We start from the raw sequence: 55,748 nt of genomic DNA on the forward strand, positions 1-55,748 counted from the left end.
TGTCATCGAGCATGGCAGCATCGAGCTTGCGCTTGGTGACGAGGTCGGCGACCGCGGTCCCGATCGAACTCGAGGTTCGCTTCAGGCCGCCTTTCAGCCGCTGCCACCAGCTCTGTTTTGGAGTTCCCGCAGTGGTATCGTTCATGGCGCGGACGTGTTAGCCGTTTCGGCCCATAAACGAAAGTCTCGACGAATTGATCGATGTTCCCCAATTGACCGCGGAAGAGATCCTGGCGCGGGTGCTCCACCGCGACGGATTGATGCTGGTTATCGACAAACCGGCCGGCCTGCCGGTGCATCGCGGTCCTAAGGGCGGCCCCAATCTGGAGGCCTCGTTCGACGCGTTGCGGTTCGGCCTGCCGCGGCCGCCGGTGCTGGCGCATCGGCTGGACAAGGACACCTCCGGCTGCCTCGTCCTGGGACGCCATCGCAAGGCGACCGCCTCGCTCGGGCTGCTGTTCAAGCACAGCAAGATCGCAAAGACCTATTGGACCGTGGTCGAGGGCGGCCCCACCGAGGACGCAGGCACCATCGACATGCCGCTCGGCCGGCTCAACGCCGAGCGCGGCTGGTGGCAGAAGCCGGACCCGGATGGCCAGAAGGCGATCACCAACTGGAAGGTGCTGGGACGCGGCGACGGCCTTGCCTGGCTTGCGATGGAGCCGGTCACCGGCCGCACCCATCAGCTCCGGGTGCATTCGTCGGCGATGGGCTGGCCGATCGTCGGCGACAATATCTATGGCAACGGTCCGCGCTTCGGCGAGCCGACCCTGCACCTGCATTCCCGCGAAATCGGCATCCCGATTTCCCGCAACAAGGACCCGGTGCATGTCGTAGCACCTGCGCCGGCGCACATGCAGGAGCGGCTCAAGGCCTGCGGCTGGAACGGCGAATAGAGCGTTTTCCAGCGAAAGCCTGTCCCGGACTTGATCCGGGATGGATACCGGTTCGCGTCAAGAAAACGCGTCGAAGTGCAGAGCTTCCTCCGGGATTCTACTGATCATTATCCTTACGAAACGTTCAGGTCCGCCCGATAAAGCTGCAAACCGGCTTAGAACAAGCAATCGGGACGGGCTCAGGACGAGCAATGCTGACTGCCGGGCAGGCAATTGTCGACGAGGTCGAGGCAGCGATACGCGCCGGCTCCGCCGAAAAATGCATCGCGACGGCGAAGCGCGTCACTGATCTCTTCCTCCACTCCGCCGGCAGCTTCAACAGCGAGCAGATCGAACTGTTCGACAATGTGCTCGAACGGCTGGTCAAGACCATCGAGCTGCGCGCCCTCGCCGAGATCAGCGCCCGGATGGCGCTTGCCGAGATCAGCGAGCAGCTCGCCCCGGTCGCGCAGGCACCGCCCGCGATCGTTCGCCGCCTCGCCAGCAACGACGAGATCCGGATCGCGCGGCCGATGCTGCAGGAATCCTCGCGCCTCAGTGCCGAGGATCTGGTCGAGATCGCGCAGACCAAGAGCGAACAGCACCTGCTCGCCGTCGCCGGCCGCTGGTGGCTGAAGGAAGTCGTCACCGACGCGCTTCTGGCCCGTCGCTTTGCGAGCGTGAGCCACCGCCTCGTCACCAATCCCGGCGCCAAAGTATCGCCGGGCGGATTTGCCGTCATCCTGGCGCAGGCCGAGCACGATCCGACCCTCGCGGTCGAGACCGGCATCCGCGCGGACCTGCCGGCGGAGCTCCGGCTTCAACTCCTGCGCCGGGCAACGGAAGAGGTTCGCGGCCGTTTGCTGGAACGCGCCCCGCCGTATCTGTACGAGGAAATCCGCCACGCGATCGCCGCGGTCGCCGCCGGCGTCGAGCGCGACATGTCGCAGGTCCGCGATTTCACCGCAGCCAAGCGCCACGTCGCGAAGCTGAAGGACAGCGGCGAGCTCGACGAGGCCGCCCTGCTCGGCTTCGCCAGGCAGCGAAGATATGAAGAGACCATTGTTGCGCTGGCGGAGCTAGCGCAGTCGAACATCGAGGTGATCCGCTCCCTAATGCAAAGCCTGCGCAGTGAAGGCCTTTTGGTGCCGTGCCGGGCGGCCGGCCTGAGCTGGACGACCACCGCCGCGGTGATGGAATGCCGCTATGCGACCGGCTCCATGGGCGCCGTTGAGCTCACCCATGCGAAGAGCCAGTTCACCAAGATGACACGCGGCGACGCCGATCGCCTGCTGCGGTTCTGGCAGGTTCGCGCGTCGCAGCCGCCAAAACCTGGCGGACGCGCGCACTGATAACGTCATGCGCGACTGACAGCGATTTAACCTGTCAAACAGCTGGTTCGGTGTCCTCACCCGCGCATACGGGTGATCCAGTATTCCAGAGACGTCGGTGCCTGAGCCGAGAGGCCGCGGCTTCTCCGGGCGTCGTCCCTGCGAAAGCAGGGACCCATACTCCGCGGCGGGTATTGTGAACGGGACTCGTCGTTCCGGTACCGCCCATCAACGAACATTCGTGGTTATGGGTCCCTGCTTTCGCAGGGACGACATCGAGATTGTTGACGCGGCGATGAGTCAAACGTTCTATCCGCGCCTCGGAATCGATTTTTCCACGAGTTATGCGGCTCAATGGATTCCGGGGGCGGTCCCGCGCACCGCCCCGGCATGACGAGAGAATGGTGAGGCGCGTCGTCCCGAAATAATGCGCAGAGCGTCGTCTCAACGGACGTCGCCGACCGATGCAGTGAGGCGCGCGCGATCATGTCCGCTGATGTACATCGCACGCACAGTGCCCGGCTCATCACCGTTGACCGCAACTGGCAGGAAATGCTCGGTGCGGCCTTGCGTGTCGCTCTCGATCAGCACCTTGCGGGTCGCACCGACTTCCGCCGCAAGCCGCAGCAGCAGCGCGGCTTCGGCGGCTGCGCGCAGCCGCTTGGCACGCTCCCGGATCGCACCGCCCTCGACCTGCGGCATCCGTGCGGCCGGCGTGCCCGGCCGCTTTGAGTACGGAAACACATGCAGGAAGGTGAGATCGCATTCCGCGACCAGATCGAGCGAGCGCGCGAACATCTCCTCAGACTCAGTCGGGAATCCCGCGATGATGTCGGCGCCGAGCGCGATGTCCGGCCGCAGCCGGCGCACCTGCGCGCAGAAATCGATCGCGTCCTGGCGCGAATGCCGGCGCTTCATCCGCTTCAGGATCATGTCGTCGCCGGATTGCAGCGACAGATGCAGATGCGGCATCAGCCGCGGATCGTCGGCGATGACATCGAGCAGGTCGCGATCGGCCTCGATCGAATCGATCGAGGAGATGCGCAGCCGCTTCAGCTCGGGCACATGGCGCAGGATCTGCCGGGTCAACTGGCCGAGCTTCGGCGCGCCCGGCAAATCGGCGCCATAGCTCGTGAGATCGACGCCGGTCAGCACGATCTCGGCGTGGCCGCGCTCGACCAATGTGCGGACCTGATCGACCACCGCGCCCATCGGCACCGAGCGCGAATTGCCGCGGCCGTAGGGGATGATGCAGAAGGTGCAGCGATGATCGCAGCCGTTCTGCACCTGGACGAACACCCGCGGCAGGCCGCGCTCGAAGCCGTCGAGCAGATGCGGCGCCATCTCGGTCACCGCCATGATGTCGGCGACCGCGACCTTCTCGCTCGCATCGATGCCAAACGGCGCATCGAAAGCCGCGCGCGTCGCCTGCCAGGCTGCGCCGCGCATCTTCTCGTCATTGCCGACGACGCGATCGACCTCGGCCATCTCGGCGAACATGTCGGCTTGCGTCTGCGCCGCACAGCCGGTGACGACGATGCGCGCCGCGGGGCGTTCGCGTTTCAGTTTGCGGATAGACTGCCGGGCCTGCGCCACCGCCTCATTGGTGACGGCGCAGCTGTTGATGACGATGGTGTCGGTGAGCCCGGCCTGCTCGGCCTCGCGCCTGATCACCTCGGATTCGAATGCATTGAGGCGGCAGCCAAAGGTGACGACGTCGACGCTCATGACGGTTAGGCGACGCTGGCGAACAGCGCCGGATCGAAGCGGCCCTCATATTCGAAATCGGCGGTGCCGGTCATCAGCACGTGGTCGTCGCGCTCGCGCCACTCGATGCCGAGCTTGCCGCCGGGCAACGTGATCTCGACAGTCCGGTTGGCGCGCTTCAGCCGCGCCGCCGCAACCGCGGTCGCGCAGGCCGCCGAGCCGCAGGCCCTGGTCAGGCCGGCGCCGCGCTCCCAGGTGCGGATCGTGATGCGGTCGCGATCGACGATATGGGCGAGCGTGATGTTGGCGCGCTCCGGGAAGATCGGATGGTTTTCCAGCAGCGGCCCGAAACGTTCGAGGTCGTAGGCATTGACGTCATCGACCCAGAACACCGCGTGCGGGTTGCCCATCGAGACCACCGAGGGCGAATGCAGCACCGGATTGTCGATCGGCCCGACCTGCAGCTCGATGTAGCGGGTGTCGCGAAATTCCTCAGCCAGCGGAATGTCCTGCCAGCCGAACTTCGGCGCGCCCATGTCGACGGTGTAGAGATCGGGCGCCGGCCCCTGCCAGCAATTGAGCAGGCCGGCGCGGGTCTGGAACGTCGCTGATGTCTGGCCGGTTTTCTCGAAGATCCGCCGCACCACGCAGCGCATGCCATTGCCGCAGGCCCCGGCCTCCGAGCCGTCATTGTTGTAGATCGAGATGAACGCTTCGGTGCCGTCGAGCCGCGGCGGCTGCAACACCATCAGCTGGTCATAGGGCACGCCGCCGGCCGGCGACGCCACGGCGCGCGCCTCCTCAGCCGAAACCTGCGCCTTGGAATCGCGCAGGTCGACGACGACGATCTCGTTGCCGATGCCGTTCATCTTGGCGAATGCGTGATTGGCGAGCGCGCTCATCGATTTTCCTAAATTCTGCCCGGTTATATGGCGAGGGGTGGCCCATTGGCTAGTGCGGCGAATTTGAAGCTCCTACGGTGGCTCCGCGGGTTCTGTAGGAGCTTCAAATTCGAAACCGCACTAGAAACAATTGTTTGCTGGTGCTCCTCTAATTCCGAAGTTCGCACGGTTTCCGCCGCACTTGCTTGCGAACTTCGGAATTGGAGCACCAGCCAGAATGGCCCTATGACACATCTGTCATGGGACGAATGCAGAACTCGCGTGTTAGGAATATCGCACCTCAGGGACCGCGCGCGCCGGGACAGATCGAGCGGCCGTTCGAGGAAGGGGATGGAGAATACCGAATGAACCGTATCAACACGCTCCGCGCGGCCCTGGTCGCGCTGCTCCCTTTGGCCGCGATCACCCTGGCAAGCCCGGCGCCTGCCCAGTCGCCGTCAGCCTCCCCCGCCCCCGCAGCAAGCCCGAGCCCAACGCCCGCGCCTGTGCCATCGGCAACGCCGGTGCCCCCGCCGGCCGAGACCAAGTCGCCGGCTGACAGCCCAGCCGCATCGCAGTCCCCGACGCCGCCGCCGGCCGCCCCGGTGCAGACCGCCGACCCGTTCGGCGAGCCGTTCACGCTGGAACCGAAGAAGGTCGTGATGCTGAAGGGCACGGCCAACTGGGATTCGGCCTTCGACGCGCTGATCGAGGCGTTCAAGCAACTCACCGCGCTGCTCGACAAGGACGGCGTCAAGGCAGCTGGCAATCCGATGATCGTCTACACCTCGACCGACGACACCGGCTTCACCTTCATCGCCGAAATTCCGGTCGACCAGGACGTCAAGAACCTCGGCAAGAACATGAGCATGGGCAATTCGCCGGACGGCAAGGCCCTGAAGTTCGTCCACCGCGGGTCCTACGACAACATGGACAACACCTATGAGGCGATCACCAATCACCTCGACGACAAGAAGCTCGAAGCCAAGGACACCTTTATCGAGGAATACATCACCGATCCGCTGAAGACCGCGGAAGACAAGCTTGTGATCAACGTCTACGTACCCCTGAAGTGAGCCAGATGACCTATCGCCTTCCCGTCGGCCTCCCCATCGCCGCCACCCTGATCGCGACCACGCTGCTGGCTGCGCCCGCATTCGCCGACAGCGACTTTCCGCCGGCGATCTCGGTCACTGGCGAGGCGACCGTATCGGCGGCGCCCGACGAGGCGCAGCTCGACGCCGGCGTCACGACCGACGGCAAGACCGCGCGCGAGGCCACCGACGCCAACAATGTGACGATGGGCAAGGTGCTGGCCGCGCTGAAGGGCGCCGGCATCGCGGAGAAGGACTATCAGACCTCGCGGCTGTCGCTGCAGCCGCAATTCGCCAATCGTCCGCCGTCGTCGCCGAACGCGCCGCCCAGCATCGTGGGTTACCACGCGAGCAATCGCGTCACGATCAAGCTGCACGATGTGAGCAAGGTCGCGGGTGTCATCGATGTGCTGGTGGGTGCCGGCGCCAATGATATCGGCGGGCTCAATTTCTCGGTGTCGCAGGCCTCGAAGCTGCTCGACGACGCCCGCGAGCGGGCGATCGCCGACGCCCGGCGCAAGGCGGAGATCTACGCCAAGGCCGCCGGCGTCACGCTCGGCGCGCCCTTGAACATCTCGGAAGTCGGCTCGGCGCCGGTACCGATGTTCCGCGCCAAGATGGCCACGGCAGGCTTCGCCGCCCCGACGCCGGTCGCCCAGGGCGAGGAAACGCTGACCGTCAATGTGAGCGTCTCCTGGGCGATCAAGGAGAAGTAGTTCAAGGCGGCCAATTAACGTCGTCCCGGCGAAGGCCGGGACCCATTACCACCGAATTTGGTTGTGAACGGAATCGTGGCCGCAGCGTCGCGCAGCAATCAATATTTGGGGTAATGGGTCCCGGCCTTCGCCGGGACGACGGTCAAATCTCGAACACCTGTCCCGGCTTCAACGTCAGAAACCTCTCGCGCGGCACCTTGGCCGCGTCGAGCGCTTCGCTGAGCGCGATCGCCGGCGCGTCGATCGCCTCGTCGGTCAACTGGAACGTGCCGTGGTGATGCGCCAGCGCCTGGGTGGCGCCGCAATCGGCCAGCGCCTGCACCGCGTCCTCCGGGTTCATGTGCTGGTCTTGCATGAACCAGCGCGGCTCATAGGCGCCGATCGGCAGGATCGCGAGCCGCAACGGGCCATGCGCCTCGGCAACCCGGCGGAAGTGCCGGCCGTCGCCATAGCCGGAATCGCAGACGATGTAGAGCTTGCCCGCGGGCGTCTCCAGCACGAAGCTCGCCCACAGCGCCTTGTTGCGATCGAACAGGCCGCGCGCCGACCAGTGCCGTGTCGGCACCAGCGTCACGGCAGCGCCGCCGCCGAGCTCGACGCGCTGATGCCAGTCGAACGCCTCGGCCTTGATCGCGGCATCGGAGGCGCGCATCGTGACGTCGTTGCCGAGCGGCGTGATGACGCGCGGCGCAAACGCCGCAGCCAGCTTCGACAGCGTCGCGACATCGAGATGATCGTAATGGCCGTGCGACACCAGCACGACATCGATCCTGGGCAACTTCTCGAAAGCGACGCCGGGATCATTGTGCCGCTTGGGACCTGCGAAGCCGAACGGCGAGGCCCGCATCGACCACACCGGATCGATCAGGATGTTGAGGCCGCCGGCCTGGATCAGCCAGCTGGCGTGGCCGACAAAGCAGAGCCGCACCTTGTCGCCATCGACGCGCGGCGGCGGCGTATCGGCATAGGGGCTCGGCGCCCATTCCGGCCAGACCGCGCGCTGCCGCCTGCCCCCGAACTGCCAGCGCAGCACCTCGCCGAGCGATTTCGGCGGCGCGCCATCCGGATCGAAGAAGTGCAGGCCGTCGAAGTGATCGGAAACGGGGCCGTCATAGGTTTTCATCAGGGACATCCAGATCGAGGGCACGCCGATCGCGGCAGTGGCTCCGGCCAAGGTTGCAAGAGGGCGGCGGCGGGTGACGATGGGCACGCGGGTTCCCAACAGGAGGCAGGCTCCGTTTATATGGGTGGCTAAGCCGAATTCAGAACCAGCTTGGCAAATTGACGCAATTTCAATGCCTTATGGCCTAGGCTAGGCCTATTGCGGCGAAACTTTCCTTGACTTTGTCCCCCCGGCAGCGTTTAACGCCGCCACTTTCTCGGAAAGATCCGTCTTTTCGACCCGCCGACTGGCCCCAGAGGCCAGAGGCCAACGCCCGACAGCGCGATGCGCCCTCGGGCGCGAAAGTGTTTGGATTTCCTTCTCCCTCGCCCCGCTCTTGCGGGGAGAGGGTCGGGGTGAGGGGCTCTCTCCGCGCATGATGCGCGTTGATAGTCCTGTACCCCCTCACCCGGATCGCAAGGGCGATCCGACCTCTCCCCGCAAGCGGGGCGAGGTGAAAAGAGGACAACGGCATTGTTCGACAATCTGTCGGAACGGCTTGGTGGCATTCTCGATCGTCTGACGGGGCGCGGTGCGCTGACCGAAAAGGACGTCGATGCCGCGATGCGCGAGGTGCGCCGCGCGCTGCTCGAGGCCGACGTCGCGCTCGAGGTCGTCCGCAGCTTCATCGACCGGGTCCGCGAGCAGGCGATCGGCGCCACCGTCGTCAAGTCGGTGACGCCGGGCCAGATGGTGGTGAAGATCGTCCATGACGAGCTGGTCGCCACGCTCGGCTCCGACGGCCAGACCATCGACATCAACTCCGTGCCGCCGGTGCCGATCATGATGGTCGGCCTGCAAGGCTCCGGCAAGACCACCACCACCGCGAAGCTCGCGCGCCGCATGGTTCAGCGCGACAAGCGCAAAGTGCTGATGGCCTCGCTCGACGTGTATCGTCCGGCGGCGATGGAGCAGCTCGCGGTGCTCGGCCGCGACCTCGACATTCCGACCTTGCCGATCGTCGCCGGCCAGATGCCGCCGCAGATCGCCAAGCGCGCGTTAGAGGCCGGCAAGCTCGGCGGCTACGACGTCGTGCTGCTCGACACCGCCGGCCGCACCACGCTCGACGAAGACATGATGAAGGAGGCGGCCGAGATCAAGGCCGCCGCCAACCCGCATGAAGTGCTGCTGGTCGCCGACTCCCTCACCGGCCAGGACGCGGTCAACCTCGCGCGCGCGTTCGATGAGCGCGTCGGCCTCACCGGCATCGTGCTGACGCGCGTTGACGGCGACGGCCGCGGCGGCGCCGCGCTGTCGATGCGCGCGGTCACCGGCAAGCCGATCAAGCTGCTCGGCACCGGCGAAAAGACCGACGCGCTGGAAGACTTCCATCCGAACCGCATCGCCGGCCGCATCCTCGGCATGGGCGACGTCGTCTCGCTGGTCGAGAAGGCTGCGGCGAACATCGACGCCGAAAAGGCCGCGCGCACCGCCGAGCGGATGCGCAAGGGTCAGTTCGACCTCAACGACATGCGCGAACAGCTGCAGCAGATGGCGAATATGGGCGGCATCGGCGGCCTGATGGGCATGATGCCCGGCATCGCCAAGATGAAGAACCAGATCGCGGCGGCCGGCATCGACGACAAGATCATCAAGCGCCAGGTCGCGGTGATCGATTCGATGACGCGGCAGGAGCGCAAGAATCCGGACATCCTGAAGGCGAGCCGCAAGAAGCGCATCGCAGCCGGCGCCGGCCAGAGCGTCGAGCAGGTCAACAAGCTGCTGAAGATGCACCGGAACATGGCCGACATGATGAAGGCCATGGGAAGCGGCAAGCGCGGCCCGCTCGCCGGCATCGCCCAGGCGATGGGCTTTGGCGGCGGCATGAAGCCGCCTTCGGCCGAGGAGATGAAGGCGCTCGCCGAGAAGATGCAGGGCGGCGCCGGCGGCGGTCTGCCCAGCCTGCCGAAGGATTTGCCGGCCGGGCTGCGCGGCGGCCTGCCGAATGTGCCGGGCCTGACCGGCCTTTCCGGCAAGCCGATGCTGCCGGGCCTCGGCGGTTTCCCGGGCAAGAAGAAATGAGAAATTCGTCGCGATGGCTCACGTGCAGCCGGCGCGACGCGGAATGCCAATCAATCGAACACATCGACCTTTGAAGGAGAACTAAATGTCCGTTGTTATCCGCCTCGCTCGCGCAGGCACCAAGAAGCGTCCGGTCTATCACGTCGTCGTCGCCGACTCGCGCTTCCCGCGCGATGGCCGCTTCATCGAGCGTCTCGGCCACTTCAACCCGCTGCTGCCGAAGGACAACGAGGCCCGCCTGAAGCTCGACATGGACAAGGTGAAAGCCTGGCTCGCCAAGGGCGCGCAGCCGTCGGATCGCGTGACCCGCTTCCTCGACGCCGCCGGCGTCGTCAAGCGCGCCGCCCGCAACAACCCGGAAAAGGCCGTGCCGCGCAAGGAGCGCAAGGCGCAGGCCGAAGCCGCCGCCAAGGCATAGACTGAACGGCGACCACGGTGACTGCACCGGTCTGTGTCGCCCGTATCGGCGCTGCGCATGGCGTGCGCGGCGCCGTCCGGCTGTGGACCTTCACCGAAGATCCGCTGGCCGTGAAGGACTACGGCCCGCTGATGACCAAGGACGGCGCGCGCCAGTTCGAGGTCACGCATGCGCGCGAGGCCAAGGACCATCTGGTGGTGACGCTGAAGGGCGTCGCCAGCCGCGATGACGCTGAACGGCTCAATGGTCTCGAGCTCTACGTTCCGCGCGACCGGCTGCCGGAAACCGACGACGGCGAATATTATCACACCGACCTGATCGGGCTCGCCGCGGTGACGACGACAGGGCAGCCGCTCGGCAAGGTGCTCGCGATCCACAATTTCGGCGCCGGCGACATCATCGAGATCGCCCCGCCGCAGGGCGCGACGATGCTGCTGCCCTTCACCAATGCCGTGGTGCCGACAGTCGATCTCGCCGGCGGCCGCGTGGTGATCGAGCTGCCGCAGGAAGTCGACGGCGACGATCCGTCGGCAGTCTGAACCGAAAATATCAACCCGTCGTCCGGCCCTGCTGCTCGAGCCAGTCGCAGAACACCGCGCTGTGCGGATCGTTGCTGCGGCCTGCCGGAAAATACGCGAAATAGCTGCGCGCCGGCAGGCTAACGTTCGGAAACGGCGTCACCAGGCGCCCGGCCGCGAGATCGTCCGAAATCAGCGCGGTCGGACCCATCGCAACGCCGAGGCCATCGAGCGCGGCCTGGATGGTCAGATAGAAATGATCGAAGGTCAGCGAAGCGGCCGGCTCCAGCGCGGAATGCCCGGCCTCGGTGAGCCAGTCGCGCCACAGCCGCGGCATCGACGTGACATGCAGCAGCGCATGCCGGGAGAGGTCCGCGATCTCATGCAGCGGCAATCGTTCGAGCAGCGACGGACTGCACACCGGCAATCGCCGTTCCGAAACCAGGAAGCGCGACGAGAAGCCATGAAACGTATCCGGACCGCCGCGGATCACGACGTCGAATGATTCCGGCAGCGCATCCACCGGCTCGTTCGACGTGCTCAAGCGCACCTCGATATCCGGATGCTCGGCGCGAAACCGGCTCATCCGCGGCAGCAGCCAGCGCAGGCTGAAGGTCGCGAGCGCATTGACCCGCAACACCGCGACTGCGGCATCGCCGCGCCGCTCGCGATGCTGCTGCACGGCGGCTGAAATCCGGTCGAGCGCCGGCGCGAATTCCGCAAGCAGCGCCGCGCCCGCCGGCGTCAACACCACGCGCCGCACTGACCGCCGGAACAACGATGGCGCGCCGAGCCATTCTTCGAGCAGGCGGATCTGCTGGCTGACCGCACCATGGGTCACGCTGAGCTCGGCAGCGGCTTCCTTGAAGCTGCCGAGCCGGGCGGCGGCCTCGAAGGCGCGGACTGCATTGAGCGGCGGCAGGCTGCGGCGGGGGACGAACACGACCTCTAAATACCAGATTTTCTAACGCATGATCCGATTATTACTGATTTGTGACAGCAGTCATTCGGGCGCATATTGCGCAGCAAGCCACTTAAATATCTCTATTTTTCAAAGATCACCTCCGATGTGCAGCCGGTCAATCTTTAGATTTTGTTGCCTTGGATGGCGCCGATGAGCGTGTCCGCGGAAGCCGGCACGTCCCGGCCAAGTCACGCCCGGGCGGCGCGCACGCTGTCCGTGACCGGGCTCAACCACGCCCTCCATGACGGCTACACCGACCTGATCTACGTGCTGCTGCCGGTCTGGCAGGCGGAGTTCGCGCTGAGCTACGGGCTGCTGGCGCTGCTGCGCGGGCTCTATGCCGGCGCGATGGCCGGATTGCAGATTCCGGTGGGACGCACCGCCGAGCGGATCGACGGCAAGATCATCCTGATCGCGGGCACGGCGCTGTCGGCGCTCGGCTACGTGTTCGCCGGATTGTCCGGCGGCGTCATCGGACTTGGCCTGGCGCTCGCGCTCTCCGGCGCGGGTTCGAGCACGCAGCATCCGATCGCATCATCAGCGGTGTCGCGCGCCTACGGCGCGGCGGCGCGCGGCCCGCTCGGCATCTACAATTTCAGTGGCGATCTCGGCAAGGCGGCGATCCCGGCGCTGACATCGATCCTGCTCGTGATCATGTCGTGGCGGCACGCGCTGCTCGTGCTCGCGCTTGCAGGTCTGCTCGTCGCGATCTGCATCGCGCTCTGGATGCCATCGGTCGGCAGGGGCGCCGAGCACAAGATGGCCGCCGCGTCGCGCCGTGACGGCGCCGGCGGCGGCTTCCACTGGTTGCTCGCGATCGGAATCCTCGACACCGCGGTCAGGATGGGTTTTCTCACCTTTGTGCCGTTCCTGTTGCGCGACAAGGGCGCCTCGCTGCCGACCAACGGCCTCGCGCTGGCGCTGGTCTTCATCGGCGGCGCTGCGGGGAAATTCACCTGCGGCTGGCTCGGCGCGCGCGTCGGCACGTTGCGCACCGTGCTGATCACCGAAGGCGGCACGGCGGCGCTGATCCTTGCAGTGCTGATATTGCCGCTGGCGCCGGCCGTCGTGCTGCTGCCGTTGCTCGGCGTGATGCTCAACGGCACCTCCTCGGTGCTCTATGGCACGGTGCCCGAGCTGACACCGGCGCATCAGACCGAGCGCGCCTTCGCGCTGTTCTATACCGGGACCATCGGATCGGGCGCGATCGCGCCGGTTATCTATGGCCTGCTTGGCGACGCGCTCGGTCCGACGCTCGCCACCACGGCGACTGCGCTCACGGCGCTGGCGATCTGCCCGCTCGCAGTGGCGCTCGCGCGGCATCTTGCCGACGGAGCCGGCGGACACCGCGCCGGCGCCTGACGCGTAACTTTGCATCGCCGGTCTGGCGCCGCTCTTGCTGCGCAATACATAGTCGTTGTGTCGATGGGGACGACCAACGGAAAGCAAAAACCATGACAAGTACGCACAAGGCCTGGCGGCTGCACGCCCACAATGATCTGCGCTTCGAGGATGTCGCAACGCCCGGGCCCGCGCCCGATGGCGTCGTGGTCCGGATCGAGGCCGGCATGGTGCTGTCCTATACCAACAAACTGCTGTCGGGCGCGCTGCCCTACAGCTTGCCGCCGATGCCGTTCGTGCCGGGCACCAACGCGATCGCGCGCGTCGTTGCCACCGGCGAGAACGTGACGCATGTGCGGAGCGGCGACCGCGTGTTCCTCAGCCCGCATCTGCGCGGCGACGTGCCGGATCGCGATCCGCCGCAGATCCTGATCGGCCTCACCGCGACGGTGACGACACCGGAAGCGTTCGCATTGCAAGCACGCTGGCGCGACGGCGTGTTCGCGGAGATCGCGCACTGGCCTGCCGCCTGCGTCACGCCGCTTGCCAATCTCGACGACAAGCCGGCGACCGAGCTGATCGGGCTCGCCAAACTGATCGTGCCGTTCGGCGGATTGCAGCGCACCGGCCTGCGCGGCGGACAGACCATCATCGTCAACGGCGCGACCGGCTATTTCGGCTCGGGCGGCGTGATGCTCGCGGTCGCGATGGGCGCGGGCCGCGTCGTCGCGGTCGGACGCAAGCAGGCCGCGCTCGAGCAGTTGCGCGATGCATTCGGCCCGCGCGTCATTCCCGCTGTCGTGACCGGCGATGCCGCCGCCGACCTTCAGATCATCCGCCGCGCCGCCGGCGGCAGCGCCGATGTCGCGCTCGACCTGCTCGGCGCCGCCAAAAGCACCTCGACCACGCTGTCCGCTCTGCGCGCGCTCCGGCGTGGCGGCCGGATGGTGCTGATGGGCAGCGCCGAAGTGCCGCTCGAGCTCTCGTTCCGCGAGATGCTGGCCAACGACTGGGAGGTGGTCGGGCAGTTCATGTACGATCGGACGGCGCCGGGCCAACTCGCCGGCCTTGCCGCCGAAGGCCTGCTGGATCTGCGCAAGATCAATGTCGCGACCTTCAAGCTTGCCGACTTCCGCCGTGCGGTGGATGCCGCGGCGATGATGCAGAGCCTCGACCTCACGGCCGTGGTGCCGTAACCAGAGGCCATGACTTCGCAAGAGACCCCGTCCCAGGCGATCCCATGGCGCGCCACCGTGCTGACCCTGTTCCCGGACATGTTTCCGGGACCGCTCGGCGTGAGCCTGGCCGGCAAGGCGCTGGCCACGGGTCTCTGGGCGCTGGAGGCACGCGACATCCGGGCCTCGGCGACCGACAAGCACCGCAGCGTCGACGACACGCCGGCCGGCGGCGGCCCGGGCATGGTGCTGCGGGCCGACGTGCTGGCGGCGGCGGTCGACGCCACTGGTGTCACACCTGACCGCCCGCGCCTCTTGATGAGCCCGCGGGGTCGGCCATTGACCCAGACCCACGTCGCGGAGCTCGCGGCCGGGCCCGGCCCCCTGATCGTCTGCGGCCGCTTCGAGGGCATCGACCAGCGGGTGATCGAGGCGCGCCGGCTCGAGGAGGTCTCGATCGGCGATTATGTGCTGTCCGGCGGCGAAATCGCCGCGATGGCGCTGATCGACGCCTGCGTTCGCCTGTTGCCGGGGGTGATGGGGAAGCTGGCCTCGGGAACCGAGGAGAGCTTCTCCGAAGGACTACTGGAATACCCCCAATACACCCGTCCGCAGGAGTTTGAGGGCCGCCAGATCCCCGAAATCCTCATTTCCGGCGATCACGCCAAGGTCGCGGCCTGGCGGCTGGCCCAGTCCGAGGCCCTGACGGCGGCCCGGCGGCCCGATCTCTGGGCCCGGAAGGCCGGCCAAAAAGCCGCCCGGCGAGGGACAAAAAACACGACAGACGGGTGACAAACCCTACGCTTTGCCTTATAGGCACGGCCTAATCCGCACACGCGCAGGATAGATGGACGTTTGCGCAGCCCGCACAGGCTGGGCGCGCCGCCGATGGAGATTTCGATGAACCTGATTCAGCAGCTCGAAAAAGAGCAGTTCGACAAGCTCGCCGCCACCAAGACCATTCCGGAATTCGGGCCCGGCGATACCGTCATCGTCAACGTGAAGGTGGTCGAAGGCGAACGCACCCGCGTGCAGGCCTATGAAGGCGTCTGCATCGGCCGTTCCGGCCACGGCCTCAACGAGAGCTTCACCGTGCGCAAGATTTCGTACGGCGAGGGCGTCGAGCGCGTCTTCCCGGTGATGTCGCCGATGATCGACTCGATCAAGGTCGTGCGTCGCGGCAAGGTGCGTCGCGCCAAGCTCTATTACCTGCGCAGCCTGCGCGGCAAGTCGGCCCGCATCGTCGAGAAGCAGGACCGCCAGACCGCCGTCGGCGAGTAACGTTTCCCTTCATAGCGTTTTCGAGCGAAGTGGGGACCGGTTCGCGTCAAGAAAACGCGTCAAACGACAACCGGATGTGACCAAAAGCGCGGGGCCTGCCCCGCGCTTTTTTGTTGCGGCATACCTATATCGGAAGCGAGCCCCCAACTCGTCATGCGCGGGCCTGACCCGCGCATCCATCAAGACGAGGAGCTTCTTGCTCAAGATGGATGGATTGCCGGGTCGAGCCCGGCAATGACGACAGGGGCACCCGCGCAATCGATCGATTGTCGCGCCCACGAGCCCTGTGTTAGAAATTTAGAATGGTTCCGGATCGAGCAAGCCAATGCTGCCAGCGCGTCGTGATCGACGATCGCTCGCGGCTGCCCGGCCGCTTCTTCGGACGCTTTGCGACGTCGGCAACGTCTGAGCTTACGCGCGCAGCGTAACGCTGCCTGGACGCTGTCGCCTGCTCGCGCGCCGAGACGCGCTTAACGCCATTCACCACTGAATTTCTTCTGGAGCTGAAGCTCATGTCCAAACCGACCACGCTGTACGACAAGATCTGGAACGACCATCTGGTCCACGAGGCCGACGACGGCACCTGCCTGCTCTATATCGATCGCCACCTGGTGCACGAGGTGACCTCGCCGCAGGCGTTCGAAGGCTTGCGCGCTGCCGGCCGCAAGGTGCACGCGCCCGAGAAGACGCTCGCCGTCGTCGACCACAACATCCCGACCACCGACCGCTCGAAGCCGAACCCCGATCCGGAAAGCATCGAGCAGATGCGGGTGATGGCGGAGAACGCCAAGGAATTCGGCATCGAATATTACAACGAGTTCGACAAGCGTCAGGGCATCGTCCACGTCATCGGCCCGGAACAGGGCTTTACGCTGCCCGGCACCACCATCGTCTGCGGTGACAGCCACACCTCGACGCATGGCGCATTCGGCGCGCTCGCGCACGGCATCGGCACCTCCGAGGTCGAGCACGTGCTGGCGACGCAGACGCTGATCCAGAAGAAGGCCAAGAACATGCGCGCGATCGTCGACGGCAAATTGCCTGAAGGCGTGACCGGCAAGGACATCATCCTGGCGATCATCGGCGAGATCGGCACCGCCGGCGGCACCGGCTATGTGCTGGAATATGCCGGCGAGGCGATCCGTGCGCTTTCGATGGAAGGCCGCATGACGGTCTGCAACATGTCGATCGAAGGCGGCGCGCGCGCCGGCCTGGTTGCGCCCGACCAGAAGGCGTTCGACTTCCTCCGCGACCGCCCGAAGGCGCCGAAGGGCGCCACTTGGGATGCCGCGATGCGCTATTGGGAGACGCTGCGCTCCGACGAGGGCGCGCACTTCGACCACGAGCTCCGGCTGGACGCTGCAAAACTGCCGCCGATCGTCACCTGGGGCACGAGCCCCGAGGACGTCATCTCGGTGACGGGCTTCGTGCCCGATCCGGACAAGATTGCGGATGAGGCGAAGCGGCTCTCCAAGCACCGCGCGCTGAAATATATGGGCCTGAGCGCGGGCACCAAGATCACCGACATCAAGCTCGACCGCGTCTTCATCGGCTCCTGCACCAACGGCCGCATCGAAGACCTGCGCGCAGCCGCGAAGGTCGCCGAGGGCAAGACCGTCAACGCCAACGTCAACGCGATGATCGTGCCGGGCTCCGGCATCGTGAAGGAGCAGGCGGAAGCCGAAGGCCTCGACAAGATCTTCGTTGCGGCCGGCTTCGAGTGGCGCGAGCCGGGTTGCTCGATGTGCCTCGCCATGAACCCGGACAAGCTGAAGCCGGAAGAGCGCTGCGCCTCAACCTCGAACCGCAACTTCGAGGGCCGCCAGGGCTTCAAGGGCCGCACCCATCTGGTGTCGCCCGCGATGGCCGCGGCCGCCGCGATCGCCGGCCACTTCGTCGACGTCCGCGACTGGCGGTAAGCGAAGTTTTCGTCTCAAGCTCGAGCCGTTGTGGAAACGGCTCGTTAACGTGACGTACGCACACTGGCTCCTCGCGAACACAGGTTTCGTGGGGAGCCGGACGTGGCCGACAAGAACGAATTCGTCGACATGATCAGTGAGGCGACGCGGCAGAAGCGCCGTCGCGCCGCACCACGCATCATCGATCCGCTTCCCGAGGTGAAGGAAACCTCGCGCCTCAGCCACTGGCCGCCGGAGCGCTGGACGCAATGGCGGATGGAAAACCTGACGCCGTGGAAGATAAAGTCCTGGAAGCTGAAGAACTGGGACTAGCGCGCTCTCCAGCGAGAGTGACCTGAAAAAACGGGCGCCGCTTGGCGCCCGCTGTCGTTTCAGCCTGCCTGCAAAGGGCGGCCCGGCGACCGGAGCCGCTCCTACGCTTGCCCAGCTGAGCCGCACAGCGCGGCCAGCCGCATCACCAGAACGGGCCGAACCCGAAGCCAAAGGTGAACGGCGCCGGCACAGCATATGGGTACGGCCGATAGTAGTAAGGCCGTCCGTAATAATAGGGGCCGGACGGCCGGTAATGGGAATAGGGCTGGTAGTACGGCCGGTAATAGGGACGGTAGCCGCGGTGATAATGGTGACGATGGTAATGCCGATGATGGCGCTGCGCGCTGAAGTCGGTCGCCTTGCCCGTCGGCTGCTGTTGGGCCGCGGCCTGCGGCTTGACTGATGCCGCGGCGGTTGCCGATGCCGACGCCGTCAATGCGAATGCACAAGCGACCGCGGCAACACCGATCCATCTCATCATGATCAACTCCTGCAGATTGCGATTGATATCATCTCGCGCGCGCGAATCTGCCGGTTTGATGGCTGAGAACGACAACAGGCCCGCTGCTCACGGGCCTGTGTCTCAACTGCGCTGATCCGCCGCGCGATCAGCGGCGCCAGTGGCGACGATGGCCCCAGCCGCGGTGATGTCCGCGACCCCAGCCACGATGCCAGCCATGACCATGACCATAGCGGACCTGCGTGGTCGTCTGGTTCGCGTTGTCCTGAACCGTTGCGGCGGTGCCCGGAGTCGCAAGCGACATCGCGTTCGCGCGTTCGGCCGGCGCCGCCAAAACCAGCACGGCACCGACGGCCGCAAGCCCCAGAACCTTCATCACCTTCATGCGTTTTCTCCTTGATCCCTTGATGTCACGTCTTGCAACGACGATTAGAGCTTCTTGCCTTGACGCGTTTTCTTCACGCGAAGAACTTCGCTCGAAAACGCTCTGGCATTCGAATCGACCCCCGTTGCCGCGACGCAGATCGCAAGCACAATGCAGGCGACGTGAAATGGGATGTGAATGACTGCGCCACGATGGTGAATGCCGCTGGCGCACGCAGGTTCCAACGCAGCCGCTGGAATTTTCGTGTCTGTGCGTAAAACCGGCATAGACAATGGTCGTATCTTGTGAGGAGCCTCTCGCAGGAGATCGCCGATGACACAACAAGGCCCGCGCAGATGGCTGGCGCTCGGCGCGGCAGCGCTCGCTGGTTCCATGATTTCAGTTGATGTCGCGCTCGCCTCGCAAGGTCCGGGCGGCGGCATGGGAACGGCGAGCCAGCTCACGCAAATGCTGATGGCGCTCGCGGTCTATGGAACGGTGGGAGCGGTCGTCGCTGCCGGACTGATCGGCGCAGCGCGCCGACATTTGCACTAGCTTCCGCTTCGCGCGAAGGCGCTCTAGCCCGGCCGCCAGAAGCAGTTCATGCGCGGCGTGATCACGGTGCCGCTCGGCCGGTGCTCCTGCACATAGGTCGCGGTGCAATCGCGCACGGCGTTCGGACCGGGATTGTAGCGCGGGATGACATCCGGCTCCCAATGATCGGGCCGCGACCGGTAGATCGGCACCCGCCGGAGCCGGCGGTGCTCGACGACCCGCTCGCGCACGACCGGCGCCGGCTCACCGATGCGCGCTTCGGCCGCCGCGCTCTGTGCCCGCGCCTCTCCGACTGGGAGCGAAAGCCCGACTGCTACCGCCAACAGCGTTGCCGCCACGATCCGTTTCATCACGCTACCCAAGCCCCGTTCTTGAGCCTCAATCTTGGGCCGCACGGTCTCCCATTGCACCGCCAAGGTCAACTGCGCTGGCGCCGCCTGAGCCACTCGCGCTAAAGGAGTGTCATGTGGACCACAGCAAAAGCCCCCTCGCTCGCCGAGATGGAGGCCATGGCGCACGAGATTTTCGAGCGTCTGCCGGAGGCGTTCCGAGCCCTCTGCGAGGGCCTGATCATCCGTGTCGACGACTTCCCGACCGACGAGGTGCTCGACGAGATGCAGGCCGAGAGCGAGTTCGACCTGCTCGGCCTGTTTCACGGCATCGGCCTGCCGCAGCAGAGCCATGGCGACGTGGCCCGGCTGCCCAACCTGGTCTGGCTCTACCGGCGACCGATCCTGGACTACTGGGCGGAGCACGACGAAACCCTCGGCCACATCGTCCGCCACGTGCTGATCCATGAGATTGGGCACCATTTCGGCCTCTCCGACGCCGATATGGAGGCGATTGAGGCCGATGCGGGCTAGGCCTGCAGAAATGGCCCTTTTACCGCTGTCACATTCGCGATAAACATCCGGCACCTATCCCCTATTTTTGCCCGGGAAGAGCACCGATGGACAAGTTCACCACGCTGGAAGGCGTCGCGGCACCGCTGAAGATCATCAATGTCGACACCGACATGATCATTCCGAAGCAGTACCTCAAGACCATCAAGCGCACCGGCCTTGGCAAGGGGCTTTTCTCCGAGCAGCGCTACAAGGATGACGGCAGCGAGAACCCCGATTTCGTCCTCAACCAGTCCGCCTATCGCAACGCGAAAGTGCTGGTCGCCGGCGACAATTTCGGCTGCGGCTCGAGCCGCGAGCATGCGCCCTGGGCGCTGCTCGACTTCGGCATCCGCTGCGTGATCTCGACCTCGTTCGGCGACATCTTCTACAACAACTGCTTCAAGAACGGCATCCTGCCGATCCGCGTGTCGCAGGAGGACCTCGACAAGCTGTTCGACGATGCCGAGCGCGGCGCCAATGCGACGCTGACCATCGATCTCCCCAACCAGGAGATCCGCGGCCCCGACGGCGGCACGGTGAAGTTCGAGATCGATGCGTTCCGCAAGCACTGCCTGGTCAACGGCCTCGACGACATCGGCCTGACGATGGAGAAGAAGTCGTCGATCGACACCTATGAGGCCAAGCTCAAGGAGCGCGCCTGGGCTTGAGGCGCAGCCTGTCATCGCGCCCCGGTGCCTTCAGGCGCCGGGGCTTTTCTTTGCGAGATTGTCTTCTCACGAACCTGCTGATGGCTGACGCCCATGCTGCCTGACATCGTCACCTTCTGGCACGGCTCGATGGACGCGCTGCGCCGGACCTGTCTGCGCTCGCAGGTAGCGGCCGGGCACAAGGTCACCGTCTACAGCTTCGATCCAATTCCCGGCCTGCCCGACGGCATCGGCAATGCCGAGGCCGAAGCGGTGCTGCCGCATGCATTCTCGGAGCGGCTGCGTCCGGCCGAGCGCGACGGGTCCTGGCGCGACTGGACCATCCTGCAATTCAGCGACTTCTTCCGCATGCGGCTCATGACGCAGCGCGCCGGGCTCTGGCTCGACGCCGATGTGCTGCTCTTGAAGCCGGTCGAGATCGATCCGGCCAAGCCCTATTTTGCCTGGGAGCGGCCGCGGCAGCTCGGCAACTCGGTGCTGTACCTGCCGCACAACGATCCGATCGTGCGCGCATTCGAAGCGCTGATGCAGCAGGACGAGCTGACGCCGGACTGGCTGGCTCTGCGTCACCGCCTGACCTTCGCGATGCGCAAGCTGCGCGGCAAATCCAATCGCCTGTCCGACATCCGCATCGCGATCTACGGCCCCGCAGCGCTGACCGCGCTCGCGCGCCGTGAGGGCGAGTTGCAGCACGCGCTGCCGAAGCGCTCGTTCTACGCGGTGCACGCCGAGCCAAGACTGTTCTTCGAGCCGTCGGATTTTTCGCGCTACCTTGATGATCCCGAGATCATCGGCCTGCACATCTCGCCGAAGGGACGCGGCAAGGACGCCCCGATCCCGGGCAGCCTCTATGCATGGGCGTCGGAGAAGTTTGGCGCGTAGTCACCCTCCCCTGGAGGGGCGCACCACCAAAATATCGAAAACAACCCCATGCAAAGTAGCCGGCGGCTGCCGGCGCTCGGCATGGCAGCTTGACTCGTCGGGCAAATCAGCGGCATTCTTCTATTATTCCGAAATCATGCGGACGCCCCGCGGCCATGGCATATCATGGGCGTCGGAGGGGCTTGAGGCGCGATAATCACCCTCCCCTGGAGGGGGAGGGTCGGATCGCGTTGAGCGTAGCGAAATGCGAGCCGGGGTGGGGTGATCTCTCAACACGGGCGGAGTATCCGTGGAGAGACCGTCACCCCACCCCGCCGCTCATTTCATTCGCGTCGACCCAAGAGCGAGCTTCGCTCGTCTCGACCCCCTCCAGGGGAGGGTGAGATCAATGCCCCATCGCGGCGATCGCGTCTGCGATCGCGATGGTGCGCTTCGCCATCTCGGCGTGCAGGCGCTCCACCATGCGGCCGTCGAGCTGGATCGCACCGCGCGCGGCGTTCTCCGGCTGCTCGAACGCGGCGATGATCCTGCGCGCCTCGGCGACCTCGGCCTCCGGCGGCGTGAAGATCGCGTTGCAGGCGTCGATGTGACTCGGGTGGATCAGTGTCTTGCCGTCGAAACCGAGATCGCGGCCCTGCGCGCATTCCTCAGCGAAGCCGTCGATATTGCTGATGTCGCCATAAGGTCCATCGAGGATCTCGAGCCCGTGCGCGCGGGTCGCCAGGATGCAATGCGTTATCATCGGGATCATCGCCGCGCGGCCCGGCTTCATCCGGATCCGGGTTTCGCGCGCGATGTCGTTCGGCCCGAACACGAAGCCGGCGAGCCGGGTTTCGGAATCCTGCGATGCCGCGGCGAGCTTGTCGGCGTCGAGCACGGCACGTGCGGTCTCGATCATCGCCCAGACCCGGATCGAGGCGGGGGCATTGATGTCGCTGAGACGATCGGCGACCGCGTTGAGATCGTCGACGGTGGAAATCTTCGGAACGAGGATCCCGTCCGGCTGCGCCTTGCCGGCCATGCCGATGTCGTCGACCCACCACGGGCTGTCGAGCGCGTTGATGCGGATCAGGACCTCGCGCTTGCCGAAGCCCTTGGCGGCGACCGCCTTGGCAATCTGCTCGCGCGCTGTGGCCTTGGCGTCGGGGGCAACGGAATCCTCGAGGTCGAGGATGATGCCGTCCGCCGCCAGCGTACGGGCCTTCTCCAGCGCCCGCGCATTCGATCCCGGCATGAACAACAGGCTGCGGCGCGGACGGGTCATCGGCATTCTCCTTGGGGGCTCGGGCTCCGCCACTGTCCATTGTTTGGGCATTGGGCGGAACCATCTTTCAACGCTGCCGTATCATCTCAGGATGCACGCCGAAAGTCTTGTTCCTGTCACCGGCATGTGGTTAGCCAGAGGCCATGAATTCCTTTCCGAAGCAGTTGATCGACGGCTACCGGACCTTCGCGACCCAGCGGTTGCCGACTGAACAGTCGCGATACCGGGACCTGTCCGAGCGCGGCCAGTTTCCCGAGACCATGGTGATCGGTTGCTGCGATTCCCGCGTCTCGCCGGAAGTGATCTTCGATGCCGGCCCCGGCGAGTTGTTCGTGGTCCGCAACATCGCCAATCTGGTTCCGGTCTATCAGCCCGACAGCAATGCCCACGGCGTCTCGGCCGCGCTGGAATATGCCGTGACCGTGCTGAAGGTGAAGAACATCGTGGTGCTGGGCCATGCCCAGTGCGGCGGCATCCGCGCCTTCGTCGACAAGATCAAGCCGCTCACGCCCGGCGACTTCATCGGCAAATGGATGCAGATGTTCATCAAGCCCGGCGAGATCGTCGAGCAGCGCGACCATGAAAGCATGCAGGACTTCGTCACCCGCATCGAGAAGGCCGCGGTGTTCCGCTCGCTGGAGAACCTGATGACGTTCCCGTTCGTGCGCGAGCGGGTCGAGAGCGGCGAGATGCAATTGCACGGCGCCTATTTCGGCGTCGCCGAGGGCTCGCTGTTCGTGCTCGACCGGGTCGCGAAGGAATTCATCAGCGTCGCCGATGCAATGAAGGCCGGCGCGTAGGCGCTATCGGCTACTCATCACCGTGATAGCCGCCCCAGCGATCGGAGAGCGCAAGCAACAGCGCTGAGATCACGAACACCAGGTGCACGGCGACGAGCCAGGTCATCCGCGTCGCGTCGAACGCGGCATCGATGTTCAGGAACGCTTCCAGCACGTGGATCGCGGAGATCGCGACGATCGACGCCAGCAGCTTCTGCTTCAGCCCGGCAAAATCGATCTTGGTGATCCAGATCGGCCAGTTCGGGTTGCCCGACGTGTCGATGCGCGAGACGAAGTTCTCGTAGCCGGAAAACACCACGATCAGAATGAGGTTGGCGACCAGCGTGACGTCGATCAGCGCCAGCGCGTCGAGGATGACTTCCGTCGATTTGTAGCCGGACGCATGCAGGACGAACTCCCACAGCATGCGCGCGAATTTCAGCAGCAGCACCGCAAGCGCCACCACCAGGCCGACATAGAACGGCGCCATCAGCCAGCGGCTGTTGAACAGCACATATTCGAAGCCGCGCATGATGCGCGGCGTCGGGGGGCTCGATGGGGTGGGAGCCAGCTGTTCCGACATGGTTGCGCCCCCCGTTGGTCCCCGCCTTTAGGCCGCTTTCTTCTTCGCGGTGATCAGCTTGCGGTTGATCAGGACTTCCGCGATCTGGATCGCGTTCAGCGCCGCACCCTTGCGCAGATTGTCCGACACGCACCAGAACGACAGGCCGTTCTCCACCGTCGCATCCTCGCGGATGCGGCTGATATAGGTCGCGTCCTCGCCGGCCGCCTCATAAGGCGTGACGTAGCCGCCGGGCTCGTGCTTGTCGATCACGAGGCAGCCCGGCGCATTGCGCAGGATGTTGCGCGCCTCGTCCGCCGTGATCGGGTTGGCGAACTCGACGTTCACAGCCTCGGAGTGGCTGACGAAGACCGGCACGCGCACGCAGGTCGCGGTCAGCTTGATCTTGGGATCAAGGATCTTCTTGGTCTCCGCCATCATCTTCCACTCTTCCTTGGTGTAGCCGTCTTCCATGAAGACGTCGATCTGCGGAATGATGTTGAAGGCGATGCGCTTCGGAAACTTCTTATTGATCAGCTCGTCATTGGTGTAGACGGCCTTGGTCTGCGAGAACAGCTCGTCCATCGCATCCTTGCCGGCGCCCGACACCGATTGATAGGTCGCGACCACGACGCGCGTGATCGTCGCCTTGTCGTGCAGCGGCTTCAGCGCCACGACGAGCTGCGCGGTCGAGCAGTTCGGGTTGGCGATGATGTTCTTCTTGGTGAAGCCGGCGGCCGCATCGGCGTTCACCTCCGGCACGATCAGCGGCACGTCGGGGTCCATGCGCCAGGCCGAGGAATTGTCGATCACGACCGCGCCGGCGGCGCCGATCCTGGGCGACCATTCCTTGGAGACCGAACCGCCGGCCGACATCAGGCAGATGTCGACATCGGAGAAGTCATAGTGCTCGAGCGCCTTCACCTTCAGCGTGCGGTCGCCATAGGAGACCTCGACGCCAACGCTGCGGCGCGAGGCCAGCACGACGACCTCGTCGGCGGGGAATTTGCGCTCGTCGAGAATGTTGAGCATTTCGCGCCCGACATTGCCGGTCGCTCCGACCACCGCGACTTTGTAACCCATCGTTCACTCTCCGACGAAAAATGCCCGTTCCCCCGCAAGCTGCGGAAAGGGAAGAGGCAGCGCTTCTATGCGAGAAACCCCGTCAAGACAACGTTGCGTAGCATTTGAGCGTTTTGATGCGTTTATTTCGGGCCGATCCGGCCGCGCCCCATCATACGAGAAATCCGTCTGACCTGACGAGCTTCGTCGACGAGGTGTACGCCACGTTCTCCCGGCTGTTCGCCTATGTCGCCGTGCTCGCGCTGTTCGCCGCCCTCGGCACCTATCTATGGAAGCAACTGCCGGAAGCAACCGCGATGGCAGCACCTCCTGCCGCAGGCTGGAGCATGGCGGTCCGCTCGGCACCGGCTTTTGCCATCAGCGGGCTCGATCCCCGAGACAAAACAGAGGCTTACGAAATCCTCCGGCATCCCGAAGGCGGCCGCAAGGACGTCTTCCGCTGGACCGATGCCAATGGCGCGCCGGCAGCCGAGCTGGAGATCTACCGCCCCGGCGGCGAGGCCATGGGGCCCGCGGTCACAGAGGTTGCCGCGCGGCTCGACCCGGGCGGTGTCCGCGAGCTCGAGGCCGCCGGCATCGTCGACAGCAAGTTCGGCGGCGTCACCCTGCTGCGTCCGGCGCGACAGGACGGCAGCCGCGCCTGCCTCGGCTTCCTCAAACAGGCCGACGCGCCCGATCTGCGCATCTCGGGCTGGACCTGCCAGGGCGCCAGCCTGCCGGCCCAGCGCGCCGCGATCATTTGCATGCTGAACCGGCTGACCCTGCTGGCCGCGGGCAACGACCCGCGGCTCGCCGCGCTGTTCGCGCATGCCGAGCTGCGGCGCACCGACTGCATTACCTCCGGCCCGCCCGCTTTGTCGGCCGACTGGGTGATGGGCAGCGAGAACCCGCTTCTGCGCGGCGCGCTTTGATGGCGAGACCGTGGCAAGGCACTGGTTTTCATGAAACTTTTGCGCTTGGACACGCATTATCTCTGATGGTGTGGCGCAATTGACCTAGTGACGCCCCACCCTCCATGGCTACAATGTGTTCCGAGTGATTTTGGCGGACGCGCCAGCCCCCCAGGGGGGCCGTAATGACGAGGATGCGATGACCTTGAAATTCCCTGCCGCGAACAAGCTCGTGGTGTTGCTTGCCGCGGCTGCCGTCACCGCAACCGCGTTCGGCATGACCGCGGCCAGCGCGCAGCAGACCCCGAGCAAGCGCAAGCAGCAAGAGCAATATGACCGTGACGGCCGCCGCTACTACGGCGCGCAGGGTCCGAACCGCGTCTATCAGCAGGGTCCGCGCACCCGCGTTTACGTCACCACGCGCTCGTGGCTCGACGCCGGCACCGAAGTGCTGCCCGGCGACCGCAAGTTCAACGACTACGCCTACCCGCCGGATGTCGGCTACCCGTCGTTCGCGCGCGAGAACAACAACCGTCCGATCGACCGCCAGCCGCTCAGCCCGCCGGCCGACCTCGGCGGCTATCCGCGGAATTTCCCGCTGTACTGAGAATTTCGGCGAACAGCCGACACGAAAATGCCCGGCTCCGGCCGGGCGTTTTTTATTGCTGAGGCAACGTCTGCGATGTGCCGGCCGCTAGGGAAGCGGAAAGTCCTTTTTCACGATCGGACGCAGCATCGAGTACGGAATAGTGCAGCTGCACATGCATTGCCCGTACCCTCCGAAGCCGTAGGAGCCGTAGTCGATGACGGCTGCCGTGGCGTCGAAACTCCAGGACTTCAGGTCCTTTGAATTCTCGCTGACTTGCGTCAGTTCGACGTCGTCCTTCCAGTGATCCACGTCATCCGATCGCTCCTTTTTCTGCTTCGCGACCTCCGATCGGCAGAATTCGAAAACAGGCCTTGCGTTGGCTTCGTCGAGCAGATCGTCGAACTTCAGTTGCCGGTTCAGCATCCTGTCGAGGTTGATGTTGTAGGAGCCCGAATCCGGGTGCGCCTGCCCGAGATAGATTTCGCTGGTCACGTGCACCGAAACCAGCCGCGAGGACGCGTAGGGAAGATCGATCTCAAGGCTGACCTCATAGTTGTCATGAGGCCCCGGGTTATCCTTTCCCGCCTCGGCGTCGAGAATTGCCCTCTTCACTGCGTTGTCGATCGCCGCGTTCAGTGGCGATTGCCAATCGCCGGCGCCGACGAATTCGATAGCGCTGATAGCAAGGTCGGCCGAACCGTTCTTCGCCGGCCGGGAGATGAAAACCCATCGGAACAAGCGGTCCGAGACATCGCCGGCGCGCGGCCTTCCATCCAGATACCCCTGTCTTTCCCGGGATTGCACAGCAAGGCACGCGGGCAAGGGCCTGACTGCGTTGGGACTGGCGCAGACCGCGTCTCGTGATTGAATCCATTCCGTCTGAGAACGCAGCAAGACAGCCGCTGCGTTGGCGGGCAACGAGTTGCGCAGTTGACGATATGTCTTTCCAAGCGCCTCGTCGGCGCTGCGTGCTTCGGGGTCTGAGCAGATCGCCTTTTCTGCGGCGCTGCTTGCAGCCGTACAGTCGATCGCAAGAGCAGGATGCGCGAACAAGACTGATGCAACGGCAATACCGACGACACGCACGCATCGCCCTCCAAGTCACCCCGTTAAGGGAAAATGCCGGTGTAGCCCGGCATTTTCCATCCTGGTGTTGTCATTCCGGGACAGACCTCGTCGCCCCGAAATGACCGCATAACCCTTACGCGTGCAGCTTCTGCAATTCCGTCAGGATCGCCTCGCCCATCTGCGCCGTGCTGACGGACGTGGTGCCGGCCGACTTGATGTCGGCGGTGCGCAATCCGCTGGCGAGCACGGCGGCGATCGCGGCATCGACCTTGTCGGCGAGATCGCCCATGCCGAAGGAATAGCGCAGCGCCATGCCGAACGAGGCGATCATCGCGATCGGATTGGCGAGGCCCTTGCCTGCGATGTCGGGCGCCGAGCCGTGCACCGGCTCATACAATGCCTTGCGCTCCTTGGTCTTGGCGTCCTCCTTGCCGAGCGAGGCCGACGGCAGCAGGCCGAGCGAGCCCGTGAGCATCGCCGCGATGTCGGACAGCATGTCGCCGAACAGATTGTCGGTCACGATGACGTCGAACTGCTTCGGCGTCTTGACGAGGTTCATGCCGCCGGAATCGGCGAGCTGGTGCTCAAGCATGACATCCTTGTATTCGCGCGCATGCACCTGGGTCATGACCTCGTTCCAGAGCACGCCCGACTTCATGACGTTGCGCTTTTCCATCGACGTCACCTTGTTCTTGCGCTTGCGCGCCAGATCGAAGGCGACGCGGCCGATCCGCTCGATCTCGAAGGTGTCGTAGACCTGGGTGTCGACCGCGCGCTTCTGGCCGTTGCCGAGATCGGTGATGGTCTTCGGCTCGCCGAAATAGACGCCGCCGGTGAGCTCGCGCACGATCATGATGTCGAGGCCCTCGACCACCTCGCGCTTGAGGCTCGAGGCATCCGCCAGCGCCGGATAGCACACCGCCGGACGCAGATTGGCGAACAGGCCGAGATCCTTGCGCAGCCGCAGCAGGCCGGCCTCCGGGCGCACTTCGTAGGGCACGCTGTCCCACTTGGGACCACCGACCGCACCGAAGATCACGGCATCGGCCGCATTGGCCTTGGCCATGTCGCCTTCGGAGATCGACACCTTGTGCGCGTCATAGGCCGAGCCGCCGACCAGGCCCTGCTCGGTCTCGAACTTCGCGATGCCCTGCGCATTCAGCCAGTCGATCACGCGCTGGACCTCGGCCATCACTTCGGGGCCGATGCCGTCGCCGGGGAGAAGCAGCAGTTTATGGGTCGCCATGGTCGTTACCTCTAGGTAGCTGTTTGTCGTCATTGCCGGGCAAGAGCGCGAAGCGCGTCCCCGCACGGATTACCCGGCAATCCATCCCGCTTCGAAGAAGCCCTTGAAGATGGATGGATGCCCGGGTCGAGCCCGGGCATGACGAGCGGAGGAAAATCCGGCCGGAGTGCTAAAACGCCTCGGGCGGATTGGCAAGGCACCCCGAGCAGGGCCAAAATGGCCCGCAAAGAGCCAACCGCGCCCCAAAAGAAGCCAACAAGACGGACCTCATGACCGCAGCCATTATCTATGCCTTCGCCTCGGCCATTTTCCTCGGCGCCGGCGTCGTGCTGGCGCAGCTTGGCCTGCGTACCGTCGAGCCGCTGTCGGGCGCCGCGATCAGCGTGCCGTCCTTCACTCTGCTGTTCCTGGTGCTGTCGCCGCTGATCCTGCATGGCGAGCCGGTGGTCTGGCGCGGCCTGCCGATCTTCATGGCGATCGGCCTGTTCTTCCCGGCCTCGCTGACGCTCTTGACCTTCGCCTCGAACCGGGCGCTCGGACCGGTCATCACCTCGACATTGGGCAATCTGGCGCCGCTGTTTGCGGTCGCCGCCGCCGTGGTGCTGCTGCATGAGCCGCTCGAGCCGCAGCAGCTGATCGGCCTTGTCGTCGCGGTGGCCGGCGCCGCGATCATCACCGTGACCCGGCCCCGCGACCTCGGTCATTGGCGCAGCTGGGCCCTGCTGCTGCCGCTCGCAAGCGCGCTCGTGCGCGGCATCGTGCCGCCGATCGCCAAGCTCGGGCTGGCGATCTGGCCGAGCCCGCTATGGGCCTGCCTGATCGGCTACATCATGTCGTCAATCGTGGTGCTGACGGTCCAGCGCATCCGCAAGGGCAGCTTCATGGTGCAGGCGCCGCGCGACGGCCGGTTCTGGTTCACGCTGACCGGGATCAGCAACGGGCTCAGCGCGCTCAGCCTGTTCGCCGCGGTCCGCAACGGCCCGATCACGCTGGTGGCGCCGCTCGCTGCGATCTACCCGCTGGTGACCGTGGCGCTGAGCGCTGTCATGCTCAAGCATGTCGAGATCACCGCGCGGATCGTCGCCGGAACGCTACTGACCGTCGCCGGCGTCGCGCTGGTCCTGATCGCCTGATTGCCCGATACGCAAGACAGTGTTGCTGCCCGCGGCGCTGGGCAGGACCGGCACGGCCTGCCACAATGGGCGCATTGCCGGAGTAAATCGTGAGAGCCCCCTCCCCGTCCTATCCGCATCCCGCGCGGCTGATCCTTATTTTGTCGCTCGCACCGACGGTCGGTCTCGGCATCGGCCGTTTCGCCTATTCGCTGGTGCTGCCCGACATGCGCGAGCAGCTGGCCTGGTCCTATTCGGCCGCCGGCTTCATGAACACGATCAATGCTGCCGGCTACCTGGTCGGCGCGCTGTTCGCCTCGCGCCTGATCCAGCGCTTCGGGCTCGCCGCATCGGTGCGCTGGTCGACGGTGGCTTGCGCGCTGTCGCTGGCGCTGTGCGCCCTCTCCGGCAATTTCGCCGTGCTGAGCTTCGCCCGCCTGCTGGTCGGCTTCGCCGCCGCGATCGGCTTCGTCGGCGGCGGCGCGCTGGCGGCAACCATCGCGCAATCGCGACCGGAACGCGCCAACTTCCTGCTCAGCCTGTTCTACGCCGGGCCGGGCGTCGGCATCCTGGCATCCGGCCTGATCGCGCCGTTCGTGCTGCAGGGTTTTGGCGCCGGCTCGTGGTGGATCGTGTGGTGGGCGATGACCTTGCTCTCCGCGATCATGACCGTGCCGCTGCTGCTTGCGCCATTGCACGCCAATACTGCCGCCGGCGGCATCGTGCGGACCAAATTCGCTGTGATGCCGGTCCTGATCTACCTCACCGCCTATTTCCTGTTCGGCGCCGGCTACATCGCCTACATGACCTTCATGATCGCCTATGTCCGCGACGGCGGCGGCGGCGCGGGTGCACAGAGCGCGTTCTGGAGCCTGATCGGCGTCAGTGCATTCGTGACGCCATGGGTCTGGCGGCGGGTTTTGGCGCTCGACCGCGGCGGGCTCGCCACCACCATCATCCTCGGCGTCAACGCACTCGGCGCGGCTCTGCCGATCTTCGGGCATTCGCCGCTGCTGCTCGCAATCTCGGCGCTGGTGTTCGGCGTCGCGTTCTTCGCGGTGGTCGGCTCGACCACCGCCTTCGTGCGTCTCAACTACCCGCCGGAAGCCTGGCCGACCGCGATTGCGGCGATGACCATCGCCTTCGGCATCGGCCAGACGCTCGGCCCGATCGTGGTCGGCGCCATCACCGACGCCGTCGGCAGCCTGTCATTTGCGCTGAACGTCTCGGCCGCGATGCTGGCGCTGGGGGCGGTGCTGTCGGCGTTTCAGAGGAAGGTGGGGCCTTGAAAAGACTCGTCATTCCGGGGCTCGCGAAGCGAGAGCCCGGAATCCATCGTGACGCAGCACATGCGGCCAAATGGATTCCGGGCCTGCGCCTTCGGCGCATCCCGGAATGACGAGGGGAGAGCGTCAGCTCCCGCTGAACGAGTTGTAGCCCTGGTCTTCCCAGTAGCCGCCCTTGTAGTCGTTGGTGACTTCCATCGAGAGCACGTATTTCGGGTTCTTGAAACCGAGCTTGGTCGGCACCCGGATCTTCATCGGGAAGCCGTAGGCGCGCGGCAGGATCGCGTCGCCGAATTTGAACGTCATCTGGGTCTGCGGATGCAGCGCCGTGCGCATGTCCAAAGGCGAATTGTAGCCGTCCTTGTCGGCGCACTGGAACCAGACATACTTGGCGCGCGTGTCGGCGCCGACCAGCTTGAGGAAATCGCGCAAGGGCGTGCCGGTCCAGCTGCCGATCGCGCTCCAGCCTTCGACGCAGATGTGGCGCGTCACCTGCTTGACCTGCGGCAGCTTGTACAATTCGTCGAGCGTCCACGACTTCTTGTTCTCGACCAGCCCGCGCACCTCGAGCTTCCAGTCCGCGCCTGCGATCTCCGGCGCATCGTCGAGATCGTAATAGGCATTGAACGGGAACGGCTTGGTGATCATGCTCTCGGGGAAGGTCGGCGCCAGTGCATCCGGATTGAACATCCAGGCCTGCACCGCGTCGTTGAACTTCGAGACCTTCTTCAGCAGTTCCTCCGCCGACGACGAATCGACCACGTCGCAGCCCGTCAGCAGCGTCAGCGCACCGAGGCTGGTCCCCGCCGTGATGAAGCGGCGGCGCGTCAGCTCCGGCATCGTCTTCACCGCATCGCGCACCAGCAGCTGCTTGTCGACACCGGGGATCAGGAGTTTTCTGAGACGACCCATCACACCCTCCCTCAGCGCCCGATGATCATGGCGCGCAGGCTCTTCGGCACCAGCAACGCGAGCGCGACATGGATCACCAGGAAGGCGACGATCAGCGCCATGCAGGTGAAGTGGACATAGCGGGCGATGTCGTAGCCGCCGAACAACGATACCAGCCAATGCAATTGCACCGGCTTCCACATCGACAGACCGGACAGCACGATGACGATGCCGACGGTGATGATGCCGGTATAGAGCAGCTTCTGCACCGAATTGTATTTGCTGAGATCGTCATGCGACAGCTTGAAGGTCAGCGCCGCCTTGGTATCGGCGATCACGCCGCCGGGGGTGATCGGCAGCAGCTTCTTGCGGAAGCGGCCGGTGGCGAAACCGAGCGCCAGATAGACCAGGCCGTTGACCATCAACAGCCACATCGCGGCGAAGTGCCAGAGCAGCGCGCCGCCGAGCCAGCCGCCCAGCGTGATGTTCCGCGAGAAGGTGAAGCCGAACAGCGGCGAGGCATTGTAGATCTGCCAGCCGGACATGATCATCAGGATCATCGCGAATGCGTTGATCCAGTGCACCATCCGCACCCAGACCGGCTGGATCACCTTCGTGGGCGCCGCGGTCTCTGCCTGGTGGTCGCTGACGGCAAGGCTCGTCATGGAATGTCTCTGCTCGTGGTCGTTACCGGCTTATACGCCGGGAACCGGCGTTCCGTTACAGGGGTGCGCATCATCAGTTCGATATACGCCACTTCATCTGGTCACAAAAATGCGAGCCGGGGCGAGGCTCCGGCTCGCTATTTCGGAAGGCGTTCCGGGACTAAATCGGGCCGCCGGGTGTTACGACGCCGGCATCAGCACGGTGTCGACCACATGGATGACGCCGTTCGACTGGTTGACATTGGAGATCGTCACCATCGAGGTGCCGCCCTTGGCATCGACGATCCAGACCTTGCCGTCCTGCTTCTTGACGGTCAGTTCCTCGCCCTCGGCGGTCTTCAGCTTCTTGCCGTCGGTGAGGTCGGAGGCCTCGAGCTTGCCCGGCACCACATGGTAGGTGAGGATCTTGGTCAGCGTCGCCTTGTTCTCGGGCTTGACCAGATTGTCGACGGTTCCGGCCGGCAGCTTGCCGAACGCGGCGTTGGTCGGCGCGAACACCGTGAACGGGCCCTTGCCTTCCAGCGTGTCGACCAGGCCGGCGGCCTTCACCGCGGCGACGAGGGTGGTGTGGTCCTTCGAATTGACGGCGTTCTGGACGATGTTCTTGGACGGGAACATCGCGGCGCCGCCGACCATCACGGTCTTTTCCTCGGCACGGACCGGCGCCACGACAGTGGCAGTGATCGCGAGCGCGCTGAAGGCGGCGGCAGCGAGATAGGCAATACGCTTCGACATGGTTCGTCTCCCGATGGGTAATCCGGCCGGCTCGTTCTCCGCCGGCGATGAAGGGGCAACAACGGCGCGTGTTGATTGGTGCGCGTCGTCGTTGGCCTGAGCTACGGGAGGTTTTCCGGGCGGTTTCCGGAAATAACTCTTTGTGATTCCTGAAACCGTCTGGAGCGCGCTCCGTATACGCGGCGCTTTGCGCATCCTGCCAACCATTCCACTCAGCGGAATGGACGGGTGCGCTGCCGCGAGCAATTTGCTTGCCGCCCTTGCCCGATTGGGTCAGCCTGAGATTGCGGCGCAACTTCACAACGGGCGGTAGTGGGGAGAAGCAATCATGAGCAGCATCACGGCTGATGGTCACGCCACGCCTGCGGCGAACGATGCCAGCAGCGACATCGGCCCGCTCGAGCAGAAGCATCTGCAGTTCGCCAACTACCGCGCGGTCGCAGGCACCACGGAGATCACGAAAACCCATTGGCATATCGCCACCGCCAACGCGCTCGGCTGGGGCTTTGACGGCATGGACGGCGTCATCTTCGCGCTGATCTCGCCGATGGTGATCAAGGAATTCCAGCTGAGCCTGCCGGAATATCGCTCCGGCATGCAGATCGCGCTGTTCGTCGGCATCGCCGGCCTTTACTTCTGGCCGTGGCTCGCCGATCGCTACGGCCGCCGCACGCTGCTTGCGGTCAACATTGCGCTGTTCTCGCTCCTGATGCCGGTCGCAGCGCTGTCGCCGACCTTCACGGTCTTCGTGATCGCGCGCTCGCTGTTGTTCTTCGCGCTCAACGGCGAATGGTCGCTCGGCTCGATGCTGGTGGCGGAGACCTGGCCGGCCCGGCTGCGCGGCCGCGTCATCAGCATCACGCGTTCGGCCTGGTGCCTCGGCGCCACGCTCGCCGGCGCGATCACCGGGCTGGTTGCCGCCAATTACGGCTGGCGCATCGCCGTGATGGTGCCCGGCGTGATCGCGCTGCTCGCGATCTATATCCGCTCCACCTGCCCGGAATCGCCCTATTGGGTGCGTTCGCAGGATCGCAAGCGGCGCATCTCGGAGACGCTGGCGCGCGGCGGCACCGTCAGCGGCGATGACAGCGCCTGGTTCGGCAAGGCCAAGTCGGTCGGCATCCGCCAGGTGTTCATGCCCGACGTGCTGCCTTCGACATTGGTGGCGCTGTTCGTGGCCTGCGCCAGCACCTGCATCTACGGCACGGTCGGCGCCTGGATGCCGCTTTACCTCTCGACCGAGAAACATTGGTCGACCGCCGAATACAGCCTGTTCTACGTGTTCTACGGCCTGTGCGGCTTCCTTGGCCTGTGCCTGGTCGGCTGGCTGATCGACAAGATCGGCCGCCGCCGCACCTTCATCGTGACCCTGATCGAGGGCGCGATCTTCATGACGCTCTGGGTCTATTCCGAGGACCGCGTCCTGCTATGGGCATTCGGGCTCGCCTGGTGTCTCGGTTTCCTCGGCTTCTGGGGCCCGAGCACGACGCTGACAGCGGAAATCTTCCCGACCCGGATTCGCGGCGCCGCCAACGGCGTGGTCTGGGCGATCGCCTATTTCGTCGGCTTCGTGCTGTTCCCGTTCGTCTCGATCGCGCTCCAGCAGCACACCGGCTCGTTCGCGCTGTCGTTCCTGTGCATCCCCGTGCTGATGATCGCGATGGCGATCGGCGTGTACCTGTTCGTGCCCGAGCATTCCGGCAAGGAGCTGAACGAGATCAGCGAGTGAGGTGGATCGCGGATGGGGTAACCGTCCACGCCGTCGTCCTGGCCAAGCCAACGGGTCGGCGCGAAGCGCCGCCCGATGACAGGCTGCGCGCGAGCCGGGACCCATAACCACGAATGGTCGGTTTGCGAAGGCTGTGGCTTTGCCGACAACCAACATCGGTGGTTATGGGTCCCTGCGCCTGTGCGCAATTGCGCACTGGGCAGGGACGACCCGCTGAGAGAGTTGTGCCTAATCCCGGTTCGTCGGCGTCTGAATAAATCCGCGATTATGCGTCGGGCTGATCAGGATCTCGTTCATGCAGACCCGCGCCGGCATACTGGCGACGAAGGCGATGGTGCGGCCGCAATCCTCGGGCTGCAGCATCCTGGCCTGCTCGGCTTCGCTCGGCACCACCGGCCGCTGCTTCAGGATCGGGGTTGCCACCTCGCCCGGCGACAGGCAGCAGGCGCGCAGCCCATTGACGCATTCGTCCATGTTGAAGGAATGGGTCAGTGCCAGCACCGCGTGCTTGGTCGTGGTGTAGGCCGGGCCCGGCATCTTCGAGACGTGCCGGCCCGCCCAGGAGGCGACATTGATGATGCAGCCGTCCTGCTGCTTGCGCATGGTCGGCAGCACCGCGCGCATGCAGTAGAGCACGCCGTTGAGGTTGACCTCGACCAGCTTGTCCCAGCCTTCCAGCTCCATGTCGGCCCAGCTGCGCTTCGGCACATTGATGCCGGCGCTGTTGACCAGGAGGTCAATGCGGCCGTGCTTGCCGACGATCGCCTCGGCGGCCTTGTTGACGTCGGCCTTGTTGCTGACATCAAGCGGGATCGCCTCGACCTTGCCGCCCTTTTTCGTGATGCTGGCCACCACGCGGTCGAGCTCTTCCTTGCGGCGGCCGGAGATCACCACCGTCCAGCCGTCCGCAGCCAGGAATTCCGCCCCGGATTCACCGATTCCGGTGCCGCCGCCGGTGACCCAGGCCACGCGTTTCCCATTATTTGTCATGCAAACTGTCTCCGTTGCTTTCCGAAGGGCGTTTTTGCTAATCCAACCGGACCTTTACCGGCGCTTTCGCCCCTCAGGGGATGTTGCATGAACACGACCACCAACGCCAACCTGTTTTCCCGCCTGTTCGACGGCCTCGACGACCCCAACCGGCTCGCGATCGAGCAGCTCGACGGCAGCCGCATCTCCTACGGCGATTTGATCGCGCGCGCGGGCCAGATGGCGAACGTGCTGGTGGAGCGCGGCGTCAAGCCGGGCGACCGCGTCGCGGCGCAGACCGAGAAGTCGGTCTCGGCCCTCGTGCTCTATCTCGCCACCGTGCGCGCCGGCGGCGTCTATCTGCCGCTCAACACCGCCTATACGCTGAACGAGCTCGAATACTTCATCACCGATGCCGAGCCGTCGCTGGTGGTCTGCGATCCCTCCAAGCTGGACGGCATCAAGGCGATCGCCGCCAAGGTGGGCGCCAGGGTCGAGACGCTCGACCCGACCGGCAAAGGCTCGCTGACCGAGGCGGCCGACAAGGCGCCGAGGGAATTTGCTACCGTGCCGCGCGGCAATGACGACCTCGCCGCGATCCTCTACACGTCGGGCACCACCGGCCGCTCCAAGGGCGCGATGCTGTCGCACGACAATCTGGCGTCGAACTCGTATTCGCTGGTCGACTACTGGCGCTTCACCGACAAGGACGTGCTGATCCACGCGCTGCCGATCTATCACACCCACGGCCTGTTCGTGGCGAGCAACGTGACGCTGTTCTCGCGCGCCTCGATGATCTTCCTGCCGAAGTTCGATCCGGACGCGATCCTGAAGCTGATGGCCCGCGCCACCGTGATGATGGGCGTGCCGACCTTCTACACCCGCCTGTTGCAGAACCCCGGCCTCAACAAGGACGCAACCAAGCACATGCGGCTGTTCATCTCGGGCTCCGCGCCGCTGCTCGCCGACACCCATCGCGAATGGTCGGCCCGCACCGGCCACGCCGTGCTCGAGCGCTACGGCATGACCGAGACCAACATGAACACTTCCAACCCCTATGAGGGCGATCGAGTGCCCGGCGCGGTCGGCTTCGCGTTGCCCGGCGTCTCGGTGCGGGTCACCGATCCGGAGACCGGCAAGGAGCTTGCGCGGGAAACAATCGGCATGATCGAGGTCAAGGGCCCCAACGTGTTCCAGGGCTATTGGCGGATGCCGGAGAAGACCAAGTCCGAATTCCGCAGCGACGGCTTCTTCATCACCGGCGATCTCGGCAAGATCGACGACAAGGGCTACGTCCACATTCTCGGCCGCGGCAAGGATCTGGTGATCTCCGGCGGCTTCAACGTCTACCCGAAGGAAATCGAGAGCGAGATCGACGCCATGCCCGGCGTGATCGAATCCGCCGTGATCGGCGTGCCGCATGCCGATTTCGGCGAAGGCGTCACCGCCGTTCTGGTCTGCAGCAAGGGCGCCGATATCAGCGAGGCCTCGGTGCTGAAGGCGCTCGACGGGCGGCTCGCCAAATTCAAGATGCCCAAACGCGTCTTCGTCGTCGACGAATTGCCGCGCAATGCGATGGGCAAGGTGCAGAAGAATATTTTGCGGGATACGTATAAGGATATCTACGCGAAGGGTTGAAGCCGCGAGAACGTCGTGAGGGGTAGATGGAGCGGGAGCAGGCTATCCAGATTAACGATCAACTCGTCATCGCGCACGAGGCGATGAAGAAGGCTCGAATCGCGATTGCGGAGCTCGGAAAGCAGGAGCGGCTTGAATTGGATGGCCCGCTCTATGACCTCCTGCTCGAGCTGGAATGGCAAGTGATGCTGCCACTTTACGAACAGTTTCGCGACCTGATGAAGCTGGAGCTTCGCGAAGAACTGCCTCCCCCGAGCTCCGAACTGAAGTGGAGCGACGTGCGTCTTCCCCGCGAAGCTACGGAAGCAGCGCTCGACGACATCATCATGTCGGCCCTGACATCGCGATGGCAAAAGGTCGCGATGATTATAGGGGTCGCGATCGCAGACTGCGATAAACTGAAATTGCCAATAGCTCCTGAAATGATCGGAGCACGCCTGCGATTCCTGTCCCACGCCGGTCGGATCGAGGGCGTCGGAGACCTCCGACGGTGGGGTCACAGCGAAGTACGGCTGAACGACGAGCCGATCAGTGCCCGCCCAGCAGGCTGATCACAAATCGTCCGCCGACAATGAAGAGGTAAGCTCCGAACGCCACCTCCAGCGCGCGCTTCGACAGCGCGTGCGCGACCTTGACGCCGAGTGGCGCGGTGACCAGCGTGGTCGGCATCACCAGCAGCGCGCCGATCAGAGAGACATAGCCGAGCGCGAACGGCAGTTGCAGCGCCGTGACGTCGGGAAAGCGCGCAGCGGCGGGCCAGCCGGCATAGACATAGCCGAGCGCGCCGGGGATCGAGATCAGCACCGCGAGCGCGGACGAGGTCGCTACCGCCTGATGGATCGGCCGGCCGTAGAAGGTCATCAAGAGGTTGGCGAACAGGCCGCCGCCGATCCCCATCAGCGTCGACAGCAGGCCGACGAAGAAGCCGTAGATGCGCATCAGAAAACCCTTCGGCACGTCGTCGCCGAATTTCCAGGTCTCGCGCGCCAATAGCAGCCGTGCTGCCGCCGACCACGCCACCACGACGAACACGATCTTGAACAGCCGTTCCGGCGCGAAACGCGCGGTGACGCTGCCGGCGGCAACGCCGATCACGATCGGCAGCCACCAGCGCTTCAGGATTTCCATGTCGACCGCGCCGCGGCGATAATGGGCACGGAACGAGCTCAGCGAGGTCGGGATGATGATCGCGAGCGAGGTGCCGATGCACAGCGGCATCCGCACCTCGAGCGGCACGCCCGCGAGACGAAAGCATTCGTAGAACACCGGCACCAGGATCGCGCCGCCGCCGATGCCGAACAGGCCGGCGAGAAAGCCGGACAGCGCGCCGACCGCGATCAGCAGCAGCGCAAGCTCGAGCAATTCCTTGGGATCGAGGCCGGCCATCATGTCCTTCGCACGGTGGTTGGCGCCGCACGCAGGCATTGGCGCCGTCTTGAGACTGTTCGCGGAGAGCAATAGCCCCTTTTGGGATTCGGGAGTATCTATGCTGTTGAGCAGGCTCTGTTGCGAAATGCGGAAGGATCGGGCTTGGACCAGCTTGCGGCGATGGCGGCCTTTGTCCGCGCGGTCGAGACCGGCAGCCTGTCGGCGGCGGCGCGGTCGCTGCCGAGCTCGCTGACCTCCGTCAGCCGCCAGATCAGCGCGCTCGAGGAGCATTTCGGCACCCGCCTGCTGCTGCGCACCACCCGCCAGCTCGCACTGACCGACGACGGCCGCATTCTCTACGAGCGCGCGAAATCCGTTCTCGGCGAGGTCAGCGAAATCGAGGCGGCGCTGGCGCGCGATCCGCACCAACCGTCGGGCCGGATCCGCGTCAGCTCGCCGAGCCTGATCGGGCGGCTGGTGATCGCGCCGTTGCTGGTGGAATTTCTGCGCCGCTATCCGGCACTCTCCGTCGACCTGCTGTTGATCGATCGCGCCGTCGATATGGTCGAGGAGGATATCCATCTCGCTGTCCGCATCGGCCGCTTGCGCGATTCACAGCTCGTCACGCGCAAGCTCACCGAGCTGCAGATGATCGTGTGCGCATCACCTCAGTATCTCGCGCGGCGCGGTGAACCGCGGACGCCGGGCGATCTGTCGGCACATGATTGCCTGGTGTTTTCCGATTCGCCGGGCAGCGCGGAGTGGCGCTTTGCCGATGGTTCGAAGACGGGTCGCAAATTCCGCATATCCGGTCGGCTCTGGATGAATAGCCTCGAGGCACTGATCGCTGCAGCGCGGGAAGGCGCGGGCATCGTCCGCGTGCCGTCGTGGCAGGTGCAGTCCGATCTTGCCAGCGGCCGCCTGCAACGCCTGCTGATCGATCATGAGCCGGCCCCGACGCCGCTGCATCTGACGCTGCAGCCGTCACGCCTCGCATCGCCTAAGATCAGGGCATTCGTCGATTATCTGGTGGAACAATGGGGCAAAATCGACGCCTTCCGGGGCCCGTCCGCGCGCCGTTAAATGTGCCGGCCGATATTCGGATTTCGGATTCATCCTTTGGTTCATCCGGCCTTGCATCTGGTATACCACACTGCGGATCAACCAGAATTCGGCAACTCTAACAATGAACTTCGGTTCGACCGAAGGCTATTTGGCCGTTGCGCGGTCTGATCCGACTCCGTAAATAGAACTCCTCTACCGCGTTCCCCGATGGGCCGGCCGCGGTCCCTCACACCATAAAGCCCGCCGATGACCGCCAGGATCGAACGACCGCTTTCACCCCATATGCAGACCTACCGGTGGACGCTGACGATGGCGCTGTCCATCGTCCACCGTGCCACCGGTCTGGCCCTTTATTTCGGCACGCTGCTGCTGGCCTGGTGGCTGATCGCCGCCGCCTCCGGCCCGTCGGCTTACGCCAACGTCCAGGCCTTCACCGGCAGTGCGATCGGCAAGCTGATCGTGTTCGGCTACACATGGGCGCTGATGCACCATCTGTGCAGCGGCATCCGGCATTTCGTCTGGGACCTCGGCTACGGCTTCAAGGCCAATGAGCGCGAAGCGCTGACCTGGGGCGCGCTGGTCGCCGGCATCGTGCTGACCGTGCTGGTCTGGATCATTGCCTACGCGGTTGGAGGTGGACGATGAGCGGCCCCTCTTCGATGCGCACGCCGCTGGAGCGCGTCCGCGGCCTCGGCTCTGCCCATACCGGCACCGGCGATTTCTGGCGCCAGCGCCTCACCGCGGTCGCGATGACGCTCCTGATCGTTCCCGTGATCGTCGTGGTGATCATGCTGATCGGCCGCAATCATGCCGGCGCGGCGCAGATCCTCGGCTCGATCCCGATCGCCATCATCCTGCTGCTCTTCATCGTCGCCAGCACCTGGCACATGAAGATCGGCATGCAGGTCGTGATCGAGGACTACATCCATAACGAGAAGCTGAAGATCGCCAGCGTGATGGCGAACAACTTCTTCTGCGTCGCGGTCGCATTGGCCTCGATCTACGCAATCCTCAAATTGTCGTCGGGAGTATAACCCATGGCCGGTGAAGGAAACGGCAAGGCCACCAACGGCAGTGGCCCGGCTACCAATGGCAAGGCCTACCCGATCCAGGACCACACCTACGACGTCGTCGTGGTTGGCGCCGGTGGCGCGGGCCTCCGCGCCGTGGTCGGCTGCTCGGAAGCGGGCCTGCGCACCGCCTGCATCACCAAGGTGTTCCCGACCCGCTCGCACACCGTTGCGGCGCAGGGCGGCATCTCGGCCTCGCTCGGCAACATGCATCCCGACGACTGGCGCTGGCACATGTACGACACCGTGAAGGGGTCGGACTGGCTCGGCGACCAGGACGCGATCGAATACATGGTGCGCAACGCACCCGACGCGGTCTATGAGCTCGAGCATTGGGGCGTGCCGTTCTCGCGCACCGAGGACGGCAAGATCTATCAGCGCCCGTTCGGCGGCATGACCCTGGACTACGGCAAGGGCCAGGCGCAGCGCACCTGCGCCGCCGCCGACCGCACCGGCCACGCCATGTTGCACACGATGTATGGCCAGTCGCTGCGCCACGCGGCCGAGTTCTTCATCGAATTCTTCGCCATCGACCTGATCATGGACGACCAGGGCGTCTGCCGCGGCGTGATCGCGCTCAAGCTCGACGACGGCACGCTGCATCGCTTCCGCGCCCAGACCACGATCCTGGCGACCGGCGGCTATGGCCGCGCCTATGCGTCCTGCACCTCGGCCCACACCTGCACCGGCGACGGCGGCGGTATGGTGCTGCGCGCCGGGCTGCCGCTGCAGGACATGGAGTTCGTCCAGTTCCATCCGACCGGCATCTACGGCTCGGGCTGTCTCGTCACCGAAGGCGCCCGCGGCGAAGGCGGCTATCTCGTCAACTCCGAAGGCGAGCGCTTCATGGAGCGCTACGCGCCGTCGGCCAAGGACCTCGCCTCGCGCGACGTCGTCTCGCGCGCGATGACGATCGAGATCCGCGAAGGCCGCGGCGTCGGCAAGAAGAAGGATCACATCTTCCTGCACCTCGATCACCTCGATCCGAAGGTGCTGCATGAGCGGCTGCCGGGCATCTCCGAATCGGCGAAGATCTTCGCCAATGTCGACGTCACCCGCGAGCCGATCCCGATCGTGCCGACCGTGCACTACAACATGGGCGGCATCGCCACCAACTATCACGCCGAGGTGCTGACCAAGCGCAACGGCGACGACAATTCGGTGGTGCCGGGCCTGATGGCGATCGGCGAAGCCGCCTGCGTCTCGGTGCATGGCGCCAACCGCCTCGGCTCCAACTCGCTGATCGACCTCGTGGTGTTCGGCCGCGCCGCCGCGCTGCGCCTTGCCGACAAGCTGACGGCAAACGCCAAGCAGCCGGAGCTGCCGAAGGATTCGGCCGACCGCGCGCTCGGCCGGCTCGATCACTTCCGCCACGCCTCCGGCGGCACGCCGACCGCGAAGCTGCGCGACAGCATGCAGCATGTGATGCAGAACAATTGCGCGGTGTTCCGCACCGGCGACGTGCTGCACGAAGGCCAGAACCTGATCCACAAGGTCTATGGCGGCGTCGGCGACATCTCGGTGTCGGACCGCTCGCTGGTGTGGAATTCCGACCTGATCGAGACGCTGGAATTCGACAATCTGATCGTGCAGGCGATCGTGACGATGGATTCGGCCGCGAACCGCACCGAAAGCCGCGGCGCGCATGCGCGCGAGGACTTCTCGGCCCGCGACGACAAGAACTGGATGAAGCACACGCTGACCTGGATCGATCCGGCCGGCAAGACCGCGATCGATTATCGTCCGGTCCACGACTACACGATGACCAATGATGTGCAGTACATCCCGCCGAAGGCGCGGGTCTACTGAGAACGAAGGCGAGCAAGCATGGTTGAATTCGCACTTCCGAAGAATTCGAAGATTTCCGGCGGCAAGACCTGGCCGAAGCCGGCCGGCGCCACCGAGACCCGCGAATTCCGGGTCTATCGCTGGAATCCGGATGACGGCAAGAATCCGAGCGTCGACACCTATTATGTCGACACCCATGATTGCGGTCCGATGGTGCTGGACGGCCTGATCTGGATCAAGAACCACATCGATCCGACGCTGACCTTCCGCCGCTCCTGCCGCGAAGGCGTCTGCGGCTCCTGCGCGATGAACATCGACGGCCAGAACACGCTGGCCTGCACCAAGTCGATGCACGACGTCGGCGCCGGCGGCGCGGTGAAGGTCAACCCGCTGCCGCACCAGCCGGTGGTGAAGGACCTCGTGCCCGACCTCACCAATTTCTACGCCCAGTATGCTTCGATCGAGCCGTGGCTGAAGACCACGACGCCGACGCCGCAGAAGGAGTGGAGGCAGAGCCACGAGGACCGCGAGAAGCTCGACGGTCTCTATGAGTGCATCCTGTGCGCCTGCTGCTCGACCTCGTGCCCGAGCTATTGGTGGAACAGCGAGCGCTTCCTCGGTCCCGCCGCGCTGCTGCAGGCCACGCGCTGGGTCACCGATTCCCGCGATGAAGCGACCGGCGAGCGGCTCGACAATCTCGAGGATCCGTTCCGCCTCTATCGCTGCCACACCATCATGAACTGCGCCAAGGCGTGTCCGAAGGGCCTCAACCCCTCGGAAGCGATCGCCGAGCTCAAGTTCAAGATGGTCGAACGCCAGATCTGATCAGAAGCGACTGCGGCTGGCGCTGTGATCAGCGGCCAGCCGCCGCGGGCCGGATCAGGATATCGGCGCCGACCGCATCGACGGCAGGTCGATCGAGGTCGAGCACGACGTCAACGATGCTGTGATCCTCCGGATCCATCGTGACGGTGAAGCCGAGATCGCGGCACATCCCGATCATCGTGGTGTTCTCGGTCAGCACCTGGCCGGACAGACGCTTTAGTCCCTCCGACCGCGCATAGTGGATCAGGAGCTGCATCAGCGCCCAGCCAAGCCCTTTGCCCTTGAGATCGGACTGCAGCAGGATCGCATATTCGGCGTTCTGGTACAGCGAGTCCGAGTGCAGCCGGACCGCTCCCATCATCTCGCCGGTGCTCGGATCGAGCGCTACGAACGCCATCGCGCGCGCATAGTCGAGCTGGGTGAGGCGCGCGATGAAGGCGTGCGAGAATTCCTTCATCGCGTGGAAGAAGCGCAGCCTGAGGTCTTCGGCGGTGACGCGCTTGAAGAACGCGGCGACCATCGGCTCGTCCTCCGGCCGCATCGGGCGCACCGTGACGCGCGAGCCGTCGCGTAACGCAAGCTCGCCCTCCCATTGCGACGGATAGGGCCTGACCGCCAGTCTGGTTTGACCGGCGAACAGCCGCGCCGGCTTGCGGATCGCCACCCGCGCATCGAGCGCAAGCACGCCGGTCGCGTCGGCCAGCATCGGATTGATATCGAGCGCGGCGACCTCGGAAATGTCGGCGGCCATCTGCGCCAGCTTGACCAGGGTGAGCGGCACCAGTTCGGCCGGGACGGCCGGCACATCGCCATAGCCGCCGAGCAACCGCGAGACGCGCGTCCGCCCGACCAGATCATGGGCGAGATTCATGTCGAGCGGCGGCAGCGCCACCGCCTTGTCATTGATCACTTCGACCGCAGGGCCGCCGCGGCCGAACACGATCACCGGGCCGAAGGTCGGATCGTCGGCGATGCCGAGGATCAGTTCGCGCGCCGCGCGCCGCACGATCATCGGCTGGATCGTGACGCCTTGCAGCGTCGCATCCGGCCGCGCGCTTCGGGCGCGTTCCAGCACTGTCCTTGCCGCTTCGGCGACGCTGTCCTTGGTGCGCAGGTCGAGGATCACGCCGCCGACATCGGAGGCGTGCCTGATGTCGCGCGAGAACACCCGGACCACGATCGCGTGCCCCTCGGCGAGGAACGGCACGGCCTTCTCGGCAGCGTCCTCGGCACTGTCAGCGACGACCGTCGTCACGATCGGAATCCGATAGGCCTCGAACAGCGCGACGATCTCGGCGGGATCGAGCCAGGCGCGCCCTTCCGACAACGCCTTGACGACCACATGCCGCGCCGCCGCCGTCTCCGGCGTGAACACCGATGCGACGCCCGGCGGGGTCGCCGCGAGCGCCGTGGAGGCCTCGCGATAGCGCACCAGATACATGAAGGCGCGCACCGCATCGTCCTCGGTCGGGAAATGCGGGATGCGGGCCGCCTCGAAGATCGCACCGGTGCGCTCGTCGGCGCCGACCCACGCCGCAAGCACCAATGCGGCGACCGCACTTCGTTTGGTCCTGCGGTCACGCACGCACTGCGCCACCGCCTCGGCAATGCCCTCGGCCAGCGCCACCGCGGTTTCCACGTTCGCGACCAGCACTGCGTCGTTGTTCGCGTCATCGAGCAGCGCGTTGAGCGCCACCACGTAACGGGCGGCATCGGCATCGCCTGCGATGTCGACGGGATTGGCTGACGACCAGCCCTGCGGCAGCAACTCGTCGAGACGCGCAATGGTCTGCGGCAGCAGCGTCGCGGGAACGCCGCCGAGTTCGGCCAGCCGGTCGGTCGCGAGGATGCCGAGCCCGCCGCCATTGGTCAGGATCGCAAGCCGGTTGCCGCGCGGCACGAAGCCGCGGCCGAGCAGCTCGGCACAGTCGAACAGCTGGCGAAGATCGTAGACGCGCAGCATGCCGGCGCGGCGGAACGCGGCGTCATAGACCGCATCGGAACCGGCGAGCGCACCGGTGTGGGTCGCGGCGGCCTTTGCCCCCTCCGCCATCCGTCCCGATTTGACGACGACGACCGGCTTCATGCGCGCTGCGGCGCGTGCCGCCGACATGAACTTGCGCGCATCCTTGATCGCTTCGAGGTAGATCAGGATCGCGTTGGTATGATCGTCGAGCGCGAAGTAATCCAGGAGGTCGGCGACGTCGACATCGAGCTGGTCGCCGATCGAGGCGATGCCCGAGAAGCCGAGCCGCCGCTCCGCCGCCCACTCGATCATCGCCGACGCGACCGCGCCGGACTGCGAGATCAGCGCGACATGGCCATCCGACGGCTGATGGGAGGCGAAGCTCGCATTGAGCTTCGCACGCGGCACCATGACGCCGAGGCAATTCGGCCCGACCAGGCGCATGCCGTGCCGCCGCGCCGTCTGCTCGACGATCTCCGCGAGCGAGCCTGCGCCATGGCCGAGGCCGGCCGACAGGATCGCGGCGCCGGCAACGCCGGCGAGCCCCGCCTCCGCCACGATCTCCGGGATCGCCGCCGCCGGTGCGCTGATGACGACGAGATCCGGAACGAACGGAAGCGACTTCAGGTCGGCAACGGTCGGCTCGCCATCAACATCCGCATAGTGCCGGTTGACGACGCCCAGCCTGCCGGGGAAGCCGCTCGCCCTGAGGTTTCGCAGCACCGCCGCGCCGAGCGACGACGGCCGCGGGCTGCCGCCGACGATGGCGATGCTTCGAGGCGAAAATACCCGCTCCAGGCCGAACGTCGACATTGCGTGGTCTCGCAGGGAACCCGTGGATGCGCGAGAGGCGCCCCGAACGAACTCTACTTCGTCGCCCGCCCGGTTGCACCCATTGCCGCCGCGACAGAACGCGACGGCCCGGCTAATGCAGCCCCAGCGCCTGCGCCAGATTGAAGGTCAGGAAGCTCGCGACATAGGCCAGCGCGAGCATGTACAGGAACGTCACCACCATCCACTTCGCGCCGCCGGTCTCGCGGCGGATCACCGCGAGCGTCGAGGCGCATTGCGGCGCGAAGATGTACCAGACCAGCATCGACAGCGCGGTTGCCAGCGTCCATTTCTGCGCCAGCACCTGGCCGATCTGCTCGGCCGCCTCCTTGCCGCCCTCGATCGAATAGACGGTGCCGAGCGCCGCGACCGCGACCTCGCGTGCCGCCATGCCCGGGATCAGCGCCACCGCGATCTGCCAGTTGAAGCCGATCGGCCGCAGCAGTGGCTCGAGCGCGTGACCGATCATCGCCGCAAAGCTGTAGTTGATCGCCGGCCCCTCGGCGCCGGCCGGCGCGGTCGGGAACGAGGCCAGGAACCAGATCAGCACCATCATCGAGAGGATCGTGGTGCCGGCGCGATACAGGAACATCTTCGCGCGATTGAGCACGCCGATCGCGATGCTGCGCAGCCGCGGCACCTTGTAGTCGGGCAATTCCAGCATGAACGGCGCCGGCGCATGGTCGCGCCACAGAAAGAACTTTGCGATCGCCGAGACCGTCAGCGCGCTGGTGATGCCGGCGGCATAGAGGCCGAACATCACGAGCCCCTGCAGATTGACGAAGCCCCACAGCGAGGTCGCCGGAACAAAGGCCGAGATGATCAACGTATAGACCGGAATCCGCGCCGAGCAGGTCATCAGCGGCACGATCAGGATCGTGGTCAGGCGGTCGCGGCGATTGTCGATCACCCGCGTCGCCATGATGCCGGGAATGGCGCAGGCAAAGCTCGACAGCAGCGGAATGAAGGCGCGGCCGTGCAGCCCGGCGCCGCCCATGATGCGGTCCATCAGGAATGCGGCGCGCGCCATGTAGCCGAAATCTTCCAGCAGCAGGATGAACAGGAAGATGATGATGATCTGCGGCAGGAACACGATGACGCTGCCGACGCCCGAGATCAGGCCGTTCTGCAGGAAGCTCTGCAACAGGCTCCAGCTTTCCGGCAGCAAATCGTGGATCAGCTGGCCAAGCGCGGAGAAGCCGTCCGACAGCAATTCCATCGCCGGCTGCGCCCAGGTGAACACCGCCTGGAACATCACGAACAGGATCACGGCCAGGATCACGAGACCCCAGACCGGATGCAGCACGACCGAATCGATCCGGTTGGTCAGCGTGTCGGGCTTGGTGGGCAGCGTGACGGCTGCCGCGATGATGCGGTCCGCCTCGCGCTGCGCCGCCTTGAGGTCGGCGATCGTCGGCGCCGCCCACTCGCTGGCCGCCGCCTCATGCGATCGGGCCAAGAATTCGTCGGTCCGCTTCAAGAGCTCGTCAACACCTCCCTTGCGGACCGCGACCGAGGTCACGATCGGCAGGCCAAGCTCCTGCGACATGCGATCGAGATCGATCGTGACGCCGCGGCGCCTGGCGATATCGATCATGTTGAGCACGAGCATCATCGGCCGGCCGACGCGCTTCAGCTCGAGCACCAGCCGCAAGGTCAGCCGCAGATTGGTGGCGTCGGCAACGCAGAGCACGAGATCGGGCACCGCCTCGCCGGCGAAGCGGCCGAGCACGATGTCGCGGGTGATCTCCTCGTCCGGGCTGCGGCCGCGCAGCGAATAGGTGCCGGGCAAATCGAGCACCGTCACGCTGCGGCCTTCCGGCGTGACGAAGCCGCCGGATTTGCGCTCGACCGTGACGCCGGGATAATTGGCGACCTTCTGGCTGCTGCCGGTCAACCGGTTGAACAGCGACGTCTTGCCGGTGTTCGGCGCGCCGACCAGCGCCAGGCGCAGGGATGCAGTTGTCATTCGACGATCACGGCCATGGCTTCGCTCCGGCGCAGCGCGATCGTGATGTTGTCGACGCGCACCGCGATCGGATCCCGCCGGATCGTGCCTTCATGCAGGATTTCCACGCGCGCGCCCTCGACAAATCCCATCTCCACCAGGCGCTGCTCCAGCTCCTGCGGAGAGAGCGATGAACCCGTCACGAGCGCATCGAGCCTGATGATTTTTCCGACAAAACCGCGATCCGCATGTCCGAGCCGGATGTCCTGTAAGTTATCCTGGGAGGAGTTTGGATCGCCTGTCATGCGGCCTGTGTTTCAGCAGGTAGTCACAGGGTCAAGCATTTGCCCGTGAGTGGTTTTAGAACTCCTAAAAACGGCGTCCGCGATCGTCATTCCGGCCGATTTTCCGCTTGACGGCGGCGCCTTGCTAACGAGGTCGTGATCCCTCCGGGCGGCATCCGCCCGGCCGGCACGATTGGGTCGGCCACGCGGGCGGCATTGCCCCTCCGCGGCGGGTCCGAATGCGGACCGGCTGCCGGCCGACCGCTCTAGACGGACTTTCGCTGCGCGCGGGCGGCGGATCGCCATCCGCACCGCCATCCGGGTCGGGGTTTCGCTTCCTCCAGCGCGACGGTTTGCGTTAAGGTCCGCAAGGAGCCGGAGCGCACGTGCCGACTGCACACCGCAATTCGCTGAGACTGCTGCAATGGATGATGGCCGCCTCGCTGGCCCTTCCGCTGGCGCTGTTCCTGTTCGCTTCCGCGATGTCCCGGATGTCGACCAGCGAGGCCGCCGACCAGGAAATCCAGCGCACGCTTGACGTCGCCCATGAGCACGCGCTCAAGGTGTTCGAGACCATCGACCGCAGCCTGGGCGAGATCACCGAGGTCGTCCGCGGCATGAGCGATGCCGATATCGCCGCGCGCGAGAAGAGCCTGCACGAGCGGCTGCGCCGGGTCGCCGACACGCTCCCCCAGGTGAAATCGATCTGGGTATTCGATGCCAACGGCCATGCGCTGGTCAACAGCCTGGTGCAACCGGCCCCCGACATCGATTTCTCGGATCGGGATTACTTCCGCATCCACGCCGAGCGCGACATCGGCACCTATATCGGCGAGGTGCTGACGCCGCGGCCACCCTATCAGGGCTCGCGGTTCTTCAGCGTCGGCCGCCGCCGCAACAACGAGGACGGCAGCTTTGGCGGCGTGATCCAGGCCTCCGTGCTTCCGGAATATTTCGAGAATTTCTACGCCAAAATCGGCCGCGAGCCCGGCAGCTTCCTGGCGCTGATCCGGACCGATGGCTCGATACTGGCGCATTTCCCTGTCATCGACCACGACGCCAGGTTTGAGCCGAGCGGGCCGCTGGGGCGACAAGTCGTCGCCAATCCCGAGACCGGCGGCATGACGATCCGTTCCCCGGCCGACGGTATCGAACGGCGCATGCGCTATCAGCGGCTGGCCGAATACCCGATCTATGTCAGCGCCGGGCTCGAAACCTCGGCGATCCAGGCGCGCTGGATCTCGACCATGGCGCAGCACCTGATCTTCGGCATACCGGCCACCGCGCTGCTGTTTGGCCTGCTCATGCTCGCCTATCAGCGAACCGAACGCCTGGAGGAGGAGGCCGACCGGCGCATCGAGGCCGAGGACGCGTTGCGGCATGGCCAGCGGCTGGAGGCGCTCGGGCAACTCACCGGCGGCGTCGCACATGACTTCAACAATCTGCTCACCGTGATCCGCGCGTCGGTCGACATGCTGCGGCGGCCGGACCTGCCGGAGCCGCGGCGGCAGCGCTACATCGATGCGATCTCCAACACCGTGAACCGTGCCGCCAAGCTGACCAACCAGCTGCTTGCGTTCGCGCGCCGGCAAGCCCTGAAGCCCGAGGTGTTCGACGTCTGCCAGAATGTCCGCACCCTGAGCGAGATGATCACCACCCTGATCGGCTCGCGCATCGAGATCACAGCGCAGGTGCCGGACGAGACCTGCCTCGTCAACGCCGATGCCGGTCAGTTCGAGACCGCCATCATCAATATGGCGGTGAATGCGCGCGACGCGATGGACGGCGTCGGCCGGCTCACGATCGCGGTCCGCGCCGTGAAAAATTTGCCGTCCGAGGCGATCACGCCGCCGAGCCCGCACGGCCATGTCGCGGTGTCGGTGGCCGATACCGGCGTCGGCATTCCGCAGGAGCTGTTCGGCCGCATCTTCGAGCCGTTTTACACCACCAAGGAGGTCGGTCACGGCACCGGCCTTGGCCTGTCGCAGGTGTTCGGCTTCGCCAAGCAATCCGGCGGCGAGGTCACCGTGACCAGTGAAGTCGGCAAGGGCTCGACGTTCACGCTGTATCTCCCGCGTGTCGTCGGCAGACACAACGCACAATCGCCGCTCACGGAGGATGCGCCTTCGATCGATCAAACCAGTGCGTCGGTCCTGATCGTCGAGGACAATGCCGAGGTCGGAAAGTTCGCCGCCGACACGCTGACCCAGCTCGGCTGCACCTGTGTTCTGGTCGAGAACGCCACCCACGCGCTGGAAGAGCTGGCCGTCGACCCCGACAGGTTCGACCTGGTGTTCACCGATGTCGTGATGCCCGGCATGAGCGGCATCGAGCTTGCGGAGGAGATCCGCCGGCAGCGGCTCGATCTGCCGATCGTGCTCGCCTCCGGCTACAGCCAGGTGCTGTCGCAACAAGGCAGCGGCGGCTTCGAGCTGTTGCAGAAGCCGTATTCGGCCGAGCAGCTGGCGCGCGTGCTGCACAAGGCCACGCGCTCGCGCCGGCTGAAGCGGGACCAGGCGCCGGCGGGGTGAGGTGATTGCGTTCACCCGCCGCACATTAGCTGTCGTCCCTGCGAAAGCAGGGACCCATAACCACAGGATTGCGTTATTGAGTACGCTGTGGCTCCAGCGATGCCTGATGACGGCCATTCGTGGTTATGGGTCCCGGGTCGCGCGGAGCCTGTCATCGGGCGGCGCTTCGCGCCGACCCGTTGGCTTGCCCGGGACGACACCGAAGATTTGGCTCCGCCGGTGAGTCTGTCGCGCCGCGTCGGAACCGCAACGGAACCTTCTGATTTCCCTCGCGTTGTCGCGCGATGGGCAAAGCCGAGGCAAAATCCGGATCGTCGAACAGGCCCGCGCCGGCGAAGGCCAACTCGCCTCGGAAAGCGAGCGCGATGCGCGACGGCGCCGAGGACAGCGACGCCGCAGAGGGCGAAGCCGACGACAAATCAGAATTCGTCGAGATTATCGCGGAAGACGGCGACCATGTCGAACCGCCGCCGCCGGAAATCCTTGAGCCCGATCCCGAGCTGTCGCCCGAGGAAGCCGAGCAGGCGCGCAAGGACTATCTGCTGACGCGGTTCTGGATCACCGCACGCGGCTACTGGGGCCGGAGCGGCGACCGCCTGGCGTGGCTGTTCACGATCGGCCTGCTGCTGCTGATCGTCGCCAATGTCGCTGTCCAGTACGGCATCAATGTCTGGAATCGCGCGATCTTCGATGCGATCGAAAAGCGGGATTCGGCCAGTGTCTTGCACCTGACCGCCATCTTCTTTCCGCTCGCGATCGGCAGCGTGGTGCTCGGCGTCGCCCAGGTGTTCGGCCGCATGGGCATTCAGCGGCGCTGGCGCGCCTGGCTGACCAACGCCGTCGTATCGCGCTGGCTGGCGAACGGCCGCTACTACCAGCTCAATCTCGTCGACGGCGATCACAAGAATCCGGAATACCGGATCGCCGAGGATCTGCGGATCGCAACCGACTCGCCGGTCGACTTCATCGCCGGCGTGACGTCGGCGCTGCTGTCTGCCGTCACGTTCATTATCGTGCTCTGGACGATCGGCGGCGCGCTGACGCTGACGCTCGGCGGCTCCTTCGTCAGCATCCCGGGTTTCCTGGTCATCGCCGCGATTATCTATGCCGCGATCGCGTCCGGCTCGATCATGGCGATCGGGCGGCGCTTCGCGCAGATCTCGGAGGACAAGAATCAAGCCGAGGCGGAATTCCGCTACGTCCTGACCCGCGTGCGCGAGAACGGCGAAAGCATCGCGCTGCTCGGCGGCGAGACCGAAGAGCGCGACGGCATCGACAAGACGTTCTCGAACGTGCTGCGGCAATGGGCGCGACTTGCCGGGCAGCACATGCGCACGACACTGGTATCGCAGGGATCGAGCCTGATTGCGCCCGTCGTACCTCTCTTGCTGTGCGCGCCAAAATTCCTCGACGGCAGCATGACGCTCGGCCAGGTGATGCAGGCCGCCTCGGCCTTCACCATCGTGCAGACCGCGTTCGGCTGGCTGGTCGACAATTATCCGCGGCTCGCCGACTGGAATGCATGCGCGCGCCGCATCGCATCGCTGATGATGTCACTCGACGGGCTCGAACGCGCCGAGACCGGCGACGGCTTCGGGCGCATCAAACGCGGCGAGACCGCGGGCGAAGCCATGCTGTGCCTCAACGATCTCTCCGTTACGCTCGACGACGGCACGGCCGTGGTCGGCGAGACTGAGGTCGTCGTCGAGGCGGGAGAACGGCTGCTGGTCGCCGGGGAATCCGGCACCGGCAAGAGCACGCTGGTGCGCGCCATTGCCGGCTTGTGGCCCTGGGGCGGCGGCAGTGTCGGCCTGCATGCGGACCGCCGCCTGTTCATGCTGCCGCAAAAGCCCTACGTGCCCTCGGGCACGCTGCGGCGCGCGGTGGCCTATCCCGGCGCGGCGGAGGACTGGAACCTCGAGCAGATCGGCGACGCCTTGCACAAGGTCGGCCTCGACCATCTCAAGGAGAAGATCGAGGACGACGCGCCGTGGGACCAGACGCTGTCCGGCGGCGAGAAGCAGCGGCTCGCCTTCGCCCGCCTGCTGCTGCACAGCCCCGACATCGTCGTGCTCGACGAGGCGACTTCCGCGCTCGACGAAAAGAGCCAGGACAAGATGATGGAGATGGTGACGACGGAATTGCCGAAGGCGACCATCGTCAGTGTCGCCCATCGCGTCGAGCTCGAAGCATTCCACAGCCGCAAGATCGTGCTGGAGCGCCGCAAGGGCGGTGCCAAGCTGGTCAGCGACGTCGACCTGATCCCGCGCAAGGGCAAGCGAAGGCTGCTCGGACGCTTCCTGCGGCAACGGCGAGCCTCGGCCAAGGCCGCATGACGGGCGTTGGCGCTCACGCCAAAACCGGCTATGCATGCCGCGCTTTCGATGAGGCCATGCGTGATACCCAGCAACGACATTTCGCCGGCCCCGTTCGGCGCCCTGGCGCCCAATGCGGCGCAGGCCGCCGTCATCCGGCTTGCGCATGGCTCAGGATTGAAGCGCGGCGCGTTCCGGCCCTGGCTGTCGCGGCTGGTCAATCTGTTCGGTTCGGGACCGCTTGATGTGACCTATCAGGGCGCATCGTTCCGCTTCTATCATCAGGCGAGCGCGACCGAGCGCGGCGCGCTGTTCAATCCCGATTACAATCTGGAAGAGCTCGCCTTCCTGCGGGCGCATGTCGGCGCCGGCGGCACCTTCGTCGATCTCGGCGCCAATGTCGGCACCTATGCGCTGGCGCTGGCGCGCGATGTCGGGCCCGATGGCAAGGTGATCGCGATCGAGCCGCATCCGATGACGCATGCGCGGCTCAAATTCAACACGCAGGCCTCCGGCTATCCGCAGGTGCGCCTGGTTGCAGCCGCCGCAGGTCCGACCGACGGCGAGCTGATGATCGAGACCGACGGCGACAATCTCGGCGCCAGCCACATCGTCACCGGCACGCCCACGGGCAAGGCGTTCAAGGTGCCATCGCTGCGGCTGCAACGCATCCTCGAAGAGGCCGGCGCGACCAGCGTCGATGCACTGAAGATCGACGTCGAGGGGTTCGAGGACCGCGTGCTCACCGGCTTCTTCCGCGACGCGCCGGAACAGCTGTGGCCCCGCGCGGTCGTGATCGAGCATCTGTCAAAGGACGAATGGACCGACGACTGCATTGCGGACATGCACGCGCGCGGTTACGTCGATCAGGGCCGGACCCGGAGCAACACGCTGCTTGTGCGCGGTTGAGGTGCGGCCGCGTCAGAGACCTGCTCCCTCTCCCGCTTGCGGGGGAGGGCCGGGGTGGGGGTGTATCCACGAGTCGTATTGTGGAAAGAGCCCCCACCCGGATTGCATCTCGATGCAATCCGACCTCTCCCGCAAGCGGGAGAGGTGTAACGAGTCTGAGGATGTAGTGTCGCACACACGGGGAAGCTCGCAATGATCGACCATATCGGCTTTTCGGTCTCCGACTACGAACGCGCAAAGGCGTTCTACCAGACGGCGCTGGCGCCGCTTGGCTATGGCCTGATCATGGAAGTGCCCGCGGAAGTGACCGGGCACGCGCCTGCGGCGGGCTTCGGCGCCAACGGCAAGCCGGATTTCTGGATCGGCGGCGAAGGCGCGATGAACAAGCCGGTGCACATCGCGATCACGGCCAAGGACCGCGCTACCGTCGACGCCTTCTACAAGGCTGCGACGGCGGCCGGCGGCCGCGACAACGGTGCGCCCGGCATTCGCGCGCATTATCACGCGAACTATTACGGCGCGTTTGTGCTCGATCCCGACGGCCACAACATCGAGGCGGTCTGCCACACGCCCGGATGAGCCCGCTCAGGAAACGGCGCAGCGACCGAACGAACTGTCCGGCAACACCGACGAATCACCGGTGCCCGGACCAACCGGCCCGCCGCCTGCGACAGATCGACCCGCCGTCCCCTGATTCGCCCTCGCGCCCTGCTTCCAGATCGATTGTGAGTGTGTCCGAGCGTTTCTTCTGAACACGCAGTGAACAAGCGCAGATGCAACCCGTTATAATGTCGAAATAAACTTCGCCGATGA

General features: G+C 65.3%; 55 protein-coding genes (1 of these 55 running past the window's edge). 34 read left to right on the plus strand and 21 right to left on the minus strand.

From position 1 onward, the window contains the following. Window positions 1–145 carry the 5' portion of a signal recognition particle-docking protein FtsY gene (gene ftsY, locus ACOIX3_RS41385; RefSeq protein WP_420967703.1) on the minus strand. 800 nt of this gene lie to the left of the window's left edge, so 145 of the gene's 945 nt are visible here — the first part of the coding sequence; the start codon lies at window positions 143–145; its stop codon lies beyond the left edge, outside the window. Window positions 146–194: 49 nt separating this feature from the next. Between ftsY and ACOIX3_RS41390 the strand changes: the two genes are divergently transcribed. Both ACOIX3_RS41390 and ACOIX3_RS41395 read left to right on the plus strand, forming a co-directional pair. After that, window positions 195–896 (plus strand): RluA family pseudouridine synthase, encoded by a 702-nt coding sequence (locus ACOIX3_RS41390; protein WP_420967704.1) that lies wholly within the window; start codon window positions 195–197, stop codon window positions 894–896. A 191-nt stretch (window positions 897–1,087) separates the two neighbouring features. After that, entirely contained in the window at window positions 1,088–2,227 is a 1,140-nt protein-coding gene (locus ACOIX3_RS41395) for a DUF2336 domain-containing protein (protein ID WP_420967705.1), read from the plus strand. Window positions 2,228–2,650: 423 nt separating this feature from the next. Here ACOIX3_RS41395 and mtaB read toward each other — a convergent pair whose 3' ends face one another. Continuing rightward, window positions 2,651–3,934: a tRNA (N(6)-L-threonylcarbamoyladenosine(37)-C(2))-methylthiotransferase MtaB gene (gene mtaB, locus ACOIX3_RS41400; RefSeq protein WP_420967706.1), complete on the minus strand. Its 1,284-nt coding sequence runs from the start codon at window positions 3,932–3,934 to the stop codon at window positions 2,651–2,653. A 5-nt stretch (window positions 3,935–3,939) separates the two neighbouring features. Further along, window positions 3,940–4,815, minus strand: coding sequence for a diaminopimelate epimerase (gene dapF, locus ACOIX3_RS41405; protein WP_420967707.1), 876 nt, complete (start codon window positions 4,813–4,815; stop codon window positions 3,940–3,942). A 344-nt stretch (window positions 4,816–5,159) separates the two neighbouring features. Between dapF and ACOIX3_RS41410 the strand changes: the two genes are divergently transcribed. Together ACOIX3_RS41410 and ACOIX3_RS41415 are read left to right on the plus strand one after the other, a co-directional pair. After that, a complete protein-coding gene (locus ACOIX3_RS41410; RefSeq protein ID WP_420967708.1) occupies window positions 5,160–5,870 on the plus strand; it encodes a GyrI-like domain-containing protein in 711 nt (236 codons plus the stop codon). 5 nt (window positions 5,871–5,875) lie between these two features. Further along, window positions 5,876–6,604 carry an SIMPL domain-containing protein gene (locus ACOIX3_RS41415; protein ID WP_420967710.1) on the plus strand — a complete coding sequence of 243 codons (729 nt, stop codon included), beginning with the start codon at window positions 5,876–5,878 and terminating at the stop codon, window positions 6,602–6,604. Window positions 6,605–6,746: 142 nt separating this feature from the next. Here ACOIX3_RS41415 and ACOIX3_RS41420 read toward each other — a convergent pair whose 3' ends face one another. After that, window positions 6,747–7,814, minus strand: coding sequence for an MBL fold metallo-hydrolase (locus ACOIX3_RS41420; protein WP_420967711.1), 1,068 nt, complete (start codon window positions 7,812–7,814; stop codon window positions 6,747–6,749). 426 nt (window positions 7,815–8,240) lie between these two features. On the opposite strand from ACOIX3_RS41420, the gene ffh reads away from it, so the two are divergent. The 3 genes from ffh (at window position 8,241) to rimM (ending at window position 10,745) form a co-directional block, all read left to right on the plus strand. Further along, entirely contained in the window at window positions 8,241–9,788 is a 1,548-nt protein-coding gene (gene ffh, locus ACOIX3_RS41425) for a signal recognition particle protein (protein ID WP_342725598.1), read from the plus strand. An 85-nt stretch (window positions 9,789–9,873) separates the two neighbouring features. Beyond that, the gene (rpsP, locus tag ACOIX3_RS41430) at window positions 9,874–10,206 is read left to right on the plus strand and encodes a 30S ribosomal protein S16 (protein WP_050402543.1); all 333 of its coding nucleotides are present in this window, start codon (window positions 9,874–9,876) and stop codon (window positions 10,204–10,206) included. Between the two features lie 17 nt (window positions 10,207–10,223). Continuing rightward, window positions 10,224–10,745 (plus strand): ribosome maturation factor RimM, encoded by a 522-nt coding sequence (gene rimM / locus ACOIX3_RS41435; RefSeq protein WP_420967712.1) that lies wholly within the window; start codon window positions 10,224–10,226, stop codon window positions 10,743–10,745. A 10-nt stretch (window positions 10,746–10,755) separates the two neighbouring features. Here rimM and gcvA read toward each other — a convergent pair whose 3' ends face one another. Continuing rightward, window positions 10,756–11,667 (minus strand): transcriptional regulator GcvA, encoded by a 912-nt coding sequence (gene gcvA / locus ACOIX3_RS41440; RefSeq protein WP_420967713.1) that lies wholly within the window; start codon window positions 11,665–11,667, stop codon window positions 10,756–10,758. Between the two features lie 171 nt (window positions 11,668–11,838). Between gcvA and ACOIX3_RS41445 the strand changes: the two genes are divergently transcribed. The 6 genes from ACOIX3_RS41445 (at window position 11,839) to ACOIX3_RS41470 (ending at window position 17,716) form a co-directional block, all read left to right on the plus strand. Then, window positions 11,839–13,050: an MFS transporter gene (locus ACOIX3_RS41445; protein WP_420967714.1), complete on the plus strand. Its 1,212-nt coding sequence runs from the start codon at window positions 11,839–11,841 to the stop codon at window positions 13,048–13,050. 92 nt (window positions 13,051–13,142) lie between these two features. Beyond that, window positions 13,143–14,225, plus strand: a complete 1,083-nt coding sequence (locus tag ACOIX3_RS41450; RefSeq protein WP_420967715.1) for a zinc-binding dehydrogenase — start codon at window positions 13,143–13,145, stop codon at window positions 14,223–14,225. Between the two features lie 9 nt (window positions 14,226–14,234). Beyond that, entirely contained in the window at window positions 14,235–14,996 is a 762-nt protein-coding gene (gene trmD, locus ACOIX3_RS41455; RefSeq protein ID WP_420967716.1) for a tRNA (guanosine(37)-N1)-methyltransferase TrmD, read from the plus strand. A 108-nt stretch (window positions 14,997–15,104) separates the two neighbouring features. Then, window positions 15,105–15,485, plus strand: a complete 381-nt coding sequence (rplS, locus tag ACOIX3_RS41460; RefSeq protein WP_092126446.1) for a 50S ribosomal protein L19 — start codon at window positions 15,105–15,107, stop codon at window positions 15,483–15,485. Between the two features lie 512 nt (window positions 15,486–15,997). Continuing rightward, on the plus strand, window positions 15,998–17,404 hold the full coding sequence (gene leuC / locus ACOIX3_RS41465; RefSeq protein WP_420967717.1) for a 3-isopropylmalate dehydratase large subunit: 1,407 nt from the start codon (window positions 15,998–16,000) through the stop codon (window positions 17,402–17,404). A 102-nt stretch (window positions 17,405–17,506) separates the two neighbouring features. Beyond that, entirely contained in the window at window positions 17,507–17,716 is a 210-nt protein-coding gene (locus ACOIX3_RS41470) for a hypothetical protein (protein ID WP_298374211.1), read from the plus strand. A 142-nt stretch (window positions 17,717–17,858) separates the two neighbouring features. On the opposite strand, the gene ACOIX3_RS41475 is transcribed toward ACOIX3_RS41470, so the two are convergent. Next, window positions 17,859–18,197 carry a hypothetical protein gene (locus ACOIX3_RS41475; RefSeq protein WP_420967718.1) on the minus strand — a complete coding sequence of 113 codons (339 nt, stop codon included), beginning with the start codon at window positions 18,195–18,197 and terminating at the stop codon, window positions 17,859–17,861. A 127-nt stretch (window positions 18,198–18,324) separates the two neighbouring features. Next, window positions 18,325–18,561 (minus strand): hypothetical protein, encoded by a 237-nt coding sequence (locus ACOIX3_RS41480; RefSeq protein ID WP_176534384.1) that lies wholly within the window; start codon window positions 18,559–18,561, stop codon window positions 18,325–18,327. Between the two features lie 312 nt (window positions 18,562–18,873). Between ACOIX3_RS41480 and ACOIX3_RS41485 the strand changes: the two genes are divergently transcribed. Beyond that, window positions 18,874–19,095 (plus strand): hypothetical protein, encoded by a 222-nt coding sequence (locus tag ACOIX3_RS41485; protein ID WP_420967719.1) that lies wholly within the window; start codon window positions 18,874–18,876, stop codon window positions 19,093–19,095. Window positions 19,096–19,118: 23 nt separating this feature from the next. Here ACOIX3_RS41485 and ACOIX3_RS41490 read toward each other — a convergent pair whose 3' ends face one another. Further along, complete coding sequence (locus tag ACOIX3_RS41490) at window positions 19,119–19,445, minus strand: hypothetical protein (RefSeq protein ID WP_420967720.1); 327 nt, start codon at window positions 19,443–19,445, stop codon at window positions 19,119–19,121. Between the two features lie 114 nt (window positions 19,446–19,559). Between ACOIX3_RS41490 and ACOIX3_RS41495 the strand changes: the two genes are divergently transcribed. The 3 genes from ACOIX3_RS41495 (at window position 19,560) to ACOIX3_RS41505 (ending at window position 21,529) form a co-directional block, all read left to right on the plus strand. Then, on the plus strand, window positions 19,560–19,958 hold the full coding sequence (locus tag ACOIX3_RS41495; protein ID WP_420967721.1) for a metallopeptidase family protein: 399 nt from the start codon (window positions 19,560–19,562) through the stop codon (window positions 19,956–19,958). A gap of 86 nt (window positions 19,959–20,044) precedes the next feature. After that, window positions 20,045–20,647, plus strand: coding sequence for a 3-isopropylmalate dehydratase small subunit (leuD, locus tag ACOIX3_RS41500; RefSeq protein ID WP_420967722.1), 603 nt, complete (start codon window positions 20,045–20,047; stop codon window positions 20,645–20,647). Between the two features lie 93 nt (window positions 20,648–20,740). Further along, complete coding sequence (locus ACOIX3_RS41505) at window positions 20,741–21,529, plus strand: hypothetical protein (RefSeq protein WP_420967723.1); 789 nt, start codon at window positions 20,741–20,743, stop codon at window positions 21,527–21,529. A gap of 385 nt (window positions 21,530–21,914) precedes the next feature. On the opposite strand, the gene ACOIX3_RS41510 is transcribed toward ACOIX3_RS41505, so the two are convergent. Further along, window positions 21,915–22,793 (minus strand): HpcH/HpaI aldolase/citrate lyase family protein, encoded by an 879-nt coding sequence (locus ACOIX3_RS41510; RefSeq protein WP_420967724.1) that lies wholly within the window; start codon window positions 22,791–22,793, stop codon window positions 21,915–21,917. 143 nt (window positions 22,794–22,936) lie between these two features. On the opposite strand from ACOIX3_RS41510, the gene ACOIX3_RS41515 reads away from it, so the two are divergent. Next, window positions 22,937–23,593, plus strand: a complete 657-nt coding sequence (locus ACOIX3_RS41515; RefSeq protein WP_092121449.1) for a carbonic anhydrase — start codon at window positions 22,937–22,939, stop codon at window positions 23,591–23,593. 10 nt (window positions 23,594–23,603) lie between these two features. Here the strand turns inward: ACOIX3_RS41515 and ACOIX3_RS41520 are convergent, their stop codons facing one another. Then, window positions 23,604–24,155: a TIGR00645 family protein gene (locus tag ACOIX3_RS41520; RefSeq protein ID WP_050402526.1), complete on the minus strand. Its 552-nt coding sequence runs from the start codon at window positions 24,153–24,155 to the stop codon at window positions 23,604–23,606. Between the two features lie 27 nt (window positions 24,156–24,182). Continuing rightward, window positions 24,183–25,217: an aspartate-semialdehyde dehydrogenase gene (locus ACOIX3_RS41525; protein ID WP_092121443.1), complete on the minus strand. Its 1,035-nt coding sequence runs from the start codon at window positions 25,215–25,217 to the stop codon at window positions 24,183–24,185. Window positions 25,218–25,333: 116 nt separating this feature from the next. On the opposite strand from ACOIX3_RS41525, the gene ACOIX3_RS41530 reads away from it, so the two are divergent. Both ACOIX3_RS41530 and ACOIX3_RS41535 read left to right on the plus strand, forming a co-directional pair. Beyond that, window positions 25,334–26,128, plus strand: a complete 795-nt coding sequence (locus ACOIX3_RS41530; RefSeq protein WP_420967725.1) for a hypothetical protein — start codon at window positions 25,334–25,336, stop codon at window positions 26,126–26,128. Between the two features lie 178 nt (window positions 26,129–26,306). Then, on the plus strand, window positions 26,307–26,714 hold the full coding sequence (locus ACOIX3_RS41535) for a hypothetical protein (RefSeq protein ID WP_050402523.1): 408 nt from the start codon (window positions 26,307–26,309) through the stop codon (window positions 26,712–26,714). 87 nt (window positions 26,715–26,801) lie between these two features. On the opposite strand, the gene ACOIX3_RS41540 is transcribed toward ACOIX3_RS41535, so the two are convergent. After that, entirely contained in the window at window positions 26,802–27,782 is a 981-nt protein-coding gene (locus ACOIX3_RS41540) for a lysozyme inhibitor LprI family protein (RefSeq protein WP_420967726.1), read from the minus strand. A gap of 115 nt (window positions 27,783–27,897) precedes the next feature. Continuing rightward, window positions 27,898–29,010, minus strand: a complete 1,113-nt coding sequence (gene leuB / locus ACOIX3_RS41545) for a 3-isopropylmalate dehydrogenase (RefSeq protein ID WP_420967727.1) — start codon at window positions 29,008–29,010, stop codon at window positions 27,898–27,900. A 269-nt stretch (window positions 29,011–29,279) separates the two neighbouring features. Here leuB and ACOIX3_RS41550 point away from each other — a divergent pair, with 269 nt between their 5' ends. Next, complete coding sequence (locus ACOIX3_RS41550) at window positions 29,280–30,143, plus strand: EamA family transporter (protein ID WP_420967728.1); 864 nt, start codon at window positions 29,280–29,282, stop codon at window positions 30,141–30,143. Window positions 30,144–30,232: 89 nt separating this feature from the next. After that, complete coding sequence (locus tag ACOIX3_RS41555) at window positions 30,233–31,411, plus strand: YbfB/YjiJ family MFS transporter (protein WP_420967729.1); 1,179 nt, start codon at window positions 30,233–30,235, stop codon at window positions 31,409–31,411. A 123-nt stretch (window positions 31,412–31,534) separates the two neighbouring features. Here the strand turns inward: ACOIX3_RS41555 and ACOIX3_RS41560 are convergent, their stop codons facing one another. The 3 genes from ACOIX3_RS41560 to ACOIX3_RS41570 all read right to left on the minus strand — a co-directional run bounded on the left by ACOIX3_RS41560 (window position 31,535) and on the right by ACOIX3_RS41570 (window position 33,699). Continuing rightward, the gene (locus ACOIX3_RS41560) at window positions 31,535–32,320 is read right to left on the minus strand and encodes a molybdopterin-binding protein (RefSeq protein ID WP_420967730.1); all 786 of its coding nucleotides are present in this window, start codon (window positions 32,318–32,320) and stop codon (window positions 31,535–31,537) included. 11 nt (window positions 32,321–32,331) lie between these two features. After that, window positions 32,332–32,964, minus strand: a complete 633-nt coding sequence (locus tag ACOIX3_RS41565; RefSeq protein ID WP_420967731.1) for a cytochrome b/b6 domain-containing protein — start codon at window positions 32,962–32,964, stop codon at window positions 32,332–32,334. A 180-nt stretch (window positions 32,965–33,144) separates the two neighbouring features. Then, complete coding sequence (locus ACOIX3_RS41570) at window positions 33,145–33,699, minus strand: fasciclin domain-containing protein (RefSeq protein ID WP_420967732.1); 555 nt, start codon at window positions 33,697–33,699, stop codon at window positions 33,145–33,147. A 328-nt stretch (window positions 33,700–34,027) separates the two neighbouring features. Between ACOIX3_RS41570 and ACOIX3_RS41575 the strand changes: the two genes are divergently transcribed. After that, complete coding sequence (locus tag ACOIX3_RS41575) at window positions 34,028–35,428, plus strand: MFS transporter (protein ID WP_420967733.1); 1,401 nt, start codon at window positions 34,028–34,030, stop codon at window positions 35,426–35,428. 228 nt (window positions 35,429–35,656) lie between these two features. Here ACOIX3_RS41575 and ACOIX3_RS41580 read toward each other — a convergent pair whose 3' ends face one another. Further along, on the minus strand, window positions 35,657–36,418 hold the full coding sequence (locus tag ACOIX3_RS41580; RefSeq protein ID WP_420967734.1) for an SDR family oxidoreductase: 762 nt from the start codon (window positions 36,416–36,418) through the stop codon (window positions 35,657–35,659). Window positions 36,419–36,505: 87 nt separating this feature from the next. Between ACOIX3_RS41580 and ACOIX3_RS41585 the strand changes: the two genes are divergently transcribed. Then, entirely contained in the window at window positions 36,506–38,035 is a 1,530-nt protein-coding gene (locus ACOIX3_RS41585) for a malonate--CoA ligase (RefSeq protein ID WP_420967735.1), read from the plus strand. Between the two features lie 26 nt (window positions 38,036–38,061). Beyond that, window positions 38,062–38,586: a DUF3658 domain-containing protein gene (locus ACOIX3_RS41590; RefSeq protein WP_342725569.1), complete on the plus strand. Its 525-nt coding sequence runs from the start codon at window positions 38,062–38,064 to the stop codon at window positions 38,584–38,586. Here the strand turns inward: ACOIX3_RS41590 and ACOIX3_RS41595 are convergent. Then, complete coding sequence (locus tag ACOIX3_RS41595; protein ID WP_342729416.1) at window positions 38,564–39,424, minus strand: sulfite exporter TauE/SafE family protein; 861 nt, start codon at window positions 39,422–39,424, stop codon at window positions 38,564–38,566. The genes ACOIX3_RS41590 and ACOIX3_RS41595 overlap by 23 nt on opposite strands. 141 nt (window positions 39,425–39,565) lie before the next feature. Between ACOIX3_RS41595 and ACOIX3_RS41600 the strand changes: the two genes are divergently transcribed. The 5 genes from ACOIX3_RS41600 (at window position 39,566) to ACOIX3_RS41620 (ending at window position 44,151) form a co-directional block, all read left to right on the plus strand. Beyond that, window positions 39,566–40,486, plus strand: a complete 921-nt coding sequence (locus ACOIX3_RS41600; protein ID WP_420967736.1) for a LysR family transcriptional regulator — start codon at window positions 39,566–39,568, stop codon at window positions 40,484–40,486. Between the two features lie 228 nt (window positions 40,487–40,714). After that, window positions 40,715–41,113, plus strand: coding sequence for a succinate dehydrogenase, cytochrome b556 subunit (gene sdhC / locus ACOIX3_RS41605; RefSeq protein WP_420967737.1), 399 nt, complete (start codon window positions 40,715–40,717; stop codon window positions 41,111–41,113). A 14-nt stretch (window positions 41,114–41,127) separates the two neighbouring features. Then, complete coding sequence (gene sdhD / locus ACOIX3_RS41610; RefSeq protein WP_083992366.1) at window positions 41,128–41,502, plus strand: succinate dehydrogenase, hydrophobic membrane anchor protein; 375 nt, start codon at window positions 41,128–41,130, stop codon at window positions 41,500–41,502. Window positions 41,503–41,505: 3 nt separating this feature from the next. After that, the gene (gene sdhA / locus ACOIX3_RS41615) at window positions 41,506–43,347 is read left to right on the plus strand and encodes a succinate dehydrogenase flavoprotein subunit (protein ID WP_420967739.1); all 1,842 of its coding nucleotides are present in this window, start codon (window positions 41,506–41,508) and stop codon (window positions 43,345–43,347) included. Between the two features lie 18 nt (window positions 43,348–43,365). Then, window positions 43,366–44,151 (plus strand): succinate dehydrogenase iron-sulfur subunit, encoded by a 786-nt coding sequence (locus ACOIX3_RS41620; protein ID WP_050402509.1) that lies wholly within the window; start codon window positions 43,366–43,368, stop codon window positions 44,149–44,151. 28 nt (window positions 44,152–44,179) lie between these two features. On the opposite strand, the gene ACOIX3_RS41625 is transcribed toward ACOIX3_RS41620, so the two are convergent. The 3 genes from ACOIX3_RS41625 to ACOIX3_RS41635 all read right to left on the minus strand — a co-directional run bounded on the left by ACOIX3_RS41625 (window position 44,180) and on the right by ACOIX3_RS41635 (window position 49,201). Beyond that, window positions 44,180–46,930 carry a bifunctional acetate--CoA ligase family protein/GNAT family N-acetyltransferase gene (locus tag ACOIX3_RS41625; protein WP_420967740.1) on the minus strand — a complete coding sequence of 917 codons (2,751 nt, stop codon included), beginning with the start codon at window positions 46,928–46,930 and terminating at the stop codon, window positions 44,180–44,182. 112 nt (window positions 46,931–47,042) lie between these two features. Further along, window positions 47,043–48,917, minus strand: coding sequence for a ferrous iron transporter B (feoB, locus tag ACOIX3_RS41630; protein ID WP_420967741.1), 1,875 nt, complete (start codon window positions 48,915–48,917; stop codon window positions 47,043–47,045). Continuing rightward, window positions 48,914–49,201 (minus strand): FeoA family protein, encoded by a 288-nt coding sequence (locus ACOIX3_RS41635; protein WP_029081252.1) that lies wholly within the window; start codon window positions 49,199–49,201, stop codon window positions 48,914–48,916. The genes feoB and ACOIX3_RS41635 overlap by 4 nt, the downstream gene beginning before the upstream one ends. A 365-nt stretch (window positions 49,202–49,566) precedes the next feature. Between ACOIX3_RS41635 and ACOIX3_RS41640 the strand changes: the two genes are divergently transcribed. From ACOIX3_RS41640 to ACOIX3_RS41655, 4 genes are all read left to right on the plus strand, one after another. Next, complete coding sequence (locus ACOIX3_RS41640) at window positions 49,567–51,711, plus strand: ATP-binding protein (protein WP_420967742.1); 2,145 nt, start codon at window positions 49,567–49,569, stop codon at window positions 51,709–51,711. A 365-nt stretch (window positions 51,712–52,076) separates the two neighbouring features. After that, on the plus strand, window positions 52,077–54,047 hold the full coding sequence (locus ACOIX3_RS41645) for an ABC transporter ATP-binding protein/permease (protein ID WP_420967743.1): 1,971 nt from the start codon (window positions 52,077–52,079) through the stop codon (window positions 54,045–54,047). Between the two features lie 30 nt (window positions 54,048–54,077). Then, a complete protein-coding gene (locus ACOIX3_RS41650) occupies window positions 54,078–54,935 on the plus strand; it encodes an FkbM family methyltransferase (RefSeq protein ID WP_420967744.1) in 858 nt (285 codons plus the stop codon). A 192-nt stretch (window positions 54,936–55,127) separates the two neighbouring features. Next, window positions 55,128–55,514, plus strand: a complete 387-nt coding sequence (locus ACOIX3_RS41655; protein WP_420967745.1) for a VOC family protein — start codon at window positions 55,128–55,130, stop codon at window positions 55,512–55,514. The last annotated feature ends 234 nt before the right edge of the window (window positions 55,515–55,748 follow it).

This window comes from Bradyrhizobium sp. B120, from assembly GCF_049075665.1.
Classification (GTDB): domain Bacteria; phylum Pseudomonadota; class Alphaproteobacteria; order Rhizobiales; family Xanthobacteraceae; genus Bradyrhizobium.

Bases quoted from the DNA above. Each gene is read 5' to 3' on its own strand.
- ACOIX3_RS41395 (WP_420967705.1), top strand. From the start codon at position 1,088: ATGCTGACTGCCGGGCAGGCAATTGTCGACGAGGTCGAGGCAGCGATA.
- mtaB (WP_420967706.1), bottom strand. From the start codon at position 3,934: ATGAGCGTCGACGTCGTCACCTTTGGCTGCCGCCTCAATGCATTCGAA.
- dapF (WP_420967707.1), bottom strand. From the start codon at position 4,815: ATGAGCGCGCTCGCCAATCACGCATTCGCCAAGATGAACGGCATCGGC.
- ACOIX3_RS41410 (WP_420967708.1), top strand. From the start codon at position 5,160: ATGAACCGTATCAACACGCTCCGCGCGGCCCTGGTCGCGCTGCTCCCT.
- ACOIX3_RS41415 (WP_420967710.1), top strand. From the start codon at position 5,876: ATGACCTATCGCCTTCCCGTCGGCCTCCCCATCGCCGCCACCCTGATC.
- rpsP (WP_050402543.1), top strand. From the start codon at position 9,874: ATGTCCGTTGTTATCCGCCTCGCTCGCGCAGGCACCAAGAAGCGTCCG.
- ACOIX3_RS41445 (WP_420967714.1), top strand. From the start codon at position 11,839: ATGAGCGTGTCCGCGGAAGCCGGCACGTCCCGGCCAAGTCACGCCCGG.
- ACOIX3_RS41450 (WP_420967715.1), top strand. From the start codon at position 13,143: ATGACAAGTACGCACAAGGCCTGGCGGCTGCACGCCCACAATGATCTG.
- trmD (WP_420967716.1), top strand. From the start codon at position 14,235: ATGACTTCGCAAGAGACCCCGTCCCAGGCGATCCCATGGCGCGCCACC.
- rplS (WP_092126446.1), top strand. From the start codon at position 15,105: ATGAACCTGATTCAGCAGCTCGAAAAAGAGCAGTTCGACAAGCTCGCC.
- leuC (WP_420967717.1), top strand. From the start codon at position 15,998: ATGTCCAAACCGACCACGCTGTACGACAAGATCTGGAACGACCATCTG.
- ACOIX3_RS41475 (WP_420967718.1), bottom strand. From the start codon at position 18,197: ATGATGAGATGGATCGGTGTTGCCGCGGTCGCTTGTGCATTCGCATTG.
- ACOIX3_RS41480 (WP_176534384.1), bottom strand. From the start codon at position 18,561: ATGAAGGTGATGAAGGTTCTGGGGCTTGCGGCCGTCGGTGCCGTGCTG.
- ACOIX3_RS41485 (WP_420967719.1), top strand. From the start codon at position 18,874: ATGACACAACAAGGCCCGCGCAGATGGCTGGCGCTCGGCGCGGCAGCG.
- ACOIX3_RS41490 (WP_420967720.1), bottom strand. From the start codon at position 19,445: ATGAAACGGATCGTGGCGGCAACGCTGTTGGCGGTAGCAGTCGGGCTT.
- ACOIX3_RS41495 (WP_420967721.1), top strand. From the start codon at position 19,560: ATGTGGACCACAGCAAAAGCCCCCTCGCTCGCCGAGATGGAGGCCATG.
- leuD (WP_420967722.1), top strand. From the start codon at position 20,045: ATGGACAAGTTCACCACGCTGGAAGGCGTCGCGGCACCGCTGAAGATC.
- ACOIX3_RS41505 (WP_420967723.1), top strand. From the start codon at position 20,741: ATGCTGCCTGACATCGTCACCTTCTGGCACGGCTCGATGGACGCGCTG.
- ACOIX3_RS41510 (WP_420967724.1), bottom strand. From the start codon at position 22,793: ATGACCCGTCCGCGCCGCAGCCTGTTGTTCATGCCGGGATCGAATGCG.
- ACOIX3_RS41515 (WP_092121449.1), top strand. From the start codon at position 22,937: ATGAATTCCTTTCCGAAGCAGTTGATCGACGGCTACCGGACCTTCGCG.
- ACOIX3_RS41520 (WP_050402526.1), bottom strand. From the start codon at position 24,155: ATGTCGGAACAGCTGGCTCCCACCCCATCGAGCCCCCCGACGCCGCGC.
- ACOIX3_RS41525 (WP_092121443.1), bottom strand. From the start codon at position 25,217: ATGGGTTACAAAGTCGCGGTGGTCGGAGCGACCGGCAATGTCGGGCGC.
- ACOIX3_RS41530 (WP_420967725.1), top strand. From the start codon at position 25,334: ATGCGTTTATTTCGGGCCGATCCGGCCGCGCCCCATCATACGAGAAAT.
- ACOIX3_RS41535 (WP_050402523.1), top strand. From the start codon at position 26,307: ATGACCTTGAAATTCCCTGCCGCGAACAAGCTCGTGGTGTTGCTTGCC.
- leuB (WP_420967727.1), bottom strand. From the start codon at position 29,010: ATGGCGACCCATAAACTGCTGCTTCTCCCCGGCGACGGCATCGGCCCC.
- ACOIX3_RS41550 (WP_420967728.1), top strand. From the start codon at position 29,280: ATGACCGCAGCCATTATCTATGCCTTCGCCTCGGCCATTTTCCTCGGC.
- ACOIX3_RS41560 (WP_420967730.1), bottom strand. From the start codon at position 32,320: ATGGGTCGTCTCAGAAAACTCCTGATCCCCGGTGTCGACAAGCAGCTG.
- ACOIX3_RS41565 (WP_420967731.1), bottom strand. From the start codon at position 32,964: ATGACGAGCCTTGCCGTCAGCGACCACCAGGCAGAGACCGCGGCGCCC.
- ACOIX3_RS41570 (WP_420967732.1), bottom strand. From the start codon at position 33,699: ATGTCGAAGCGTATTGCCTATCTCGCTGCCGCCGCCTTCAGCGCGCTC.
- ACOIX3_RS41575 (WP_420967733.1), top strand. From the start codon at position 34,028: ATGAGCAGCATCACGGCTGATGGTCACGCCACGCCTGCGGCGAACGAT.
- ACOIX3_RS41580 (WP_420967734.1), bottom strand. From the start codon at position 36,418: ATGACAAATAATGGGAAACGCGTGGCCTGGGTCACCGGCGGCGGCACC.
- ACOIX3_RS41585 (WP_420967735.1), top strand. From the start codon at position 36,506: ATGAACACGACCACCAACGCCAACCTGTTTTCCCGCCTGTTCGACGGC.
- ACOIX3_RS41590 (WP_342725569.1), top strand. From the start codon at position 38,062: ATGGAGCGGGAGCAGGCTATCCAGATTAACGATCAACTCGTCATCGCG.
- ACOIX3_RS41595 (WP_342729416.1), bottom strand. From the start codon at position 39,424: ATGATGGCCGGCCTCGATCCCAAGGAATTGCTCGAGCTTGCGCTGCTG.
- sdhC (WP_420967737.1), top strand. From the start codon at position 40,715: ATGACCGCCAGGATCGAACGACCGCTTTCACCCCATATGCAGACCTAC.
- sdhD (WP_083992366.1), top strand. From the start codon at position 41,128: ATGCGCACGCCGCTGGAGCGCGTCCGCGGCCTCGGCTCTGCCCATACC.
- sdhA (WP_420967739.1), top strand. From the start codon at position 41,506: ATGGCCGGTGAAGGAAACGGCAAGGCCACCAACGGCAGTGGCCCGGCT.
- ACOIX3_RS41620 (WP_050402509.1), top strand. From the start codon at position 43,366: ATGGTTGAATTCGCACTTCCGAAGAATTCGAAGATTTCCGGCGGCAAG.
- ACOIX3_RS41625 (WP_420967740.1), bottom strand. From the start codon at position 46,930: ATGTCGACGTTCGGCCTGGAGCGGGTATTTTCGCCTCGAAGCATCGCC.
- feoB (WP_420967741.1), bottom strand. From the start codon at position 48,917: ATGACAACTGCATCCCTGCGCCTGGCGCTGGTCGGCGCGCCGAACACC.
- ACOIX3_RS41635 (WP_029081252.1), bottom strand. From the start codon at position 49,201: ATGACAGGCGATCCAAACTCCTCCCAGGATAACTTACAGGACATCCGG.
- ACOIX3_RS41645 (WP_420967743.1), top strand. From the start codon at position 52,077: ATGCGCGACGGCGCCGAGGACAGCGACGCCGCAGAGGGCGAAGCCGAC.
- ACOIX3_RS41650 (WP_420967744.1), top strand. From the start codon at position 54,078: ATGCATGCCGCGCTTTCGATGAGGCCATGCGTGATACCCAGCAACGAC.
- ACOIX3_RS41655 (WP_420967745.1), top strand. From the start codon at position 55,128: ATGATCGACCATATCGGCTTTTCGGTCTCCGACTACGAACGCGCAAAG.